Consider the following 57,671-nt stretch of genomic DNA (forward strand, 5'->3'; position numbering starts at 1 on the left):
CCGAAGCCCAGCATACGGCGTTGAAAATTGCGCCTGTCTAACTTGGTCCCTAAAATTGTTTCGTACAATTTTTGCAGCTCGGGCATTGTAAATTCTTTGGGCATTAAGTTGTAACCTATAGGCTGATAATTTAATTGCACGCGCAGGGTGTCCAGGGCGCTTTTAAAAATCAATTCGTGATCAAGCAGAAACTGGGGCAGGTCGTCCAGATCCCGCCAGGTACAAATGTCAGAGAATTGGTCAGGTGTGGGGATCACGTCAAAAAAATCAACCAGGGCATAGTAACCTATCGAAATAAAGCGATGTGAGAAGAAATTTTTCCCGCGTTCAATCAGGTTATCATACATCTCGTTATGCTGCTTATTACGGCCGGGGTTGCCAAACACCTTGAATTGTTGTAAAAAGATCTTATCGATACCGGTACGTGTTGCCAGGATACGGGTTGCCGCATCGTCAATCGGCTCATCTTTGAGCACAAAGCCACCGGGAAGCTGCCAGCCTTCCTCGTTTTTGCTCTTTAGCATCAATACTTTCATTTGCCCCTCATGAAAACCAAATACCACACAATCAATTGATATATGATCGAGGTAAATACGGTACGCCTCGGCCGAAAAATCTTCCAGTTCCTGTTTAGTCAACATTTAGCTATTCTAATAAAATTACTTTGATTGTTTATATTTTATATCTACAATTGTGTACCAATTACACCTGTAGTTTACCTTAATTTAATAATCAATTATAGTTAATAAGTTTAACATACTTTAATAATGCAAACATTTACATTATTTATTGTTGTTACAGCCTAGATATAATTATACGTACCCCAAATGAAAATATTTTTTACAAACAAACCCTTCCTAAATATAGCGGCTGTTGCATTGCTTGCTTTGCCCATGCCGGTTTTTGCACAAACCCCAACAGCAGATGCAGAAATGAACGCTTTTGTAACCACGCTGATGAAAAAGATGACCATCGATGAAAAGATAGGTCAGCTGAATTTAGTTACAGGCGGTATGGCCATTACCGGCTCTGTTACTAATAACGGTATTGACAATGGCATTACCAAAGGGCAAATAGGCGGCATATTTGGATTATACGGTACAGAAAATGTGCGCAAAGCACAGGATGCAGCGGTAAAAACTACCCGGCTGCATATACCCTTGATATTTGGGTTAGATGTTATCCACGGCCATCGTACCATATTCCCTATTCCGTTAGGGATGTCGGCAACCTGGGACCTGGGGATTATCCAAAACTCGGCTCATATCGCTGCAAAGGAGGCCACTGCCGAAGGTTTGAACTGGGTATTCTCGCCAATGGTTGATATTGCCCGCGACGCACGCTGGGGCCGTATATCTGAAGGTAGCGGCGAAGACCCATGGTTAGGCGGCCAGATTGCCGGCGCTATGGTACGCGGTTACCAGGGTACCAGCATGAAAAATGCCGACGCCGTTATGGCTTGCGTAAAGCACTTCGCCTTATATGGTGGTGCCGAAGCAGGCCGTGAATACAATACTGTTGATATGAGCCGCCTGCGGATGTATCAGGACTATTTGCCGCCATACAAAGCAGCGCTTGACGCGGGTGCCGGCAGCTTTATGAGTTCTTTTAACGTAGTTGACGGCGTGCCTGCTACTACCAACCGCTGGTTATTGACAGATTTGCTGCGTAATCAGTGGGGCTTTAAGGGCTTTGTAGTGTCGGATTACACCGCGGTGAACGAAGTTAGCAACCATGGCCTGGGCGATCTGCAGCAGGTATCGGCACTGGCGTTAAAAGCCGGCCTTGATATGGACATGGTAGGAGAGGGCTTTTTAAGCACGCTAAAAAAATCATTGAATGAAAAGAAAGTTACCATTGCTGATATCGACCTGGCCTGCCGCCGCGTGTTAGAGGCTAAGTATAAATTGGGGCTGTTTGATAACCCTTACAAATCCATCAACCCGGAGAAAGAAAAAACCGACGTTTTTACCGATGAGAACCGCAAAGCCGCCCGCATAGCTGCCGAGCACTCATTTGTGTTATTAAAGAATACCAACCAGATCTTGCCGTTAAAAAAATCGGGAGGCAGTATTGCAGTTGTTGGCCCGCTGGGCGATAACAAACGCGATATGCTGGGTACATGGGTAATTGCCGGTGAGTGGGAAAAATCGGTAAGTGTATTAGAAGGTATCAAGCACGTTGTTGGCGATAATGTTAAAGTGAGCTATGCAAAAGGATCGAACATTACAGATGATACCACTTTTATAAAACGGCTTAACTTTGGCCCGGGTATGGTTGGCCTCGATGCTAAATCGCCTGATGAGATGATAGATGATGCAGTTAAGGCGGCTAAGAAGGCTGATGTAGTTGTTGCCGTTGTAGGCGAATCGCAAAGCATGAGTGGCGAATCGTCAAGCCGGTCGGATATCAGCATTCCAGAAAGCCAGCGTAAAATGTTAAAGGCGCTTTACCTAACAGGCAAACCGGTAGTAATTGTATTATTTAATGGGCGCCCGCTTACCTTAACTACCGAAAATGAAAATGCGGCTGCTATATTAGATGTATGGGCACCAGGTACCGAAGCAGGTAATGCTGTTGCCGATGTGCTTTTTGGTAACTACAACCCTTCGGGCAAATTAACCACAACCTTCCCGCGTTCGGTTGGGCAGATACCTATTTATTATAACCACTTAAATACCGGCCGGCCTTACAGCGATGGCCCGACAAAATTCAAGTCGAACTACCTGGATATTTCCAACGATCCGTTGTTTCCGTTTGGTTACGGCTTAAGTTACAGCAAATTCAATTACAGCAATATTAAACTGAGCAAAACCAAATTAAAAGGTAACGAAACTTTAACCGCTACAGTTACCGTAACCAATGCCGGTACATATGCGGGAGAAGAAACGGTACAATTATATATCAGTGACCCTGTTGCCAGTGTAAGCCGTGCAGTTAAGGAATTGAAAGGTTTTAAAAAGGTAATGCTGCAAATTGGGGAAAAAAAGGATGTGACATTTAATATTACCCCGGCACAATTAAAATTTTATAACAGCCAGCTAAAGTACGATTGGGAACCGGGGGAGTTCGGAATTCAGATCGGTACCAATTCAACAGACGTTAAAACTGCTCAAATTCAATGGGAAAAATAACCCCTATATCACTAATTTCCGTTATATAAAAAACTGAAAAAAATGCCTTGGCTAAACCCCAGGGCATTTTTGATTTATACAAACGTTAGATAGGCACATTTCGCGGCTATTTGCATTACCGCTTTGGTTTGATATGAGCTGGTAACAACTTGTTAACTTGGGGTTGATATTGAATTGATAAACAGTGCTACATGAGCCACTACTTTCTGTAAAATTTTAAAAAGTTTTGCGTGGGAAACCAAACATCACGCTTAATTAAAGTAAAAGCTTTGATTTTCAAGTAAAAACTGTTGGATAACAACTTTTTTACATTGTCAACTTTTTACAAAAAACTTACATTTATTAATATTTATTTAACGCAAACGTTATAAAATATAAAAAGCGACACTTTTTAATCCAAATAATAAATAATTCATAATTCTATAACCCGTACTTGTGTAACCTCTACACACTATTTATATTAGTGCATTACCATTATAAACTTTTCTGTAGAAAGAAAAGCAAACAAAACTTAACGAACAACCATATCAATGGCACTACAAACAGCAGGGCTAATTGTATGGGCAACTGAATTAAAGAACGGGACAGTAGCGTAGATATATGATTAAACTTTTACATTCTTTTCTTTTCGTAATCTTCTCATTAAAAGGGCATCTCACCCCTTTGTCAAAAAAAAATCGTTTAGGTTTTTCCTTAATGCCGCTACCGGTCCGTTTAAACCATACACCCAATATTGAACTAAAATCTTAAATCAAATATATTAATCAACTAAATCTCAATCTCATGTTTAAAAGTTTACTCCTTAAAGGAAGAGTGCTCATGCTGCTACTGTGCTGCATGGTTTCTTCACTGGTAGTTACAGCCCAAACAAAACGCACAGGCCGTGTTACTGGCAGCGACGACAAGTTGCCGGTAGTTGGCGCCTCGGTGCGTATCAAGGGTACCACTACCGGAACACAAACAGACGTTAACGGACAATTTACATTAAATGTAAGTACCGGCAACGTATTGGTTGTATCTTACATCGGGTATACCCCGCAAGAAGTTACTGTAGGCTCGGGCGACCAGATCTCAGTCGTTTTACAAGCTGCAAGTAATAGCTTAAATGAAGTAGTAGTAACCGGCTACACTTCGCAACGTAAAAAAGATATCTCTGGTTCGGTATCTACTGTTAACGTATCAGAAGCTATCAAAATCCCAACCAGTAATGCTGAGCAGTTTTTGCAAGGTCAGGCTTCGGGTGTAACTGCTATAACGCAGGGTGCTCCGGGTGCTGGTGCGCAGATACTGGTACGTGGTATCTCAAACTTTGGTGATTCTGGCCCGCTTATCGTTATCGATGGTGTGCAAGGTGGTAACCTGGGCAACGTTAACCCTAACGATATCGAATCGATCTCTGTATTGAAAGATGCGGGTGCAACTGCCATTTACGGTGTTGCCGGTGGTAACGGTGTTGTTTTGGTTACAACTAAAAGAGGTAAAACAGGTAAATCTGTATTTACTTACGATGCTTACTATGGTACTACCCGTCCGCTTGGTGGTAACCCTTTCAACGTATTAAATGCTAAAGATTATCTGGCACTTGTTAAACAGGTAGAGCCTAAAAGTGGCTTGTTCCTGGCTAACGGCGGCATTGCCGATTACGGTGCTCAGGGTTCTTTTAACGGTGCTAACGTAAAAGGCCAGTTTGCTGCAGGTGCGCCTGAAGTGGATGCTGCCCGCTACAAACTGGACGAATTTAACCCAAACAACGATTACCTGATCCAGAAGTATGACAATAACATCGGTACAGATTGGTTCCACGCCATATTTAAACCGGCTTCTACACAATCACATACCATTTCTGGTAGCGGTGCTAACGACAAAAACTCTTACTACTTCTCTGGTGGTTACATTGATCAAAAAGGTACATTGATTGAAAGCTACTTTAAAAGAGCACAGGCTCGTGTTAATACAACCTTTAACATTAAAGATCATTTCCGTGTTGGTGAATCTGCAACTTTGTTTTATACCTTGTCTCCAAACGGCCAGGGTGGTATACCGGGTGGTGGTAACTTAAATGAAGGTAACGCGATTTCTGAAGTTTACCGTATAGAGCCGCAAATCCCTATTTACGATGTTGCAGGTAACTATGCAGGTACTTACGCAGGCCCTACGCAATTAGGTAATGCTATTAACCCTGTTGCTTTACAGGAAAGACAACGTAATAATCAAAACAAATTCTGGAACATGGAAGGTACCGTGTTTGCCGAAGCTGATATTTTAACCCACTTCACAGTTCGTACTGCATTTAGTGGTTTTGTAAGAAATTCTTACAACACGGCGATTAATTACAGGCAATATGATAGCGGTGAGGCTCATGGTGGTAATAACTCTTTCAGCGAGTATGCTCGTTACGAGAATGCTTACAACTGGACAAACACTATCAACTACGGACAGATATTTGGCAAACACAATGTTAAATTCTTAGCCGGTTACGAGCAGAAACAATACTCAAGCCGCGAGTTACAGGCATCAGCTAACAACTTACCGTCATTAGATCCTTCATTTGTAACTGTTGCTAACGGTACTCCTGTTACTGCGCCGTTTAGTACTAACTTCCAGCCGACTTCTATCCAATCATTATTTGGCCGTTTAGATTATATCTATAACGACAGATACATCTTAGGTGCAACCATCCGTCGTGATGCTTCGTCTGTATTTGCGCCGGGTAAAAGAGTTGGTTACTTCCCTTCAGTCTCATTAGGTTGGAGAGTTTCTCAAGAGGCCTTTATGAAGGGTGTTACCTGGGTTAACGACTTGAAACTTCGTGGTAGCTACGGTGCATCTGGTTTCCAGGGCAACGTAGGTGGTGCTAACGCATCAACTTTGTTCGGTTTGAATAAAGGTTCGTCATTCTACGCAATTGATGGTTCTATCAGCTCGCCAACTCAAGGTTTCTTCAACAGAACAATTGGTAATGCTGCAACAACCTGGGAAACTGATAAGATTACCAACGTCGGTTTCGACGCGACCTTATTTAATAAATTAGATGTTACTGCTGAATATTATATTAAAAAATCGTCTGATTTGTTGTTTAATCCGGCTTTGCCAGCGACAACAGGTGGTGCTGCACAACCATATGTTAACTTAGGTGAGGTACAAAATAAAGGTTTTGATTTATCGGTAAACTACCGTGATAAAATTGGCAGCGACCTTGGCTTTAATGTAGGTATCAACGTTACAACCTTCAAAAACAACATCAATTCAGCTCCTTACAGCTTTACGCAGGTGGGTAGCCGTATCGGCGATATCGTAAGGCAAACTGTTGGTCACCCAATTGGTTCGTTCTATGGTTATGATGTAATCGGTTACTTCTCATCAGCTGCTGATGTTGCAGGCTCACCTGCACAGGCTGATGCTGCTCCGGGCCGTTTCAAATACCGTGACGTTAACGGTGATAATAAGATCACTGATGCTGACCGTACTTACTTCGGTAAAGGTAGCCCAGACTTCACTTACGGCTTAAACTTAGGTTTAAACTACAAAGGTTTCGACTTTAGCGCTGTATTCTACGGCTCACAAGGTAACGACAACTTTAACTACGTTAAATACTGGACAAACTTCTACAGCTCTTTAACCGGTAACAAAGGTAACGACCTGTATTTTAACTCTTGGAGCCCAACTAACCTAAATCCTAAAGCTCCAATTGCCGAGGTAGCATCTACATTCAGCTCGGCCGGTGTTGTTAACTCTTACTATCTTGAAAACGGTTCATTCTTAAAAATGCGCGTAGCTCAATTAGGTTACACGTTTGGCAGCGGAATCAAGAAAATCGGAGTTGATAAATTAAACGTATATATACAAGGAACCAACCTATTCACAATTACCAAATACACAGGTTTAGATCCAGAAATCCAGTCATTAAGCAGGGATGCCAACGGCGGTAACAGCCCTGGCGTTGATTTTGGTAACTATCCTAACAACGAGCGTAAATTTATCTTAGGCGTACGTTTATCATTTTAATTAAGAATAAGTTAAAAAAATTATAAGATGAAAAAGTTAAATTATAAATTGATTGTTGTAGGCTCCGTTGCTACACTTGCATTCTCAATGTCGTGCAAGAAGTTTCTGGACAAAACGCCTACCGGATCGTTAAACACAACGGTGTTGGCCAACAAAGCCGGTGTTGATGGTCTACTGATTGGTGCTTACGCACTGTGTGACGGTGTTTATAACGGCCAAAAGGGCGATCCTTGGCGTACAGGTACCGATAACTGGATTTATGGTAGTGTTGCTGCAGATGATGCACACAAGGGCTCAACCCCGGGTGACCAGCCAAGCGCTGCTGATATCGAGGCACGTACAATGAATGGTGTTAACGATTACCTGGATCCGAAATGGAGAATGAACTTTGCGGGTGTACAACGCGCAAATGACGTTATCCGCGAGATCGCGATGGTAAAAGACGGTTCATTAACAGCCGGCGATATTGCACAGGCAACTGCCGAAGCCCGTTTCTTGCGTGCTTTTTACCACTTCGAGTTAGCTAAACTGTGGAGAAACGTTCCTTATGCTGACGAGACTGTTACTTATGACGCCGGTAACTACACAATTGGTAACCCTGGCCCGATATGGGACAAGATCACTGCCGATTTTGCAGCAGCAGCAGCAGTTTTGCCTGCTACACAACCGCAGGTAGGCCGTGCAAACAAATGGGCAGCGAAAGCTTTCCAGGCTAAAGCGTTGATGTATGATCACAAATATGCTGAGGCTTTAACAATCCTTAAAGACCTTATTGCTAACGGTGTTACTGCCGGTGGTGCAAAATATACTTTAGGCAAGTTCGCAAACAACTTTAACCCGTCAACCAAAAACGGCCCTGAGGGTGTGTTTGTGGTACAAACATCTGTTAAAGATGGTTCTAACGGTTTAAATGGTAACGGTGGTAGCGTACTAAACTTTGGTGCAGGTGGCCCGGCAACTTGCTGTGGTTTCTTCCAGCCATCATTCAGCTTGGTTAACGCTTACAAAACTGATGCAGTTACCGGTTTACCATTGTTAGATACTTACAATAATTCAGATCTGAAAAACGATCAGGGTATCAGCGAGTCGGCTCCGTTCACTCCATCTACTGAAACGGTTGATCCACGTTTAGACTGGACAGTTGGCCGCAGAGGTATCCCTTACCTTGACTGGGGTTTACACCCGGGTAAAGCATGGGCTCGTGACCAGGAAGATGGTGGTCCGTATACTGCTATCAAAAACGTTTATTACCAGGCTGCACAAGCTACAACTTCAGATAGCTACGCTGGTTGGGCTGCAAATCAGTCAACTGCTAACAGCTACAACGCTATCCGTTTTGCCGATATCATTTTATGGGCTGCAGAGTGCGAAATTGAAGTTGGTTCGTTAGAAAACGCCCGTACCTATGTTAACCAGATCCGTACCCGTGCGGCTGATGCAACAGGTTGGGTACATACTTACATTGATGCAAGTAAACCAACCGGTGGTTACACAAGCACACCGGCTGCCAATTACAAAATTGGAACATACCCTGCTACTGCGTTTACAGACAAAGCTGCAGCACGTAAGATCGTTTATTTTGAGCGTCGTTTAGAGTTTGGTATGGAAGGTCACCGTTTCTTCGACTTACAACGTTGGGATGGTATCACCGGTGGCCCTATGGGTGCTGGTTTCATGGGTGCACAAATCAATGCTTATTTAGCACATGAGAATGCAGTACCTAACTTCCCTATCTTGTTGATCAAACAAGCTAAATTTACAGTAGGTAAAAATGAGTTATACCCTATCCCACAAGAGCAGATAGACGTTACTCAAGGCAATATCAAACAAAACCCTGGCTATTAATAGCAGGCAATTGCCAAACTAAAAAGAGGGGGAGATATTTATCTTCCCCTCTTTTTTTATTTTATATTTGCTACAGACCTATTATAATGAGAGCTTTAAGATTACCCCTGATCATCGCCATTGCGCTTTTTGCCTTTTCGTGCAAAAAAGCTACCCTGTTTGAAAAAATACCATCATCGCACTCCAGGATCAAATTCAATAACGAAATTGTTGAGAACGATTCTATCAATCCGCTGGATATGCTTAATATGTACAATGGTGGTGGCGTAGGCGTGGGCGATTTTAATAACGACGGCTTACAGGATCTGTATTTTATTGGTAATACGGTATCAAATAAATTGTATATCAACAAAGGTGATATGCAATTTGATGATGTTACCACCCGGGCAGGTGTTGGCGGCAACGGCGGATGGGGCAGGGGCGTAGCTGTTTTTGATATCAATAACGATGGGTATAAAGACATTTACGTATGTAATACGCTGTTGAATAATCCCGCTAAGCGGATGAATTTGCTGTACATTAATCAGGGGCCTGACAAAGAAGGCGTACCGCATTTTAAAGAATTAGCCAAAGAGTATGGTCTGGATATCAACACCCACTCTACCATGGCATCTTTTTTTGATTACGATAACGATGGTGATCTGGATATGTACCTTACGGTTAACGAGGCGCAAGCTACAGATAATACCAGTGCTTTCAGGCCGTTGCTTAAAGATGGCTCGGCGCGCAGTACGGGCAGGCTTTACCGTAACGATTTTAACCCGGCGTTAAAGCACGGAGTATACAGTAACGTATCGAAAGAAGCAGGTATCCTGATAGAGGGCTACGGCCACGCTGCCAGCGTTGTAGATATTAACCGCGACGGCTGGAAAGATATTTATGTAACCAACGATTTTTTACCCAACAACATCCTGTACATCAACAACCACGACGGTACTTTTACCGACCGGACGCAGGAATATTTTAAACATACGGCCACCAGCGCAATGGGGCAGGACATTCAGGATATTAATAACGATGGCCTGGCCGATGTTTTTGAACTGGATATGGACCCGGAGGATAATTACCGGAAGAAGATGTTTATGCCGGGTACATCTAACCAACTGTACCAGAATTTTGATCAGTACGGTTACCAGTACCAGTATAACCATAATACCTTGCAGCTTAACCAGGGCCCTCGCCTGGGGCAAAACGACTCTATCGGCGCACCTGTATTCAGTGAGATCTCATTCCTGAGCGGCGTTGCCCAGACAGACTGGAGCTGGGGGCCTATGATCACGGATTTTGATAACGATGGCTATCGCGATATTGTAATAACCAACGGTTATCCGCGCGATGTTACCGATCATGATTTCATCGCTTTCCGTAACGAATCATTTGCTGTTGCAACTAAAAAACAGATCCTGGAACAGATCCCAGTAGTGAAGATCCCCAACTACGCTTTCCGCAATACAGGCACACTGCAGTTTGAGGATGTATCAAAAGCCTGGGGAATTGATGAGCCAAGCTTTTCTAACGGTGCTGCCTACGCCGATCTGGACAACGACGGCGCCATGGATATGATCATCAACAATATTAACGGTGAGGCGTCGGTGTACCGCAATACTTTACGCAGTAAGGATAAAGGAGATAATCATTACCTGCACATTCAATTTAAAGGTCCGGGGCAAAACAAGGATGGCATTGGTACCTGGGCAGATATTTATTACAACAACGGCAAACACCAGGTTTACGAGAATACGCCTTTCCGGGGCTACCTGTCTACCATTCAGAATATTGCTAATTTTGGTTTGGGCAAGGTAACTAAACTCGATTCGGTTGTAATTAAGTGGCAAAATGGGAAACAGCAAACATTGCTTAACGTCAATGCGGATCAGACCCTAAAAGTTGATATTGCCAATGCCAATAAAAATTATTCGTTCGATAGCCCTAAAGTTAACACCCAATCTTTGTTTACCGAGGTAACCCGGGATGTGGGTATCAACTACATGCACAAGGCTACAGACTTTGTAGATTTTAATATTCAAAAGCTTATCCCTCATAAATTATCGGAGTATGCACCTGCGGTTGCCGTGGGCGATGTTGACAGCAATGGATTTGATGACATGGTAGTTGGCGGTACATCAAAGTATCCGGCACAACTGTTTTTGCAGCAAGCCACCGGTAAATTTGTTCAGCGCGATATGATCAAAGCTGCCGCACCAGGCGAGAAATTTAAAGATGAAGGTTTGCTTTTGTTTGATGCCGACGGTGATGGCGACCTTGACCTTTATGCCGCCAGCGGTGGGTATGAAGAGCAGCCCGGCTCAAAATCTTACCAGGATAGGGTTTACATGAACGATGGCAAGGGCAATTTTACCTTACAGCCGAATGCATTACCTGCTAATTTTACCAGCAAACTTTGCGTTAAAGCGGTAGATTATGACAAAAATGGTAAGCTCGACCTGTTTGTTTCAGGCAGGGTAGAGCCCTGGAGTTACCCTAAACCGGTATCCAGCTTTGTACTGCGTAACGATAGCAAACCGGGGCAGATCCGCTTTACGGATGTTACGCCGACAGTAGCAAAGGGTCTTAAAAACATTGGCCTGGTGTGTGATGCCGCGTTTACGGATTACGATAACGACGGCTGGCCCGACCTGGTGATAACCGGCGAGTGGATGCCTGTTACCTTCCTGAAGAATGTTCACGGTACGTTTAAAAACGCCACCGCTGCAACCGGCATTGCCGATAAATTGGGATGGTGGAACACCATTACCGGTGCCGATTTTGATCATGACGGTGATATTGATTATGTAGTTGGCAACACCGGCCTGAATACTTTTTATAAAGCGACCGATAAGTATCCGATGTATATTACTGCCAAAGATTTTGATAACAACAATAGTTATGATGCTTTCCCGTCGCTGTTCCTGAAAGATCAGCAAGGCGAGATGCAGGAATTCCCTGCACATACCCGCGAGGATGTTGTGAAGCAGGTGATCAGCATGCGGGTAAGGTATCAGAATTTTAAATCGTTCGCTACCGCTACCATGGATAGTGTATTGACGCCGGAAATGCGCAAAGGTGCCCTAAGGCTTAAGGCAAACATGCTGCAATCATGTTACCTGCGTAATGATGGCAAAGGAAGATTTACAATGATCGCGCTGCCCGAGCAGGCGCAGATCTCACAATTGAGCGGAATGGTGGTTGACGATTTTGACGGCGATGGCAACCTGGATGTGGCGCTCAACGGCAATGATTTTGGTACCGAAGTAAGCACCGGCCGTTACGATGCCTTTAACGGGTTGCTGCTGAAAGGCGACGGTAAGGGTGGATTTAAGCCGCTCACCATTCAGCAAAGTGGTATTTACATCCCGGGAAACGGCAAGGCACTGGTAAAATTAAGGGGGGCCAAAGGTAAATATATGCTGGCAGCTACCCAGTATAAAGGCGCCATGAAGGTTTTTGAATTGAAGAAACCTGTACGTACCGTGCAATTACAGCCAATGGATATGTTTGCTACTATCAAATACAAAAATGGCAGGGCAGAAAAGCAGGAGTTTTATAATGGCGGATCATTCTTGTCACAATCGGCAAGGTTCTTTAATATCGATGCCGCAATGGCTTCGGTTACCGTTACAGACAATGCCGGGCATACCCGTAGTATTGCATTAAATTAATATATTGCCTAACCAATTATGAGATACTTTAAGCTATTACTTGCCGCTGCCTTTTTATTGGTTTTTGCAGGTTGTAAACAAAAGGGTAAGGGCAAATTGCTGAGTGACGCCCAGGTTTTACATGAAAATGTAGACCAGCTAACGCAGGTGATCATATATGATGTGTTTAGCCCGCCCGTTGCCAGCCGCATTTATGGATACACATCGCTTGCAGCGTATGAAGCCATGCGCTTTGCCGATCCTAAGTACCAATCTATAGTAAGCCAGTTAAACGGATTTAAGCCCCTCCCGCAACCTAAAAAAGGTTTAAAGTATAACTACACGCTGGCTGCCACCAAAGCATTTTTTACCGTTGCCCACAAGGTGACCTTTTCTGTAGATACGTTAAAGAAATATGAGAATAAAGTATTTGCAATGTACCAGGACAACCTGGACGATTCTACCTATGCCCGATCGGTAGAGTTTGGTGAAAAGATGGGCAAGGCCATATTGGGCCGTGCAGCGTTTGACAATTACCCGCAAACACGTGGTAAGCCGCGCTTTTTGGGAACAAGCGATGATGGCAAATGGCACCCAACACCACCCGACTATTTAGACGGTGTAGAGTTTTGCTGGGGTACTATGGAAACTTTCGCGGTCAAATCATCGTCAGATTTTGCCCTGCCGCCACCGCCGCCGTTTAGCGAAGATAAAAACAGTGAGTATTTTAAGCAGAACATGGCTGTTTACAATCAAAGCAAAAACAATACGAAGGAACAGATCACCATCGCAAAATTCTGGGATGATAACCCCTTTGTGATCCAGCACAACGGCCACATGATGTTTGTAAACAAAAAGATCACCCCCGGCGGCCACTGGATGGGGGTAACGGCCATTGCCTGCAAAAAAACCAAAGCCAACGCGGTTAAAACGGCCCAGGCTTACGCCCTAACTTCAATAGCGCTTTATGATGCCTTTATTTGCGGTTGGCAGGTTAAATATACTACGCAATATATCCGCCCGGTTACGGTTATAAACGATAAGATAGACCATACCTGGCTGCCGCTATTGCAAACCCCGCCGTTTCCGGAGTATCCGAGTGGCCATAGCGATATCAGCGGCGCATCGGCAGTGATACTTACCCATTTATTTGGCGATAATTTTGACTATATGGATACCAGCGACCTTCGGTACATTGGCATGCAGCGCCATTTCGATTCTTTTTTAAAAGCTGCCGACGAGTGTTCATTAAGCAGGTATTACGGCGGAATCCATTATAAAGTAAGTGTTGATGCCGGCGCGAAGCAGGGCCGCCAGATAGGCGAATACATTTGGAACAAACTTAAATTACAAAACTAACAAGAACAGTACAAGTATTAACGTTTTATGAAACTCAATAAAGCTTTTTTATTTACATCCTCAATTTTATCTGCCGTTTTGATACTGTCGGCAGGCTCGCTGCTTAACGGCTGCAAAAGCAAATCAGATACCGCTTACAAGCTTACCGGCGATACGTTAGCCGATGGTAAGGCCCTGGTGCAATTGCATTGTACTAAGTGCCACTCACTGGTGCCTATCAATGCTTTAACCAAAACCATCTGGACGGTGCATACCTTGCCTGCCATGTCGCAGTTTGTGGGGATCTCTACCTATGGTACCGATTACTATAAATCTGAAAAGGACACCGCCGGCCTGTCGTTGCTGGAGTGGCAAAGCATAGTTGCCTATTACAAAAAACTGGCGCCGGATACCTTGATACCTGCCAAAGCCCCATCGCCGTTACTGAAAGACTGGGCAGGCTTCAGCCTTATCAAACCGGCTAAGGTGAATGACATTTGTTTTACTACAATGGTTGCATCGAGCCCAAATACCGGTAAATTATATACCGGCGATGTAGTGTCCGGAAATCTGACCGAGTGGACAAACTTAAAAATAACCAATCTAACCAGGATTCCGTCAGCAGCGGTAAATGCTGATTTTGTAAAGGACAGTACAGGTGCCGAGCAAGCCATAATTACCTGTATAGGCCGGTTAGACCCTATCGATTTCCCGAACGGCAGGGTGATGAATTTAAAACTGACGGGCGGAAAAGACCAGCAGTTGACTGAGATAGCAGCTGACCTGCCGCGCCCGGTGCAAACCTTAAATGCCGATTTCGACAAAGACGGAACTAACGAGATTGTTGTGCTGGGCCAGGGCCGTTTAAAGGGAGGGGTGTATCTGCTAAAACAAGCCAAAGATCACAACTCTTACAAACAATTTACCATCACCGATAGGGCAGGTGCTGTGCAGGCCGTTGCAGGCGACTATAACAAAGATGGTTGGCCGGACCTGATGATCCTTTTCGGAGAAAATAATGAAGGCCTCTCCTTGTTTTTGAATGACCATAAAGGCGGTTTTAAATCCAGGGAACTACTTACTTTCCCGCCAACCAACGGCTCTACCAGTTTTCAGCTTACCGACTTTGATCATGATGGTAACCCCGACCTGATCTACACCTGCGGCTACAACTACCGCGACTCCAGGATATTGAAACCGTATCATGGTTTATATATCTATAAAAATCTGGGCGATTTTAAATTCAAGCAAAACTGGTTTTATCCAATCAACGGCTGTACAAAAGCTATCGCTACAGATTTTGATAAGGATGGCGATATGGACATTGCCACTATAGCCTTTTTCGCCGATATGAAAAATAACCCGGCAGAGGAGTTTGTGTATTTTGAGCAGGATAAGCAGATGAACTTTAAGGCACATGCCGTACCCGTTAGCCAATACGGCCGCTGGATGAGCATGGAAGTTACGGATACCAATAAGGATGGCAACCCGGATATCGTTTTAGGTAACTATGCCAGCGGGCTGCTGTTTCAACCTAACTTCTCGCCAAACTGGGATGAACATACACCATTTATCGTACTGCAAAATAACGGCAAATAGTAATTTGTAATTACAGGCTTGAAAAGTACTGGCTGCTTATTTTTTAAGGTAAGCCAGTACTTTTTTTACTTCGTTTGGATAAATGGCAATATGGTGTGTGTTTACCAGTACCGATTGCTCCTCGTTAACAATAACCTTCGAAGGTAAAGCGGGCATGTGGCAGGCAATACAATTGGCCTTTAGTACAGCAGCAGTGAGCTTACCGGTCATTTCACACTCGTTATGTTTTGTGCTGGTATGGCAAGTACTGCAGCGTTGCGCCAATGCCACAAGGTCATTGCGCTGGTTTTTGTGCGTATTGTGGCAGGTAGCGCAATCCATTTGGCTGCTCATGTAGCATTTACTTGATTTAAGCATATCCAGCTGATCGCCATGCACATCAATGTGCGCGTAATCTACCGGTTGGGTTGACGGCGGGTGTCGTTTAAAATCACTTAGTTTATCGCCCGGTTTAAAATCAAATATCGATTTAGACGTGATGGTGTTTGTGCCCGAGTGGCAGGTACCGCATAAGTCTACTTTTTGGTTGCGGGTTAAAGCGGCTATTTTGGTAATGTATTTAGCAGTTTTAACTTTGGGGTTCTCCAGCTGAAAATCAACGTGTTTTTTTGCCGGCCCATGGCAGCGTTCACAATCGACACTTAAGATCAACGAACTTTTTTGAAACCCAACATCTTCTCCGGAAAAACTGGAAAGCTTAGGCGCTTCTTCCTTTGCGAATGAAGCATGGCACTCTAAACAACGACTAGTGATCATGCGGTCAAAACTGGCAATGGTAGTATCGTACCCCGGGCTCACAATCCAATGTTTCTTCGGGATATCGTATGATACCGGCAACTGGAAAAGTTCATTCTCTTTCCATGATAAGTAGCTGATCCCTTTTATTCCGCCCAGCACAATATCCATTCGTGCGGTGGCTACCTGTTCTTTATTAATGTAATTGGTTTGATAGTAACCGCTGTCTTTTTTTTGCATTAACAATTTCGAGTGGTCATTGTAGGCCAGGTTGTTTTCGCCGGGATTAACGCTTCCCTGGATGGTTTGAGCGGTAGCCGGCAGCGATGCTGCAAAATGTGCGGTATGCAGGTAAGTGCTGCTGATATCTTTATGACAACTTACACAGGTTTGCGCGCCGGCATATTCAGGCCCGCGCGGGTCTTTCACCTTGCCGCCGCTCAGGCACTGCGATAAAATAACAACAAGCGGAAACAAAAATGCAGGCAGTAATATAAATTTCTTATTGGTCATTAGGATATCGGCAAGGATGCATTTCGATGCATGTAGTACCGGACTAAATATAGTTTTTTTTGACAAATCTCACGGTGTAAACATTGCTTAATGCCCTCATTGGTTCATAATTCGAAAGCAACGCGTTCAATTAAGTTGTGGCACAACAAATAATATAATTATAGTACTTTGTATTGCATAATACCATGCAATGTTTATCTTTGAAAAAATAATAATATGAAAAGATTTATTTACCGGCACATACAATCATTTGGCCTTATCGGTATGATGCTGATCAGCATGGTGTCATGCAGAAGGGGCAGTACTACTGTGATAAGAACCAGCGACGATAACAATTCACAAACCATCGAGTACTCGGGCAGGGTGGTATTTAGCCGGGATCAGCGTAGCATTGATAATATTTCTAAAGACGGGCATGTGAAATTTGAACGCAACGGCAAAAAGGTAGAAGCCGTGTCAGGAAAAACCGGGCGGGTTGTGTACGAGTTTGACGGTGACAGTCCTGTAAGCAATTTGTCAACCGACCAGAAGCAGTTTGTGGCCGAGGCCGTGCAAACCATTATTCGCGAACGGAAGAAGTTACAGGCCCGTAAAAATTAACGGCTAACTACCTTGATGGTATGCGTCAGTTGCTTTTTACCCCCTTGCCAGTCCTGGTGCCCCGGGATAATATAAAGGGCATCATTAAAATGGCGCTGCAAATTTTTGATGGATGCTGGCCATTGTTTAAGATTGGCGTCGCCTGTAAAACCCTTACTGTCGGTATCTAAGCTTTTAACAAGGCAACCGCCGAAAAGTATCTGGCCCTGGGGTAACCACACTACAATGTTATCGCGAGTGTGGCCTTCGCCGGGATAGTAAGTTTTTAGAGTTACCCCTTGAATGTCAAAGGTAGTATCTTTTGCAAAGGTAAATTGTGGCAGCTCGTTATGTTCTTTTTTGGCGAGCGCATAAGTTTGCTTGCTTGAGTAAGTTTTAGCGCCATGCTTTTTCAACATGTCGAAACCGCCTACGCAGTCGTCATGAAAATGCGTGGCGACGCAGAAGATGATCTTTTTATTAAAGCGTTTTTGCACGCTATCAACCAATTGTTGGGTTTGCTCATCGCCCCAGGGCGTGTTAATCAATACAATACCTTTAGGGGTTACTGCAAACAAACTGTTCGCAGGGAAGGGTTCATCGCTACCGGGAGGGTAACCGTACGATGTACAAACGTAAAAGTTTTTAGTGAGGTGTTTAATGCTGATACTTAAGGGTTTTTTCTGACCGATACCTGCAGTGGCTATCAGCAGGCAAACAATTAAAAATTTCAATTTCATTTTTTACAGCCTGTTTAGTTGCTCCAAACTCATTTTATCCAGCCCGCTCACAACCAAATCGGCCTCTGTAAGCGTTTCAGGAGACCCGATGCCTATTGCCCTCATACCACCGGCAACTGCTGCCTGTATGCCGGCTATGGCATCCTCAAAAACAACACACTGCGCAGGCGGCACGTTCAATGCCGCTGCGCCTTTGGCAAACACCTCCGGATCAGGCTTGGGTTTAGTAACACTGTTGCCATCTACCACAACATCAAACAAGGCAGATAACTCTAGCTTATTTAGGATTGTAGGGGTGTTTTTACTGGCCGAACCGATAGCCGTTTTGATCCCGGCGTCGCGGCAGCTTTGCACAAACTCCCGGGCGCCCGGCAAAATCTCGGCAGGGGTCATCTGGTTAATCATTTCATTGTACCATTCGTTTTTTTGCGTTGCCAGCTGTAATTTTTCATCCTCAGTTTTCCCGGTAACGTTTCCCCAGCCTAATATCAGTTCAAGCGACGCCATGCGGCTTACACCTTTTAGCTGTTCATTCTGATGTTCAGTAAAGTCGAACCCCATACCGTTTGCCAGTCGTTTCCAGGCCTGGTAGTGGTAAACTGCCGTATCAACAATTACCCCGTCCAGATCAAATATGCAAGCCCTGATATTTCCCATGGAGTAAAGGTATGGGTTGCCCGTTAATAAACATAGCAGGAGGGCCCACGCCGTGAGGTTTTTGTTTGGCTACTATTTCGAAAAAAAAAGCGCTTACGTTTAAACACGCACTAACTCGGTAATGCCAGAAATAATTTAAGATGATTAACGCGTTTTGTATCATTGCAAATGCTCAAAAGGTCGTTTCTCTTTTTACTTTTCATCATTGTCCTAACCATTGGCTGTAATAAGAATGAAACCCTTTACAAGGTTGTAAAGGTTAAAGATGGTGATACAATAGAACTGCTCTCGCCCGATAATCAAAATATCACCGTACGGCTGGCCGAAGTAGACGCACCCGAAAAGAGCCAGGCTTTTGGGCAGGCTGCAAAACAATTTACAGCTAACCTCTGCTTCGGTAAGATGGTGAAGCTGATAGGCAACACTAAAGACCGTTATGGCCGTACCGTTGCACAGATTGAACTGCAGGACGGTACTAACGTAAACTACGAAATTGTAAAACAGGGATTTGCCTGGCAGTACCTGGCATACTCGCATAATATGGAACTTGCGGGGCTGGAGCAACATGCCCGCGAAAATAAACTGGGACTTTGGCAGGATGTTAATCCAACACCGCCCTGGAATTTCCGCCGGGACGAAAAGGCTTCGCGGGTATCAAAAAAAGTTGATAAGCCCGAAAGGAAGTATCCGAAATATCGCAAAAAAAGGCGAAAAAATACCAGGATACGCCCGTATTTTAACCGACTGTAAATTGCCACGGGGCAAACTTATCCCGATTATTATTTATCTTGCCTGTAATATCTTTTTGGAATGAAATTTATCAAAGCACTCATTTCTTTAGCAATAACCGGTGCGCTGATGTGGGCGCTGCAAACCAAATTTGGCGACGTACCGCCACTGGGCAATTTCCTGAACCCGGCTACCGGTTTTTGGCAAAATGCAGAAAGCAAAAATGTAACCGTTTCAAAAACATTAAAGCTGAAAGGCCTGCAAGCGCCCGTAACCATTCAGTACGACGAAAACCGCATCCCGCACATTTTTGCTCAAAATGATCATGATCTGTATTACGCGCAGGGATATGTTACTGCCAGCGAGCGGCTTTGGCAAATGGATATCCAAACCCGCAGTGCATCCGGACGTTTGGCAGAGGTTGTTGGGGCCAAGGCCATGGGTGTAGATCGGTATCATCGCCGCATGGGAATGGTTTACGGTGCGGAAAATACGCTGCGCGGGATCATGAAAGATCCGGTAATGAGCAAGGTGATCACCGCTTACAGCGATGGTGTGAACGCTTATATTAAAAGCCTCACACCGGCAGGTTATCCAATTGAATTTAAACTGCTTAACTATACACCAGAAGAGTGGAAACCCATCAATTCGGCTTATTTGCTTAAGCTGATGTCCGAAACGCTGGCGGGAGGCTCAAACGAACTGGCCATGACCAATGTGCTTAACAAATTTGGCGCGAAGGTTACCAACGAGCTTTTCCCTGACCGCGAAATGCACGAAGACCCGATCATCCCCGCGGGGACCAAATGGGATTTTAAACCGTTACCCATTCCGCAGCCGCCAGCAGGTTTTAAAGCGCAGCTGATGGCCGGCATGAAGGTAAAGGACAGGGTAGAAGGTATCGGCAGTAATAACTGGGCAATTAGCGGCAGCAAAACGGCGACGGGTTACCCGATATTAGCTAACGACCCGCACCTCGACCTTACCTTTCCATCCATTTGGTACCAGGTGCAACTGGCCGGGCCGGGTGTGAATGTTTATGGCGTAAGCCTGCCGGGTGCACCATGCATTGTTATCGGCTACAACCAAAAAATTAGCTGGGGGGTAACCAACGTAGATGCCGATATACTGGATTGGTACCAGGTGAAATTTAAAGATGTTGCTAAAAACGAATATTGGTACAATAATCAATGGAATAAGGTGACCAAACGCATTGAGGTGATCAGGGTGCTTGGCCAGCCGGATATTACGGACACCGTACTTTACACCGTACATGGCCCCGTAGTTTATGATAATGCTAACCTGGCAAAAGGCGGGCGCGCAAATGTGCCGGTAGGCAATGCCCTGCGTTGGGTGGCGCATGATGAATCGGACGAGTTTAAAACCTTTTACCTGCTTAACCGCGGTAAAAACTATGCCGACTACCGAGAGGCGCTAAAATACTTTTCGGCACCGGCGCAAAACTTTGTTTTTGCCTCTGCAGATAACAATATCGCTATTACACCCAACGGCAAGCTGCCGTTAAAATATAAAGACCAGGGCAAATTTATTATGGATAGCAGTAACCCTGCTAACAACTGGCAGGGCTTTATCCCGAACGAACAAAACCCAACCGTTAAGAACCCGCCGCGTGGGTTTGTAAGTTCGGCCAACCAATCATCTACAGATGCCACTTACCCTTATTACATTAATTGGCAGTTTGCCCTTTATGAGCGAGGCAAGCGCATAAACGACCGGCTGGGAGCCATGAACAACGCTACTGTTGATAGCATGCGCAACCTGCAGACTGATACCTACAGCATCCGGGCACAGGATATATTGCCTACCATGCTAAAGTATATCGACCCGGAGCAGTTGGATGATGGGCAGTTAGCCGCCTTAAAGGAACTTAAAAAGTGGAATAGAAACCTGGCTGCGAATTCTGTGGCTGCCGCGATTTTCAACAACTGGTGGCAACGGTTTTACCGGTTAACGTGGAACGACAGTTTTGGCGGAGATAAAACATTGCTGGCCACACCATCTGCCGATAAAACGGAAGAACTGCTGCTTAAAAACCCCAACTCGGTTTGGTTTGATGATAAGCGCACCCCCTTCAAAGAAACCGCCGGCGACCTGCTGAGCCGCACATTTAACGCCACCATATCCGATATGAGCGCCAAATATGGTAAAATGGGTACGGGCTGGCAATGGGGCAAAGTGAAAAAGTTTGAAGTAAGGCACCTGGCCAACCTGCCGGGTTTCGGTTCTGGTAATTTTGAATCGGGCGGCAATGGATCCACCGTTAACGCCATTATTGATGGGCACGGCCCATCATGGAGGATGGTGGTACAGTTAGGTAAACAAACCAAAGGCTATGGCATTTTACCCGGCGGCCAGTCGGGCAACCCGGGCAGCTTTTTTTATGATGACATGCTGCCAACATGGAAAGCCGGACAACTGAAAGAGCTGCTGTTCCTGCAATCGGCCACAGATAAGTCGGCGCGTGTTAAAACAACCCTAACCTTAAGCAAATAGTATGTTATTCCCTGTAGTGTTGTTACTGGCATTTATAAGTGGTTACCTGTTGCCATGGTGGGCGGCCTGCATCCTTACGTTTGGCGCGGCCATCATCTTCGGTAAATCATCATGGGACAGCTTCTGGTGCGGCTTTGGTGGCATTGCCCTGGCCTGGGTAGCGCTGGCCCTGCTAAAAAGTTATCCTAACGAGCATATCCTGGCCACCCGTGTGGCGCACCTTTTTAAATTGCCCAGCTGGGGCCTGCTGCTGGCCGTAATGGCCCTTGTGGGTGGCCTGGCCGGCGGATTCTCCGCATTATCAGGCGTGTTGGTTAAACGAGCTTTTAAAAAGTAGTGTGGTTATTGTGGTAATGATTGTCATAGTAAGCTTGTCAAACCACTGGCAAAGCGAACGGTCTTCGAAATGAACAGTCACGGTGAGCCTGTCGAACCATTAACAATGCGAACGGTCTTCGACAAGCTCAGACTGACAGAACAAATCGCAACTCACATCATCAAAAATATTTAATATTGTTTGTGATTATTTACCCGCTGCTGCGAATAATGGTGTAAATAACCAAACCGATGACGGCGCAGGCAGATAAAGACCAGTTTTTACACCTTATTCAGCATAACAAAAAGCTGATCTTTAAAGTATGCAACACCTATTGCACCGACCCTGAAGACCGTAAAGATCTGGTGCAGGAGGTGATCATCCAGTTGTGGCGCTCTTTCCCTAAATACAACGAGCAATATAAGCTATCCACCTGGATGTACCGCATCGCGCTGAACACAGCCATCTCTTTTTACCGGTCAGATAACAGAAGGCGCAGCAATACCACCACCTTAAGCGACAGCCTGATTGAAATTCCTAACGATGATACCTCCTTTGAGCTGAACGAAAAGATCAGCCTGTTATACCAGTTCATTGGCAGGATGAATAAGCTGGATAAGGCGCTGATGATACTGTACCTGGATAATAACAGCTACAAAGATATGGCCGAGGTAATGGGCATCAGCGAAACTAACGTTGCCACCAAAATAAGCCGGCTTAAACAACATTTAAAACAACAATTTATAAAGCTATAATATGGAACTGCAAGACTTACAAAATATATGGGCCGAGTACGACAGAAAACTGGACCGCAACTTACAATTAAACATGCAACTCTTAAAAACTATGAAACTAGACAAAGTAAAAGGCAAACTGAACAAAGTAATGATGTTCAAGCTGATAGAAATGACTATTTTTTGCTGCGGAATATTTTACCTCGTAAATTTTGCCGATACCAACTGGCAGGTAACGCAACTGAGCGTTGCAGCCATTAGCACCATAGCCCTGTTGACACTTTTTGTGGCGTACGACATCAAACAACTCATAATCATTACCCAGTTGCAGCGCGGCTATAACAGTGGCATAGCACCACTGCAAAAAAAGATAGAGCAGCTAAAATTAACGATTGTTACTTATGTAAAGTTTACTTTATTAATGCTCCCTCTTTACCCTGTACTGCTGCTACTGGCCGGTAAAATATTCTTTAACATCGATTTTTTAGAAGCCAAACGCCAAGCCTATTTTATAACCAACGCCGGTTTAGGGGCGGTATTTTTAATTATGGCAGTTTGGTTTTTCAGGCAATTGAGCAGTAAGAACATTAACAACCCAACCGCCAAGATCCTTTTGGCAGGGTCGGGGTGGTACCAGGCAAACTCTGCCTATAAATTTTTAAAAGAAATTGAAAATTTTGAGAATGAAGCGTGAGGTTGATAAGCCAACGCTACAATCATTAACCCAGGCGGAAGCGAAAACAGGATAATTTAAACAACCTGTCATGGTGAGCTTGTCGAACCACTAACAAAGCGGACGGTCTTCGGAATGAACTGTCATGGTGAGCTTGTCGAACCATAGCAAAGCAGACGGTCTTCGACAAGCTCAGACTGACAGAACACAACCATTATTAGAGAATTGTCATGGTGAGCCTGTCGAACCACTAGCAAAGCGGACGGTCTTCGACAAGCTCAGACTGACAGAACACAACCATTATAGAGAATTGTCATGGTGAGCCTGTCGAACCACTAACAAAGCGGACGAGTCTTCGAAATGATCTGTCATGGTGATCCTGTCGAACCACTAGCAAAGCGAAAGGTCTTCGACAAGATCAAACTGACAGATAAAACGAAATAAGCGATACTTTTTTACTCCTACACATCACACCAAAATCAACTAAATTCCTAGTTTTTATGTTAACCCACTGTTTTTATAATTAATTTATTATCAGCATTTTAAGCTGTTTTTAAGCAAAATAGTGTAAACCTTTGTTAACCTTTATTCGTTTTTTTAATCAAATATCCAGCAAAAAAAAAGCCCCGTCCGGTAACCGGCGGGGCGCTTATAAAGCGTAGTTTATTACAATGCGCTTAGGGTTTTCTTTAATTCGGAAACGGCGGGCGATGTGTTTTTTGAGGCTTCGAAGATCTGGCCCGAGCTCAGACCATCGCCGTAAAACGCTGCATTGGCAGTTTTGTTAATTGCCAGGTTTGAGCCGTTGATGGTGATGCCGGCAAACAATCCTTTACTGCGCGAGTAGGAATAAATTTCGGCCTCCAGCGTATGATCGGTACTTGCAGTAGAGCTGCGGCCAACCGGCCCTGCCGCTGCAGAAATATCACCACCAATGGTAAAGTCGCCGTTTTTAACCTTTGTAAGTACACCTTTGTGTTTAAATACCAAAACCAGATCGACAGACTGAACGCCTATCTGCAGGCCGAAGCTGCCTCCGGTAAGGGTAATGAACACCGGGTCGCTCCATTTGCCGTTGGCCAGCTTAACCATAGCTATACCCTGGCCGCGTTTGCCACCAACAATAAAGCCGCCGTTTAGCATCTTCGGTATAATCACAATGCCCTGGTAATCTTCCAGCAACTGGTGCGGGATACTTTCAGACATTTTGCTAAAATCCTTTAGCACTTCGGTAGCTTTTTGAATGCGCTCGGTGCTTTTATCGTCGGCCACCTTTGCCGATGACAGCAAAAAGAACGCGCTTATTAATAGTGGTAATGTTAAACGTTGTAAATTTTTCATGGGGTATGTTATATGATGTAAACCCATTTAACTCCGTTTCGTTGTTTTTGTTGTGTTTAGGTAAGGCGCTCGATCTTGCAGATGTAACAACAGGCTTCGGCATTGCGGGCATGGAGGTAGGCAATTCGTTGATCGTTCGCAAAGATCCGGGCGATAAGTTCGTCTACATCGTCGTTACCAACCAATTGCGTAAATATCATCATCTGCTCATCATCGTACCCGATCAACGACAATGGAAAGCCGACTTTATCGGTCTCAATTTCGGGCGGAAAACGGTAAATGTCACTATATTCTTCCACGTCGGAGCTATTTACAAATATCGGTCCTGGTTGATCAAAGGCATTACCTATTGCAAACGGGGAATGTTTTAAAAGTAGACGACTATCAACACCAATGTTAAACGGCCTGAGAGTTAAGCGGCAGGGCCCTTTTCCTGTAGCAATGTGTTCCGTAATAGTGTTACCAAAATCGTCGGCCATTGCAGCTTTTAAGGAGTTTACGTAAGCTTTGCTCAGGGGTATAATCTTAAAGTTCTTCATCGTTATTTTTTTTCAAAATTGGCGACATTGAGGTGATGGTAAAACCCGTTTCTTGCTAAATAGTAAAGTGGTTTTAAAATGCCGTTGCAGGGCTTATCTTTGCGGAGATATGCTAAAGCCGGATCAGCAACAAATCTTTTCTCTTGATAGTGATGCGTCGTTTGAGCAAACGGCTCTGGATGTGTTCCGCTACCAGGCAGTTAATAACCAGGTGTATAGCGAATTTATCTCCGGCTTGCGTATCGATCCGCATATTATTAGGTCCACAGATCAGATCCCATTTTTACCGGTCGAGCTGTTTAAATCGCGCCGGGTAGTAACCGGCGATGGGGCCGATGGGGTGGTGTTTACCAGTTCCGGCACTACGGAGATGGTTACCAGCAGCCACTATGTTACCGATGTAAGCTGGTATGAGCAAAGCTTCCGACGGGCATTTGCCCTGTTTTATGGCGACATAAGAGATTATACGGTATTGGCATTGCTGCCATCATACCTGGAACGCGAAGGGTCATCACTCATTTACATGGCGCAGGACCTTATTGCCATGTCAGAAAATCCTTCGAGCGGTTTTTTTCTTTATAACAACCAGGAACTTTATGCCGTGTTGCAGCAGCAGAAGGCCGCAGCCAGGCCAACTTTATTATTAGGGGTAACCTTTGCATTATTGGACTTTGTGGACAGTTATCATGTTGATTTCCCGGAACTGATTATTATGGAAACGGGCGGGATGAAGGGCCGCCGCAAGGAGATGATCCGCGAAGAACTGCATTATACGTTGTGCCAGGGTTTTGGCGTTCCGGCAATACACTCCGAATACGGGATGACGGAGTTGCTCTCGCAAGCTTACTCAAAAGGCGGAGGTGTTTTTAACTGCCCGCCCTGGATGAAGATCATTACCCGCGATACCAACGACCCTCTTACCATAGTAGACCAGGGCAAAACCGGCGGGGTCAATATCATCGACCTGGCCAATATCAATTCCTGCGCGTTTATAGCCACACAAGATTTGGGGAGGGTTTACGCTGATGGGTCGTTCGAGATCATAGGCCGCTTCGATAATTCTGACATCCGCGGCTGTAATTTGCTCATCGCTTAATTTGACTTACAACCCACGGATTTTGTTATTTTTGCACCAAATCAGAAACGTAATATCATGATAGATAAATTTTTGCGCGACGAACAAGACCCTAAAGCCGTTGAAAAGGTTTACAGCCGTTTGGTTGACCTGCTCACCACCGGCGAGGAAATTTTATATATAGCTGTACAAAAAAAACCGATAGTAAACCTTTTCCCGGATTGTATCGCACTGACCAATAAACGCATTTTATTTTTTACCCCGGCCAACCTGGGGCTTTCTATAAAATTTGTTGATTTTGTTTGGAAGGATATTGTAGATGTGTTTACTAAAGAAGAGATCATCGGCGCGGTGTTTAGCGCCAAAACTACCAACGGTGCCGAGATGGGTGTTGATTACCTGCCTAAAGTACAGGCCCGTAAGCTATATCAATACGCACAGGAGCGTAAAGAGGCCGAGCGCGAAGCGCGCCGCCTGCGAGAGCTGGAAGAAAAACGTGCGGAATCGGGTTCATTAAATATCGATCATGCAGCGCCGGTTGCTTATCAGCCGCCCGCGCCAATTGTTCAGCCGCCTGCGCCAGTTGTTCAGCAGTCGCCCTTTTCAGCGCCTGTAACTCCGCCAGCGCCTGTCGAGGAGCCTAAGAAAGACGAGTTGACCGAAAAGTTAAAACGCTTAAAAACCCTCTTCGAGAGTGGGTTGATCTCGCAGGAAGAATACAATCAAAAGAAACTGGAGCTACTCAGCGACTTTTAACCGATACTTAAACCCGCCGAAAGCGGGTTTATTTTTTTCGGACAGATCTTAAAGAAATGCTTATTACTTATAGGTATAGAAAATTGATCTGTATACATCAACTCAGTTGAAGTAACCGGTTGTCAAAGTTAAACGGTTGTGTGGTCAGAATTTTAACCTTACTACTGTCGGGATGCTGCGGGTTAAGAATGAAATTGAACTCTTCGGGCACCACAGATGAAGGGACTTTCATTAGCAGGTATTTACTGTCACGTAGAAACTGATTGCCGATCTGTTTTAACTCGGCCGGGGGTAATACGTCCTTCCAGTTGGCAGGCAGCGTTTTTAAATCAATGTTGAGTATGCTCTCGGCGGGGACTTCAATCTCGGCAATACAAAAGTTTTCCGGCACAAAAAGGGGCTGCAAGTGCACTAAAACTTCGAGTACCGCTAACGCCCGCGATGATGCCATATAGGCCGCGGCAATGCCTTTGCTGTTCCACCGGGCACCATAAAGGCGGGCTCCCATACCGTCAAGGCTTTTAATGTAGTTACAACTGGCAATCCGGTACAGTACCATTAAACAAAAATACCGTGCTCTATGCGGCCAAGTTCATTAAAAACCATATCAAACCCTGCCGATGTATCCAGGTAACTAACAGGAGCCTCGCCATTGAATACCAGGCTTGGCGTTTTGATCCAAAGCTTAAATTTATCTATCGAACCAAATACTTCCTCACCGCGGGTATACAACCGGGCCAGCTCAACAGCTTTTTCGGCATACTCGGTTTTGATGATAGCATCATCCTCATAACGCTGCAAGGTACGCTCGCTGATGTGAAGGATACCGGCTAACTCCTGAATGTTTAACGAGATTTTTTTAGCTAATGCCAGTAACGATTTTTTTGGGAAACCCTGCCGCGCAAGCGTGATAATATCCAGATCTGAAGACTGCACAGATTTTGTGCCGCCTAACAAATTATAAAAAGGGGTTGATGATGCCTGTGTAATATACATTGCCATAGGTTCATTAACCTGATTTTTTACCGTATGTTTTATTTTGTATGACATTTATACAAATATATGTACCAAATGTCGGTTTAACAAATCATTTAACAACAATTAAAAAATAATTCTTTTTGCCTTTTTGCGCTACCAGGTATTTATTGTTGATGAGGTTGCCCGTGCCTAGAACATCATCTGCTGTGTTAACCTTTTCGCGGTTGATGGAAACGCCACCGCCCTGGATCATCTTTTTTGCTTCGCCCTTCGACGGAAAAATCGAAGTTTTGCCAGCAAGCAGATCGGCCGCACTAATGCCATAGGCCAAATCATCTTTAGTTATCGTAAAATTAGGTACACCGCTAAATAACCCAATAACCTCATCATCATTTAATTCATTTAAAAACTCAATGCCGGTACCGCCGAACAAAAAGTCAGTTGATTTGATGGCCTTTTCGTATCCGGCCTCGCCATGTACGCGGATGGAAATATCTTTGGCCAGCGCCTTTTGCAGTATGCGGGTGTGGGGCGCAGCATCGTGCTCAACTTCCATTGCCTCTATAACTTCCCTGTCCAGTAAGGTGAATATGCGGATGTAGGCTTTAGCATCAACATCGGTAGTATTTAACCAAAACTGGTAGAATTGGTAAGGCGAGGTGCGGGCAGCATCCAGCCAAACAGCGCCACTTTCGGTTTTTCCGAATTTGGTGCCATCGGCTTTTTTTATCAATTGCGTAGTTAAAGCAAATGCCTCGCCCTGGTCTTTCCGTCGGATAAGCTCGGTACCCGTAACAATGTTACCCCATTGATCGCTGCCACCCATCTGCAGTACGCAGCTATGGTTTTTCCATAGGTAGTAAAAATCGTAACCCTGTACTAGTTGGTAAGTAAATTCAGTGAACGACATGCCGGTATCGCCCTCCAGGCGTTTTTTAACCGAATCCTTAGCCATCATATAATTAACGGTAAGGTGCTTGCCTACATCGCGGATAAAATCCAAAAACGTGAAGTTTTTAAACCAGTCGTAATTGTTTACCATCTGTGCGCTGTTGGCACCGGTATTAAAGTCAAGGAATTTTTCGAGCTGTTTTTGTACCGATTGCAGGTTGTGGGTCAACACATCCTCGCTCAATAAATTACGCTCGGCCGATTTGCCCGACGGGTCGCCAACCATACCGGTGGCGCCGCCTACTAACGCATAAGGTTTGTGGCCCGCCTGCTGAAAGTGGATCAGTGTCATAATCTGGGTAAGGTGGCCCACGTGCAGCGAATCTGCAGTTGGATCAAACCCGATATAACCCGATGCCATACCTTTATTCAAAAGCTCTTCGGTGCCGGGCATAATATCATGCAGCATGCCCCTCCAGCGTAATTCTTCAACAAAATTCATGGATAATATATCTGTTACAAAAACGGCAAATATAACAGAATTATCTGTTGGGCGCTAACCGCAACAATTGCAGGCTGTAAACCGTAAAATGGTCATGGCTATCTAATATCTGAGCCGGCGTTACCCTGATAGCGCCAATTTTTGTAATTTGTTCCCAACAGGTCATCAGCCCATAGCCTTATGAATTTTCTATCACATTTTTATTTCGACCGGGATACTACCAACTGTTACTTTACGCTCGGTACCGTGCTGCCCGATCTTTTAAAAAATGCCGATAAATCTATCATCCTGCATCCCGAAAAACTGGTGCATTCAAATGCCGATGTCAACGCTATTATACAAGGATGGAATAAGCATTTGCTGGTTGATAAATATTTCCATTCTTCAGATTTCTTTCTGATACATTCACATCAATTAAAAAAGGAGCTTACAGCAGCCATTACCGGCTCGCCGGTTAAGCCGTTTTTTCTGGGGCATATATCGATAGAACTGATTTTGGATAATTTGCTTATCACAACCAATAAGATCAGCGTTGCCGGTTTTTATGAGCACCTGGATAGCTGCGATCATGTAGTGATCCACGAGTTTCTGGATTTTGCAGGGATGAAAAACCCAAATGTGTTTTTTAGGTTTTATGACGAGTTTAAACGCAGTCGCTACCTTAATACCTATGTCAATCTTAATCAGATCACTTATGCGCTAAAGCGCATTTGCATGCGGGTGTGGCAAAACCCCTTCACCCCGCAGCATGAACAGCAAATGACCGCCATTTTGCTTAACTACAGGTTGGGTTTGTTAGGCAACTTTATGCAGATCTATAACGAGATAGGTGATAAGCTTTCTCAATTACCTGATTAAAGTAAGTTTATCCATTAGCTATTGGAATGGAAATCCAATAACAAAGCGCAGAGTCGTACTGAAATAGGTGTAAAGGATCACTATTTCTTCTCACAATAATGATCTTATTACCAAATCTCTTCCGTATCACCAAAACCCGCCTAAAAATCAATATTTAACAATTAAATAATTTTAATCTATAAAAAATATATCCGTACCTTTGCAGTCCCAATTAAGTGTTGGGAAAAAGGAGTAAAATTTATTAATGGCAAAAAAACAAGAAGCAGAAAAAGAATTAAAAGCGAAGGAAGCTGAACTGGGTACAGTTGCGGCAACCGCTGAAAAAGAAACTATTGAGTCAGAAGCTGATTCAATATCAATTGAGGACATCAAGTCTCAAATCTCCGTAACACCAGATCAGGATTTTGACTGGGATGCAGATGACAAGAAATTTGGTAACTACAGCGACAGTGATCGTGAGGAATTAGAGAAACTTTATGACGGAACATTCAGTTCTATTACCAAAGGCGAGATCATTACCGGTACTGTTGTAAACATCAACAACAAAGATGTGGTATTAAACATCGGCTTTAAGTCTGACGGTTTAGTATCTGTTTCAGAATTCCGTGATACACCAGACCTTAAGGTTGGTGACACAGTTGAAGTATTTGTTGAGTCGCAGGAAGATGCTAACGGTCAGTTAGTATTATCACGCAAACGCGCAAAAACTCAAAAATCATGGGAGCGCATTAATTCAGCTCTGGATAACGATGAGATCATCACCGGTTTTGTAAAAAGCCGTACCAAAGGTGGTTTAATTGTAGATATTATGGGCGTTGAAGCCTTTTTACCAGGTTCACAGATCGATATCAAACCTATCAGGGATTATGATATTTATGTGGGTAAAACAATGGAATTCAAAGTTGTTAAGATCAACCACGAGTTTAAAAACGTAGTGGTATCGCACAAAGTGCTGATTGAAGACGACTTAGAAAACCAGAAAACAGAAATTGTGGCCAAATTAGAAAAAGGCCAGGTATTGGAAGGTACCGTTAAAAACATTACCGACTTTGGTGTATTCATCGATTTAGGTGGTGTTGACGGTTTACTGCACATTACAGATATTTCTTGGGGCCGCATAGAGCACCCGAGAGAAGTTTTAGCTTTAGACCAAAAGATAAACGTTGTTGTTCTTGACTTTGATGACGAGAAAAAACGTATCGCTTTAGGTTTAAAACAATTAACTCCTCATCCTTGGCAGTCGCTTGATGAAGGTATCCAGATCGGCTCTAAAGTAAAAGGTAAAATTGTTACTGTTGCTGATTACGGTGCTTTCTTAGAGATCATCCCGGGTGTTGAAGGTTTGATCCACGTGTCAGAAATGTCATGGTCTCAAAACCTGCGCAACCCTCAGGAATTCCTGAAAGTTGGTGACGAAGTTGAAGCGCAAGTTTTAACTTTAGACCGCGACGAGCGCAAAATGAGCTTGGGTATCAAACAACTTACCCCTGACCCTTGGCAAAACGCCGGCGAGAAATACGCCATTGGTACACAACACGTTGCAACTGTGAAAAACATGACCAACTTTGGTGTATTTGTTGAGCTTGAAGACGGTATCGACGGATTGATTCACATCTCTGACCTGTCATGGTCTAAAAAAGTAAACCACCCTAACGAATTTACTAAGGTTGGCGAAAAATTAGACGTAGTAGTTTTAGAGCTTGATATTGATAACCGCAAACTGAGCTTAGGCCACAAACAACTGGAAGAAAACCCTTGGGATACTTTCGAAAGCATCTTCACTATCGATTCGATACATGAAGGTACTGTGTTGAAGGTAACTGACAAAGGCGCTATCGTAGCTTTACCTTACGGTGTTGAGGGCTTCTGCCCAACCAAACACCTGGTGCGCGAAGACGGTAAATCAGTTAAGGCTGAAGAAACTGCTGAATTCAAGATCATTGAATTTAATAAAGAGAACAAACGTATCGTAATTTCACATTCACGTATATGGGAAGAAGCTCGTGCTGATGCTCGTGTTCAAGAATTCGAAAACCGTAAGAAAGAAGCAAAATCTGCTAACAACGCGGTTAAGAAAGTGAAAGAATCGGTAGAAAAATCAACTTTAGGTGACCTTAGCGTTCTTGCTCAGTTAAAAGAGCAAATGGAAGGCGCAGAAAGCAAAGCGGCTAAAAAGCCTGCTGCTCCTGCCGCCGCTGCTCAAGCAGAACCAGAAGCTGACGCTCCTGCTGCCGAAGAAACCGAAGAAGTTTAATCTTTTAAGTTTACATATTTAAAGCCCTTCCGAGCAATCGGAAGGGCTTTTTTTGTGGATTATTTTTGCTTGCGTAATTTATTTAGTTGCAGGTGCTTTGGCTACTGCCGGCTGTTTGTTACCAATATTGATCCTGGTAATGTGATAGCCAAAGTTGCCGGCCATATCTGCTCCCTCTAAAATTAAGGTATAACTCCCCGGCTTATCTGCAGCGTAAAACGACAAGGTTGCGTTGCCATTTTTATCGGTTACCAGGTTAGGCTCCCAATGGATAGTTGGCCTGGGCAACAAAGGCGTATTATTTTTTACAAGGTATTTTGGCTGATAAAATTGTAGCGCAGCGCATAACGGCACGGGCTTGTAAAATACAATGCCCGGCGACGACCTGCTGAACAAGCCTTTGCCGCTGCGGGTTGTGATCATGATATAGTAGCTAAAATCCTCAACAATTTTAATATCCTTTACATCATCGGCACCCAGGCTGCGCAAAAAGGAACTTAAGAATTCCCTGTAAGTGGTTATATCGCCGGTTTGCGCTTCGGCGAATATATCCTGCGCGCTGTTACCGTCTACCACCAGGTCGGTTATCAGGTCAGCGCCGAAAGTGTAATTGGTATTTGGGTAAAGTCGTAACTTGTCAAAAACCGAACTTCGCCAGGCATTGCGTAAACCAAAGGTTTTGTCTTTAGCCAAAATAACATCATACAAAGACATTTTGCCGGCTTTTACCAAAGCAGCTTCGTCTATTTCCTTTTTTACGTAGCCGTTAAACCGCCCTTCATTAACTATTTTTCGGCTCTTTATCACCACTTCTTTTAAAAGTGTACCCTTTGCATACTTATCGTCTTTACCATATGGGCTGGCTGCCTGGCGCCTGGTAATATACCTCAGCATTAAGCTGTCATTGGCTCGGGTATACCAGGGCATGGTTTTGATTGCGGGGTAAAGGCCAACATCTGCAGGGCGAAAATCATTTAAAGTAATGGTAGCATTTGATTCATTGCCCTTTGAATTAGTAACCCTTATGGTATAGGCAACCGTATCAAGCATGGGCAATTGTTTAAATTCAAACTCTCCGGCTGCGTTGCTAAGTGTGTCAAAAACCATCAAACCATGCATTTTACTTAACGAAAACATATTGATTTTGGCATTTTTTTGAGGCTTGTTAAACAAACCGCGCAGGGTGCCGGTAACCCGGTTGTCCGGCTCGGCCGCAAACCTGGGGCGTGACAGGGGTTGCAAGCTTTTAGTAAAATCATACCCTGTCCAACCCTGGGTGAGCAGTAAATTATCAAGGGCCGTTTGCGTTGTGATATTATCACCGGCAAAGTACCAGGCAGGCTGTTCTACGTTACCTTTTAATTCTGATGTGATTAGTAGCCTGCTTACAATATTGTCGCCATAAGTATCGCTTGTTACGTAGCTGTCGTCTGTTACAGCGGCAGAGAAACTTGCCACAACCGGTTTGCCATGCTGATCTTTAACGTTTAGGCTGACCGCCACACTGTCTTTAAAGTTGTAGGCAGGCTTGTTGGTCAATGTAGCTAACTGCAACCGGTCGTCCCGGTCAACAAAAATGCGGCGCTCACATAGTGGGGTAAGGCCGTCTAAAATGGTAAAGCACACAATGCCGGATGGAAACCTGTCTTTATTAAGGCGGATGTTGGTATATCCATCGTTTAAGTTAAAAACGGCACCAAAGTAAAGCCCTTGTTTAGCATGCGCTATTAATTTGTACAGCTTTTTTGCCGCGCCAACATCTGCAGTTGCTTTGATATAAACAAACACCGAATCCTTGCTGGAAATATTATCAACCTTTAAAGTCAAGCCCGATGTCCTGACAGCCGGTAAAGCGAAATCTTTTTGCCCGCCGTTTAATTTGACCCTTGCGCGGTAACTTTGCCCGGCAACAGGCATCAGCACAAAACTACCCATACCCAGGTGTGTAGATTGAAACCGGGCTACCACTTCACTTGTATTATTAAGTATATCGCCGTTTACATCTATGCCCAGCCCGTCATCGCCAATGGCCTTAAATGCTACCTTACCCGGCAAGCCCCCGATGATGTTGCCGCCTTCCGGCATAAATTGGATATCGATATTTTGAACAAGGTTATTGTTCACCAACGGGAAGGCAAGTTTATTCTTACTTAGTTTATCAGTTAGCAAAACAGATAAATTCTGGCCGGTGGCTTTTAAGGGGATTTGAAATTTGGCCGACAGCGCGCCGGCGTCTGACGTTACTACTGTGGCTTTATAAATGGTTTTTTTGCCATCTAACACTTTCACTTCAACATCGCGGTAGGCCACCGGCATTTTGCTGAGATCGGTTAGCCGCAGGGCAAGGTTCGTTTCATAACCGGTAGCGGTGCTGCTAAGGGTATGCTGCTGGTCAATCAGCCAGTTTAGCTTTGGCGAAGCCGCACCGATAGCTACAGCTTTTGAATAAAAAAGATCATTATCAAAATTTTGCATCCAGTTTGTATAGGCGCGGATGCGATACTGACCGTCGGTAACATCATTAAGCACCAGGTTGCCCTCGCCCAGGCCCCACACCAGCGGAACTGCAAAGCGGTTGATCACCCTGCTGCTATCGTTAATTAGCTCTACATATACTTTATTGCTTAGCTGCGACGCCGAATAATCACCAGCGTTAAAAAGATATGCCTTAAGCCAAATGGTATCGCCTGTAGTGTAATAAGGCTTATCTAACTGCAGGTAAAGCTTCTCTGCCGGCATTTTTGCGAAGTAGTTCTCCGCATTTTTAATTAAGCTTTTAACAGATAGGGTATCCGCGTTTTGGGCAAAAGCAGTACCTGTTACTATTTTGAAAAGTAATGTAAGGGTAAGCAACAAGGTTTTTAAACAGGGCCGCATAAAGTAGGGCAGGTTTAATGGTTGGCTTAAATTTAACAAACCTTGCTTGCATTTTCAATTTTGGGCGATGGTTATTCCACAAATCGGCAAAAAAAATTACCTTTGCCCAAATCCACCCATACGATGCAAAATTTAACGCTGCTCGACGGTAAAAAATTCCAGATAACAATTCAGCGTTTATGCCGGCAATTAATTGAAAATCATAACGACTTTTCCGGTTCTGTTTTAATCGGTATCCAGCCACGTGGTATTTACCTGGCTAAACGTGTTGCCGAAGAATTGCGCAAGATATTACCGGGCAGCACTATACAACAGGGCGACCTGGATATTACTTTTTACCGCGATGATTTTCGTAGGCATGGGTCGCCGCTGGTGCCTAACCAAACTAAGATCGATTTTATTATTGAAGGCAAAAAGGTGGTAATGATGGACGACGTGTTATGGACCGGCCGTACCATCCGCGCGGCGATGGATGCAATGCAGGCATTCGGCAGGCCGGAGAAGGTGGAGCTGCTGACACTGGTAGACAGGCGCTACTCGCGCCATATCCCGGTAGCTGCAGACTACGTAGGCATAGAAGTGGATTCGATCGCATCGCAAAAAGTTGTAGTGAGCTGGAAGGAAACCGACGGTGAAGACAGGATTGTACTGGTATCGGAAGCGAAGGAATAAGAATTACAATTTATAGTAAAACATTTATCGCGAAGAGTATCACAAAGCATCTCATAGCGATACATGAACACTGAGTACGCGAAGGGATCGCCGCGCTATCGCTCGCAATGACATAGGTTAATAATTTGTTCGATATTTTAGATATATGGCATTAAGCACACGGCATTTATTGGGGATTAAGGATTTAAATAAGGCAGATATTGAACTGATATTTGAAACCGCCGATAACTTTAAAACGGTGCTGAACCGGCCAATAAAAAAAGTACCGTCTTTACGGGACGTAACTATTGCCAATATTTTCTTTGAGAACTCTACCCGTACCCGTTTGTCTTTTGAGCTTGCCGAAAAAAGGCTGTCTGCAGATGTGGTCAACTTTGCGGCATCATCATCATCGGTAAGCAAAGGCGAAACGCTGATAGACACGGTAAATAATATCCTGGCCATGAAGGTAGATATGGTGGTAATGCGCCACCCGTATGCGGGCGCGGGCATCTTCCTTTCCAAACATGTAAAGGCACAGATAGTGAACGCCGGCGACGGTGCACATGAACACCCCACACAGGCGCTGCTGGATGCTTTTTCTATCCGCGAGCGTTATGGCGATGTAGCCGGTAAAAAAGTAGTGATAGTAGGCGATATCCTTCACTCGCGCGTAGCGCTTTCAAACATACTTTGCCTTAAACAATTGGGTGCCGAGGTAATGGTATGCGGGCCCACTACGCTCATCCCAAAATACATTGGCTCGTTAGGGGTTAAGGTTGAGCATAACCTGGTAAAAGCCCTCAATTGGTGCGATGTAGCCAATATGCTGCGTATCCAACTGGAGCGGCAGGACATCAAATACTTCCCATCGTTAAGGGAATACACCATGCTTTACGGTTTAAATAAGCAGATACTTGACGGTTTGGATAAAGAGATAACGGTAATGCACCCCGGCCCAATAAATCGCGGCGTTGAGATTACCAGCGATGTAGCCGACAGCAAACAATCCATCATTCTTGACCAGGTAGAGAACGGAGTAGCCATCCGTATGGCCGTACTTTATTTACTGGCAGGGCAGGCGGTTTAAATTCAATACCAGATACTCCAAATATCTTTCTAGCCGTCTGTTTTCAGGAGGATTTCATGTTAACCCACGCTTTTTGCAAGCTATTGATTTCCACCGTTTTAATTAAAAAGTTTGAAAAAAGTGTAAACCTTTGTTAACCTTTGTTCACTTTTTTAGCACAAATTATGGCTCCCGGAAAACGCCTGGAGTATCATTCAGCAGACCACAAATATCATCAAGTCTTTATACTTCACAGCGACATTTTCCTTGCAGCATCTAACCCATTTGTCAGCGCGGCCTCTACGGTGCCCATAGCTGTTCCTTCATACAAGTATTCGCCCGTAAAAAACAGCGTGTTATCTATCGGTGTGTTTAACAGCTTGCGTGCCTGGGGCGCCTGCACCGTATCGTATGCGTAAGAGCCACGGGTAAACGGGTCGGCTGTCCAGTTCATAACTCGCCTTGCTATTAACATGGCCTTCAGGTCGTTAATGTCACGCTTAAAAATATTTGCCAACGATCGCAGGCCCTGCTCCAGAATTTCGTTGTCCGGGTTATTGGTCTTTTCCTGCGCTGCCGGGCCACCTATCCAGCCGGTAAGCACGTTAGACTTGTCGGGCGTTTGTGCCCACCAGGTTGGGATCTCTTCATCGCTAAACAGGTAGCCCATTTTATCGATATCCCTGCCCGCCATTCTGCGCGACTTTTCATCCAACCAGAAACTGCTTTTAAATTCCAGCAGGATCTTAATTACTGCCCCAAAACCCATTTGCTGTATGGCAGCAGTATATTCGGGTATTTGCGGCGTAAAGTTTATAGCGCCTATTTCGCCATTAGTAGCTTGCAGCACACCAAGGGGCATTGCGATCAGTACCTGCCCGGCCTGGTAAACAGCACCATCGCTGCAAATAGCTTTAGCCTGTCCGTTTGCCCACTCAATTTGCTGCACTACAGAATTGAGTAAAACGTCACCTCCGTGTTTTTTGCAGCTGTTGCACAGGTAGCTGATAATTGAGCAATAGCCGCCATCCACCCGGTGCTGGGCTTCTACATCTTCGTGCTGCCACTCGTTACGGAGCGCAAAAGCGCTGGCATTGCGCGGGTCGGCAGTATCATAGCCGGATACATAATGCCATACGGCAGTTGTTAAAGTTTGATATTTTTCTCCCCCAAACTCCTTCTGCAGGAAATCGTAAATGTTGGTATCCTCTGTCAATTCGTTGAGCCGGTCGGTCAGGAGTTCCCAGTCCTCGATGATCATACCGTTCTCTTTAAATTCACCTTTTTGAAACCGCCACATTTCGGCATTGGCGCTGCGAAAAGGCAGGCTGGCCTCTTTGAGCAAGTCAAGGGTAACCGGCAGGTCACCATGAATAAATTCGGCACCCAGTTCGGTCTGTTTAAAAAAGGAGGTGTCGCTTAAGGTATGAATACGGCCACCCGTTCGGTTGCGCGCCTCCAGCACGGTAACCTTTTTACCTGCTTTGCAAAGGGCATGGGCAGCCATTAGTCCCGCAGCACCGGCACCAATAACAAGTACAGAATTTTCCATAGGTAGCCGCAAGGTAGAGGTAAAAGTTGTAAGATGCAAGGGTTTGCAAAGCCGGCGATGACTCACCCCGACCAGGGGCTTCGCCCGTCGACCCTCTCTCCGCAAGCGGAAAGAGGGTGAGAAAGTACCACCCCTCTTTGCGGAGCAGAGAGGGGCTGGGGTGAGTCGATTGTGCTCTACTGCAAGGCCGCCGATAACTCTCCGGGCCAAAAAACTCCTTTAAACAAGGTGAAACGATATTTAAAAAACTATCTTATTTTAGCCAAACTAACGCTGCACATCCGCATGAAACAATATTTTAAAGTAGACGAGTGGAAGATCATCGAAGAGGGTTTTGATCCGCACTATAATAAGGTTGCCGAAAGCGTTTTTAGCCTGGGCAACGGCCGGATGGGGCAGCGGGCAAACTTCGAGGAAGCTTACAGCGGCGATACGCTCCAAGGTAATTATGTGGCCGGTGTATACTATCCCGACAAAACCCGGGTGGGGTGGTGGAAAAACGGTTATCCTGAGTACTTTGCCAAGGTATTGAATGCGGCTAACTGGATTGGAATCGACGTTAAAATAGGCGATGAGCAACTGGACCTTGCTAAATGCCAAGTGCTTAGCTTTAGGCGCGAGTTAAATATGCAGGACGGGTATCTGAAACGGAACTTTCATGCTAAAACACCTTCAGGTAAGGAAATAGCGGTAGAGGCCATCCGTTTTTGCAGCATGGCTGATGACGAATGCGGGGCCATCAGCTACACCATCAGCGCGCTGAATTTTGACAGTCATGTTACGTTTACTCCATACATTGATGGTGACATTGCAAACAAGGATAGCAACTACAATGAAAAGTTTTGGGACGAAGTAAGCAAGCAAATCAGTAGTGACAAAGGCTGTGTACAGCTGCGTACTAAAATGACCGGTTTTGAGGTAGCTACTGCTATGAAAATTCAATTGCTACAGGATGGCAAACCGATGCCATTTGAATCAACACCGATACAAAAGGAAAAGTTCATCGCGGCCGAACTTACGCTTCAAGTGCAAAAAGGCCGTCCCGTTAGTCTGGTCAAGTATGCCGCTAATCTGTCGTCGCAAAATCACGATGCCGCAGATCTCTCGGCTATGGCGCTCGAGAGAGTCGAAAGTGTAAGTAAAAAAGGATTCGATACCATGCTGGCCGAGCAAGCCGCCGCATGGGCGGATAAATGGAAACAGAACGATATTATAATTGAGGGCGATGCGGCGGCGCAGCAGGGCATTCGCTTTAACATCTTCCAGCTTAATCAAACCTACACTGGCGAAGATGACCGATTGAACATAGGCCCTAAGGGCTTCACCGGCGAAAAATACGGCGGCAGTACCTACTGGGACACTGAAGCTTATTGCGTGCCGTTTTACTTAGCCACTGCCGATGCCAAAGTTGCCCGTAACCTGTTGCTATACCGCTATAAGCAATTGGGCAAAGCAATAGATAATGCTAAACTACTAGGCTTTAAAGATGGTGCCGCCCTGTATCCCATGGTAACTATGGATGGTACCGAATGCCATAACGAATGGGAGATCACCTTTGAGGAAATCCATCGTAACGGGGCAATTGCATACGCCATTTTTAATTATGCCCGCTACACCGGTGATGAAAGTTATTTAGCTGATTATGGATTGGAGGTGCTTATTGCCATTTCCCGCTTTTGGGCGCAGCGTATCACCTGGTCGGCAGCAAAGGGGCAGTATGTGATGCTGGGTGTGACCGGTCCAAATGAGTACGAGAACAATGTAAATAACAACTGGTACACCAGTACAATGGCCGTTTGGTGTTTGAAGTTTACATTAGCGGTAATCGAAAAAGTAAAAGCAGCCGATGTAAGTAAATACAATGCTTTGGTCAGCAAAGTTGCCTTTAACGAAGAAAAGGAAACGGCAATGTTTACTGATATCATCACTAAAATGTACCTGCCGAAAGATGAGCAGTTAGGCATCTTTTTACAGCAGGACGGTTACCTGGACAAAGAGCAGATCTTAGTAAAGGATCTTCCCGCAGCGGAGCGCCCACTGGTGCAAAAATGGAGTTGGGACAGGATCCTGCGATCGGTTTTTATTAAACAAGCTGATGTATTGCAGGGGCTTTACTTTTTTGAGGATGATCACGATCTGGAAACCATACGCCGCAACTACGATTTTTACGAACCACGGACGGTGCATGAGTCGTCCTTATCGCCTTGTGTGCATTCTATCTTAGCCTGTAAATTAGGCGATATTGACCGGGCCTATGAGTTTTACCTGCGCACAAGCCGATTAGATATCGACGATTACAATAACGATACTGAGGATGGCTGCCACATCACCTCGATGGCCGGCACCTGGATGAGCGTAGTAGAAGGTTTCGGTGGCATGCGGGTAAGGGATGATATGTTATCGTTTAACCCATTGTTGCCACATAAGTGGGAGGCATTCTCTTTCCAGGTTGGGTTTAGAGGGGCGTTATTGAAGATACGGGTCAGTAAGGAAGGGTTGAAGATTGAGAATACCTCTAAGCAGCATGTTAAGGTTAGAGTTAACGGAGAGGGACATGGAATAAACGGTGATGGAGAGTTGATTATAAACATATCGAAATGAGTAAGCTTAAATTTATCCTTTCAGGTTTTATAATTGCTCTATTTTTTGCATTTGTAGTCAGAGGAATATTTGGTATTAAGACGTTAAAGGAACTTTTCAATGTGATGTCCATGTCGTTTTTAATATTGATGCCATATGCTGTAGGTTTTTTAACAGTTTTCTTCACCAGGTTAGAAAACGTTAAAACAAAGATTGCCGCTGTGGCAATGTCAGCGCTACCCATATTTGCTTTTTTTTTGCTAACGATTTTATTTTCAATAGAAGGTATTGCTTGTTGGATAATGGTATTGCCGATTTTCTTCATAGCGTCTGCACTCGGCGGGCTTACTGCTCGATATATAAAAATTAAAAGATCAAGAAACGACAGTTTACTAGTTTCTTTAGTCGTTTTGCTACCTTTTGCATTATCACCAATCGAAATGATGATAGGTGCTATACCAGGTAAATTTAGCGCTTACACTGAAATTGTCATTTCTGCACCCAAACAACGGATATGGGACAATGTTACCAGAGTAAGGGCAATTGACGAGCGGCAGGACAAAGCAGTATTCACCAGATCATTGGGCTTTCCGCGACCTGTAAAAGCTGAATTGGATAAAAATGCCGTAGGCGGTAAACGTAAAGCAATTTTCGACAAGGGGTTAATATTTGATGAATTAGTGACTCAATATGAAGATCAAAAAGAAATGAGCTTCACTATACATGCTAACCCTTATGATATTCCCTCAACCACCATGGACGAGCATATTGTAATAGGGGGTGAATTTTTCAATGTTTTAAAAGGTACCTATCAGTTGGAGCAGATCGACACTGAACATTATAAGCTAAAGCTATCCAGTTCATTTCAATTAAACACAACTTTTAACTTTTATGCCGGCATTTGGGCTACCTGGATCATGAAAGACATTCAGCAGAATATTTTAATGGTAATAAAAGATAGAGCCGAATCTAATACTAACAAAACAAACATGTCTACCAACAATAAGCTCATCATCTACCAACTTCTTCCTCGCCTGTTCGGCAATACCAATACCACCAATAAAATTTATGGTTCCATTGAGGAAAACGGCGTTGGCAAGCTTAAAGATATTACCGATACCGCCCTACAGGAAATCGCTAAAATGGGTTTTAGTCATGTATGGTACACCGGGGTTATCGAACATGCTACCATGACCGACTATTCTGCCAATGGCATTACGCCGGATGATCCGGATGTGGTAAAGGGCAGGGCGGGTTCACCTTATGCCATTAAAGATTATTACGATATCGCTACCGATCTGGCCGACGACAAAGAATTCCGCATCAGCGAATTTAAAGAACTGATAGGCCGCACACATCAAAATGGTATGAAGATGATCATTGATTTTGTGCCTAACCACGTGGCGCGTACCTACGCATCGGATGTGAAACCCGATGGCGTGAGCGATATTGGCGAAGACGATGACAATACCCTGCACTTTTCGCCAGACAACGATTTCTATTATATGCCGGGATACCCATTCGTGGTTCCCGGCGGTTATAACCCGGGCGGCGATGAATTTGCATCACCGCTGAAGGATGGTAAGTTTCATGAGTTCCCGGCTAAAGCTACGGGGAACGATGTGTTTAACCCTGCACCGTCAATTAACGATTGGTTCGAGACCATTAAGCTGAATCACGGCGTTTATTATTTGGACGGGCACAAATGCCATTTTGATGGGCCGCCGCCGCTTTGGGGAAAGATGCTGCACATTTTAAGGTACTGGGCAAATATGGGCGTAGATGGTTTTCGGTGTGACATGATCGAAATGGTGCCTGTCGAGTTTTGGGCCTGGCTGATTCCGCAGTTGAAACAAATATACCCGGGCCTCATCTTCATCGGCGAAGCCTACGATAAAAATCAGTATAACATTTACATTCAAAACGGCGGGTTTGATTACCTGTACGATAAAGTAGGGCTTTACGATGCTATTCGCAGGTTAACCTGTAACGAGCCTGGCGCAAGCGCCTGGCAGATCAATGATGTGTGGAACAACCATACCCGCGGCATAGACAAGCACATGCTGCGCTTTATGGAAAACCATGATGAGCAGCGCATAGCCAGTAAGCAATTTGCCGGCGATGCGCTGTTGGCTATTCCGGGTATGATCGTAAGCGCCACGCTTAATACCGGCCCGGTCATGATCTATTCGGGTCAGGAGGTTGGTGAGCCTGCTTCAGGCGAATGCGGTTTTAGCGGGGATGATGGCCGTACGACCATTTTCGACTACTGGGCAATGCCCGAATTCCAAAAATGGGTTAACGGCGGTAAGTATGATGGCGGACAGCTATCGGCACAACAATCTGAATTGCGTGGCTTTTACAGCAAACTGCTAAACACCGTTAAGAATAATGATGCCCTGTGTAACGGTGCTTTTTATGAGTTGATGATAGCGAATGAAAGCCAGCCTGGGTTTGATACCTCACTGTATTTTTACATACGATACACCGCTTTACAACGAGTACTGGTAGCCGTTAATTTTAGCAGACAGCAGCGAACGATAACCGTTAAAATTCCCGGTGAACTAATCACTGAATTTGGTTTAACCGGTGCGGTAAAGTTTGCCGATCTGTTATCCGGGCAGGTATTTAATACGGCTGACGTAAACGCGGGCGTTGAGATAATTATCGGAGCCGCGAATGGCTTATTGCTAAATTTGTAATTATTTTCTAAATTCATCATCCGGCTGGTTTTGGCTCAATAATAGATGACATTATCGTTAATAAATCGTTTATTAGCTGTTGTAACGTGTAGCCGATATCAGGTAAGCGCACTTTAAATAGCTGATAAAAGCTGACTAAGTGTAGAATATTGAATTTTTATGGAATCAAACGTACCTAATCCAAACCCCGAACTTTTGACTGCCAAGCTTTTAGAAGCTGATGAGCTGATGGAAGATGAAGAGTTTCACCACTTAAATAACCCTGCCGACGGGATTAAACCCATTGTAAAAAAATATCTGGGCACACCCAATCATGCCGAGCAGGTGGGGAATAAATTCTACTTTACAGATGGCGATGCCAGTGTGGAGGTCGTGGTGGTGAGTGCCGAGATCATTCGGATCAGACTGGCGCCGCACAGCGTATTCCTGGACGATTTTTCTTACGCGGTGCCCAAACTGCCTGCTAAAAAGGTGGAGTTCACTCTGCTGGAAAACGAGCAGGAATTCAGGGTGAGCACAACAGCCATTAACTGCCATATCCGTAAGGATGATTTCTTTATTTCTTTTTCTGATAAGGACGATCATGTTACCAGTAGCGATGCCAAGCCGATGCACTGGGAAGAGAATACCCAATTTGGCGGTTACTATGTGTTCTGCACTAAAACCTGCGCCGATCAGGAAAACTTTTTTGGCCTGGGTGATAAAGCTACCGAGCTAAACCTGCGCGGCAAACGCCTTACCAACTGGAATACCGATGCCTATTCATACGGTTTTAACCAGGACCCGCTTTACCGGGCTATCCCTTTTTATATCAGCGTAAGCGAGGGCATTGCTCACGGAATATTTTTTGACAATACTTTTAAAGCCCATTTTGATTTTGGGGCCGAAGATAGCACCAAAACCAGTTTTTGGGCAGATGGGGGCGAACTGCAATATTATTACATCCATGGGCCGCATATGATGGATGTGGTGAAGAATTACCACATCCTGACCGAGACACACCCTATGCCGCCGCTTTGGGCGCTGGGTTACCACCAGTGCCGCTGGAGCTACTATCCCGAAAATAAGGTTAAAGTAATTGCAAACGGTTTTCGTCAGAACAGGATCCCGTGCGATGGTATTTACCTGGATATCGACTATATGGATGGCTACCGGTGCTTTACCTGGAGCCCTAAATATTTCCCTAACCCAAAAAAGATGATTGCCGAGCTGGCGTCCGCAGGGTTTAAAACCGTTGTGATTATCGATCCGGGCATCCGGGTGGATGACAATTACTCGGTGTTTAAAGAAGGAAAGGAGAAACGCTATTTTTGCCGACGCAGTGATGATTATTTTATGGAGGGCCACGTATGGCCGGGCCGCTGCCAATTTCCTGATTTTACCAACCCCGAAGTTCGCGCCTGGTGGGGCGACCTGTTCGATGAATTGGTAGAGACCGGTGTTGCCGGCGTTTGGAACGATATGAACGAGCCGGCGGTGTTTGGCTCAGGTACTTTTCCGGACGATGTGCGCCACCAATATGATGGTTACCGCGGCTCGCACCGTAAAGCGCACAACGTTTACGGTATGCAAATGGTACGTGCCACTTATGAAGGGTTGCGTAAACAAATGAAAAATAAGCGCCCGTTCACCATTACCCGTGCGGGCTACTCGGGCGTACAACGCTATTCGTCTGTTTGGACGGGGGATAACGTGGCATCGTGGGAGCACCTTAAGATAGGTAACATCCAGTTACAGCGCTTGTCTATCTCCGGTATTTCATTCTGCGGTACGGATATCGGCGGCTTTAGCGGCGAACCAGATGGCGAATTGTTTACTCGCTGGATCCAGATGGGAACTTTTTCTCCGTTTATGCGCGCGCACTCTGCTGGTGATACTAAGGAGCGCGAACCATGGAGTTTCGGCGAGCCGTTCACCAGCATCAACCGTAAATTTATTGAATTACGTTACCGGCTTATCCCATATTTATACTCGGCATTTTGGGAGCATCACAGATATGGTTTCCCTATTTTACGGCCGGTAGTTATGCTTGAGCAGGATACCATGGCTAACCATTTCCGCCAGGATGAATTTACGTATGGCGATAAAATACTGATCTGCCCGGTTCTGGAACCTGGTCAGCAGAGCCGCAAAGTGTACCTTCCGAAAGGCACCTGGTATAACTGGTGGAACCTGGAAGTTGCAGAGGGTGGGAAAGAATTGGTTGTGCCGACCCCGCTGGATATCATCCCGATGTTTGTAAAGGCCGGCTCGGTAATCCCCGAATATCCGGTGATGCAATACACTGGCGAGCGTGAAATAGAAGAGGTAAAGCTGAATGTATTTTACAGCAGCTACGAGGTAAATTCGTTCTTGTTTGAGGATTACGGCGAAACATTTGCATACGAGCAGGATATTTACCTGGAGAAAAAATTTGTGGTAAAAGGCACGGCCGATAAACTGAGCATCCAACAAAGTATGGAAGGTTTGTACACCCCACGTTATGAAGGTTACCATTTTAAGATCAACGGCCTGCCGTTTAAACCTTTAAAAGTGGTGGCAGATGGTAAGGATATTACCAGCATTACTGCTAACCCAGATGACACCTACGAATTTAAATTCCCTAAAAACTTTAAGTTGATAGAAATATTCAAATAGCATACAGGCCCCTTAAACCGGGCCTTTTTACTTATTTGTGATAGCATGGCAACTCATACACGAACATATCTATACCGGCGGGTTTGCAATGCCAAGCAATTTATCGATATTAATTATAACCGTTCTATCGATCTGGACGAGATATCTGGAAGGGCATTCTTTTCTAAATTTCACTTTGTCAGAATCTTTAAGAGCGCTTACGGATATACCCCACATCAATATTTGAACAGGGTAAGGATGGATAAGGCCAAAATGCTTTTACAAAATGGGGTGGCCGTGGCCGATGTGTGTTATGCTATCGGGTTTGAAAGCATCAGCACTTTTACAACTTTGTTCAAACGTGTTACCGGGCAATCGCCTGCACAATACCAGTACAACAAGGTGGAGAGGCTAAGGCAAATTGAACAGCTGCCTCTTAAATTTATCCCAAATTGCTTTGCGGAAAGAAATGGCTGGCTAAAATAATAGCAATTTTCAATAAGTTAAATTGATGTTTGATGGGCATATTTGTTTAAAAGAAATTGATATGATTACCAAACTAAACCACGTGAGCATTTTTGTGCTGGATCAAGACAGTGCGTTCGACTTTTATGTAAATAAATTAGGCTTTAAAGTACATACCGATGCAACTATGGGGCCGGGTATGCGCTGGTTAACCGTATGCCCGCCGGAGCAGCCCGACCTGGAGATCACCCTGATGGCAATTACAGAGGGAATGATGTTTAAAGGCGATGCTGCGGAGCAAATGCGTGCGTTAGTAAGCAAGGGTACGTTTGGTTTCGGCGTTTTTGAATGTAAAGATCTGCAGGCTACTTATGAGGAGTTGCAGGCAAAAGGGGTGGAGTTTACCAAACCGCCAACAAAAGAGTTTTATGGCTTTGAAGCGCTGTTTAAAGACGATTCTGGTAACTGGTTTTCGTTAGGGCAGGCCGATAGTAAATGACAAAGAACATTTTGGCAGTTAACCTAACCCGGTAGTCCGCTATAGCTTGAACGCTAACTCCTGAAGGTTAAAATCTTGCAGCCCTCTTTTGTCTTTTAGTAAACATCTGCCCGTATTGTATGTTCATTAATGATATATTTGAACAACAGGAATATCCTGACACCAATTAACCTTGGCGCTCAAACGCTACCTCACTATGGCAAAGCAAATCAAAATATCCGCTGCAGATCTTAACGAGTCGAAACCAATAAAGACGAAAAAAGAAACCAAGGCAAAGAGCGATAAAGCTACCTGGCCCGAAGCTGATGAGGTAACAGTATCAAAAAAAGCTACCGGTAAAAAAGCCCCGGCCGAAAAAAAAGTTGTCGGGAAAAAAGCGCCGGCTTCTGAAGCTGCTATAGTTCCAAATAACCAGTTAAACGCTGTTGAGCCGTACAGCCGGTTTACGGATTTTGATATCGATCTGTTTAAATCAGGTAAGCACTACAAGCTTTATGAAAAGTTGGGATCGCATGTGGTGGAGCATAAAGGCGTTGTAGGTACCTACTTTGCCGTTTGGGCGCCTAACGCACAATACGTATCTGTAATAGGTAATTTTAACGGCTGGAATAAAGGTTCGCACACGATGAATTACCGCTGGGATGCATCGGGCATTTGGGAGGGGTTTATTCCGCATGTGGGCGTGGGCGAAACCTATAAATATTATATTAAATCATCAATTGGTGAAGACTTGGAGAAGGCAGACCCGTTTGCTTTGCGCTGGGAATTGCCGCCGCACACGGCCTCTATCGTTGCCGATACCTACTACGAGTGGGATGATAAGCAATGGATGGCCGAACGTTATAAATACACCGCGCTGGATAAACCTTATTCGGTTTATGAAATGCATATTGGCTCGTGGGCCCGCAGCCCCGAAAGCCCGGAAGAGTTTTTGAGCTATCGTCAACTGGCGGTTACATTGGTTCCTTATGTTAAGGAAATGGGCTTTACTCATGTAGAGTTTATGCCGATAATGGAGCATCCTTATTATCCAAGCTGGGGTTATCAGATCACCGGTTTTTTTGCCGCATCAAGCAGGTACGGCACCCCGCAAGACCTGATGTTTCTGATAGAAGAATTCCATAAAGCCGGGATCGGTGTGCTACTGGATTGGGTACCATCGCATTTCCCCGGCGATCTGCACGGGTTGTATAATTTTGATGGTACGCACCTTTACGAGCATGCCGATCTGAAGAAGGGATTTCATCCGGATTGGAAATCATTTATATTTAACTATGGCCGCAACGAAGTTCGCGCGTTCCTAATCAGTAATGCTTTGTTTTGGTTAGAGCGGTATCATATCGACGGTTTACGGGTAGATGCCGTGGCATCCATGCTATATCTTGATTATTCTCGCAACCACGGAGAGTGGGACCCTAATATATTTGGCGGTAACGAAAACCTGGAAGCAATATCTTTCCTGAAGGAATTTAACGCCGCTGTTTATGGCAACTTCCCGGATGTGCAAACCATTGCAGAAGAATCGACCTCTTTTGCAGGCGTAAGCCGCCCGGTGTACACCGGCGGATTGGGCTTCGGGATGAAATGGATGATGGGCTGGATGCACGATACCATCGACTACTTCTCCCATGATCCTATCTATCGCAGGTACCATCAAAACCAGTTTACTTTCAGCTTGATTTACGCCTTCACCGAAAACTTTATGCTGCCCTTCTCTCACGATGAGGTGGTATATGGTAAAGGGTCGATGATTAACAAAATGCCTGGTGATGGCTGGCAGCGTTTTGCCAACCTGCGTTTGTTGTACAGCTATATGTTTACACACCCCGGCAGCAAATTGCTGTTTATGGGCAGCGAATTTGGACAAAGCGGAGAATGGAATTTTCAGAAATCGTTAGATTGGCACCTGCTGCAGCATGAAAGCCATCAGGGGATGAAAGAAACCGTTAAGGAGCTTAACCGCCTTTACAGGTCTGAACCTGCGCTGTATGAAAAAAGCTTCGACTGGACAGGCTTTGAATGGATAGACGCCAGTAACCTGGATGATTCTGTTATAGCATATAGCCGTAAAGGGATAGATAGTGCTAACGATCTGGTAATTGTGTTTAACATGACCCCTGTGGTGCATTATAACTACCGTATTGGTGTGCCGGCGGCCGGTGAATGGCAGGAGATCTTTAACTCCGACAATTCCAAATTCTGGGGAAGCGGTTTGATCAATTATGACGCCATAGCATCAGAACCCGAGGCATGGCACGGTAAGGATAATTCCATATCCATCACTACACCACCGCTTGGCGCGGCTGTATTTAAACGCATTGCCCAAAAACCGGTTGCTGTAGCTGAAAAAACAAAAACCATTAAAAAGAAATAAAGAAGATATGAGCGGCAAATTCTTTTATCTATATTTCATCGGTGGTACAGTCGCCCTGGCCTTACTGGTGTATGAGGTGATATCGGCTTATCCGAACGTAAAAGCACAAGGGGCGATGTTTTATGCGGTGCCCACCATACTGCTCTATTATATGGCCTATAAAACCTACCATGTAAAAAAGGACGGCGAACTGATGTGATCAGCTGCTTTTCTTGTTACACTAACGTGATAGTCCGGTTATCTGCATTCATCTATATTTGTTAAATGCCTACGCTAACAACTCCAGAAAAAGTCGTCATTCCTCATTATAAACTTTTTGATGTGGAAGGGAATCCGTCTATGATTGAAATTCGTGAGGCGGAGGGTATCGAGGCCATCATAGAGGATGGATTTTTGATGCCTCATCGTAAAGACTATTACCTGTTTGCGTTTGTTGAGCAGGGCAGTAGCCGGCATTGGATAGATGACGTGCCTTACACTGTAAAGCCGGATAATTTCTATTTTACAGTGCTCCAACAAGTGCACCTTAAAGAAGAGGTTTGCCCGATGAAGGGACTTGTACTTAATTTTACAGATGAGTTTTTGCAGTTGGATGAAAACCGGGCACTAAGGCAGTTGCCCATTATCCAAAACCCGGCCGGCGGGCATGAGCTTGTATTGAACGAGGCAGATAGGATCTTTGTTAAAGACATTATGTATAAAATGCTGTCTGAATTCAACAATGGCGGTGACTGGCGTAATCAAATGCTTACCTCTTTACTGCGCGTACTGGTTATTTATTTAAGTCGTTTATACACCGAACAGTTTGGCGAAACATGCATTACCCAAAACTACTGCCTGCTAAAAAAATATCAGCAATTAATTAGCGACCATCACACCGAAACGCATGAAGTAGCTGCTTTTGCAAATTTGCTCAATTTATCGCCCGGTTATTTAAACGATGTTATTAAGCAACAAAGCGGCAAAACCGCTATCAGCCATATTCATAACCGATTAGCGGTAGAGGCCAAAAGGCGTTTATTACATACAGAGTTATCCATCAAACAAATAGCCGACGAGCTGGGCTTTGAAGATGCCGCTTACTTTAACCGCTTTTTTAAACGACTGGTTGATACTACCCCTGCAGCCTACCGCATGCAAATCCGTGAAATGTACAGGTAATGCCCTGCTATGTGCAGCAGCATGTTAACCCACTAAGCCTACCTTTGATTTATGGAAAAACAAACAGTATTGATAACCGGCGCCAATAAAGGTATTGGGCTGGAAACCGCACGGCAACTAATAGGCGCAGGCTACCATGTGTTTATAGGCACCCGCGATAAAAGCAACGGAGAAAAGGCTGTTGAGGCGTTAAAAGCCGAAGGCCTCACTGATGCCGAAGTATTAGTGATAGATGTTACCAGCGATGAGTCGGTAGAGCAGGCATATCAGGATCTTGCAAAACGCATAGACCATCTGGATGTGCTGATCAACAATGCAGGTATTCCGGGCAGCATTCCTCAGCCTGTCTTAAGTACATCAATAGAAACGTTCAGGAATGTTTTTGAAGTAAACCTTTTTGGTGTTGCACGGGTAACAAAGGCGTTTGTGCCGTTGATGCAAAATGCAGTAAACCCAAGGATAGTTAACGTAACATCCGATTTAGGATCTTTAACACTGCACAGCGACCCAACCTGGAGGCATTACGAAGTGAAAACCGCTGCCTATGGCCCGTCGAAATCGGCCCTGAATAATTATACAATTGCAGTTGCTTATGAATTAGGAAATAAGTTTAAAGTAAACGCAGTAAATCCTGGCTATACCGCAACAGATTTTAACAATAATCAAGGCTATAAAACGGTTCAGGAAGGCGCGGCACCAATTGCCCGGTACGCGATGATTGATGCCGATGGCCCAACCGGCAAGTACTTTAGCGATTATGGTGTAACGCCATGGTAATCGCAGTAAAACTTTAAGAACGGCAGGCTGCAAGGCCTGCCGTTTGTTTTTTAGGGTAGATCAGTTCCGGAATTCCTGAGTGATCATCAGGCCGTATACCCCGCCATCTAAAATACCTATCCCCAGTCGCCCAAAGTTGGGGTTTAAAATGTTTGCCCGATGACCGGGCGAATTCATCAATCCATTATGTGCCATGATAAGGGTTTGCGCCAGCGCCAGGTTTTCTCCGGCTGTTAAAAAGGTTATTTTATTTTTTCTCATTCGGGCAAATGGATCAGCCCCTTCAGGCGTGTAGTGCGAAAAATAGCTACGTGCAAACATGTCTGCCGAATGTTTCCGGGCCACAACTGCCATAGCAGGGTCGGCCTTAAGCGGTTGCAATTTATAGGCAGCGCGCTCCTTATTTACTAACACCAGCATCTCCGCCTCCAGATCTTGCCGTGTATCGGCATTTATTACTCTAAAAGGCAGTTTGGCGTCGTGCTCATTATTTACAGCAGCTGTTGATTTTGATACGGTACGGTTAAGCGCTTCTGCAAAAACAGGAGAGAGGGAATCATCCAGCCAACTCACCCGTTCGGCAAGGCGGTTTGCAAGCAGGCTGTTACGTGTTTCATGCGATACCCGGTTAGTAAACGGAACCAGCAATAATACCGCAGCCAGCATCATCGTCAAAATAATGCCGGTAATAACACCCGGGATAATTCCCATTGCTTTGTTAGCAAACGTTTTGTGTGCACCAGCGGGTAACCGCTTTAACAACCATGTTGCTGCGGCATCAATAACCAGTTTTGCCAATGTGATACTTACCAGAAACGAAAATGGCGGCAACCAAAACCCTGCCGAAGGCATGGCTATATGAAACAGCGCGGCGATAGGTTTGTAAGCTAAAAATGCAAGCGCCAAACTTGCCACCCATGATAATAAACCAACAGCCGAATTGATAAAGCCCTGCCTTATTCCGGTCCACGCCGAAATCAGTATAATAGCAATTAACAGGAGATCGATATAATTCATCAATTAATTATCTATCGAAATTTGCGCTTTACTTATCTGAAGTATATTGAGCAAAAATGACTATTCATTCTCCAACGCTTGCCTGGATTGTTTTAGTTTCTGCATCTCTTCTTCAGGCAGTGCGGGGTATGATAACTTTAAGCTCTTAAGGGTGTGCCTGATAATGGTAGATATTGCTATCCTGGTAAACCACTTTTTATCTGCCGGTATCACATACCAGGGCGTTTTGTCAGTGCTGGTTTCTTTGATAGCGGTTTCGTATGCATCCATATAATCTTTCCAATGCTTACGTTCAACCAAATCTCCTGAGGCAAATTTCCAGTTCTTTTCGGCATCGTCAATCCGTTTTAGAAAACGCTCTTTTTGCTCCTGCTTAGATAAATTCAGGTAAAATTTGATAATCACAGTACCATTGTCTGTGAGGTGATTTTCAAAATTGCGAATGCTTTCATAACGTTTGCTCCAGAATTTTTTGCTGATATCTTTTACACTGTTGATGCCAGGCAGGTTTTCTTTCAGAATAAACTCCGGATGGACCTTAGTGACCAGCACATTTTCGTAATGAGACCGGTTATGGATTCCGATGCGGCCGCGCTCCGGGAGAGACTTGTAATGGCGCCATAAAAAATCGTGTTCGTAATCTTCGGCACCTGGCAGCTTAAAACTGAACACTTGGCAACCCTGAGGGTTTAAACCCGACATGGTATGGGCAATAGCGCTATCCTTACCGGCAGCATCCATCGCCTGGAAAATAATAAGCAAAGAATGCTTGTTGGCAGCGTAAAGCTCGGTTTGCAGCTTTGCTGTATCTGCTATCAAATCGGCCAAAAGTTCACCAGCCGTATCTTTATCATAACCGTCGTGCTCGGCTGTATCATAATCGCTTAATTTGAAGTTTTTAGGGCTGGTTACTTTGTATCGGTCGATAATATCTTTCATAGCGTTATAATAAGCTATTAAAACTGTTAAAAGTTTTATGGACAAGGACAAAAAAGCAAAGCCCCGATGTGTACACCGGGGCTTTGCAATATATGGGAAGGCCTGATATTAGATCTTGCCGATCTCTTGAACAAGGTCAATCAGTTTGTTTGAATAACCCCACTCGTTATCGTACCATGATACTACTTTAACAAAGTTGTCATTCAATGCGATACCGGCCTTAGCATCAAAAATTGATGTACGAGCATCGCCTTTAAAGTCTTCAGATACAACCTCATCCTCGGTGTAGCCTAATATGCCTTTCAATTCGCCTTCAGAAGCTTCTTTCATGGCAGCTTTAATACCTTCGTAGGTGGTTGAAGTTTTTAAACGCACAACTAAGTCAACTACTGATACATCGGCAACCGGAACACGGAAGCTCATACCGGTTAACTTACCTTTTAACTGTGGCAATACCAAACCAACTGCTTTAGCAGCACCTGTTGATGAAGGGATGATATTTTGATAAGCGCCACGGCCGCCTCTCCAGTCTTTAGCCGATGGGCCGTCAACTGTTTTCTGAGTAGCTGTAACTGCGTGTACGGTAGTCATCAAACCTTCTTCGATACCAAATTTATCATCTAACACTTTAGCGATAGGGGCTAAACAGTTAGTAGTACATGACGCGTTTGAAACGATAGTTTGTTCTGCCTTTAATAGTTTATGGTTAACACCCATTACAAAAGTAGGGGTATCATCTTTAGCCGGCGCGCTCATTACCACTTTTTTTGCACCTGCATCAATGTGTTTCTGTGCAGTATCCTGAGTTAAAAATAACCCGGTAGATTCGATGATCACTTCTGCACCAACTTCATCCCATTTAAGGTTTGCAGGGTCTTTTTCGGCAGTAACACGGATAGTTTTACCGTTTACAACCAGGTGGCCGCCTTCAACAGCAATAGTACCTTTGAATTGTCCGTGGGTCGAGTCATATTTCAACATGTAAGCCATGTAATCCGGCTCAACCAAATCGTTGATACCAACAACTTCAACGCCTTCTCTTTCAATTGCAGCCCTGAAAGCTAAACGGCCGATACGGCCAAAGCCGTTAATTCCTATTTTCATGATTTTTAATTTTTATTAGAATAATACGATAATAAATTATTTATAGGTTCTTTAATAATTGCAGCTATTTTAACCCCTTTTGCCTCGGCGGCTTGATACAGCAGGTCCTGAAAATTTGCCGCTACCGATCCTGCAAAATGTACAGGTGCATCCGGGTGTTGCCCCTGCAATGGCAATATACAAGTATCAATAAGCTTACCAAAGCCGGTCTTAATTATAGTTTGCAGGTAAACATCGTCTTTATTGTCCAGAAAAAAATCACTGAACGAACTCAGGAACAGTGCGGGTTGTTTTTGCCGGTATACTTTTTCCAGCAAGGTTTTGCGGTCGGCATCGTAGCGGTGTACAAACTTTTTACGCAGATTTAAAGGCAATGATTCGCTCATAAAGCCCTTTATCAGTTGCCTGCCCAGCCAATTACCGCTACCCTCATCGGCCAGGATGTAGCCTAAACCATAGTTATTAGGTTTTACCTTTTTGCCATCATACCAGGCTGCGTTAGATCCGCTTGCACAAATACTCACAATGCCCGGGCTGTTTTTACAGCAGGCAATAGCGGCTGCCTCAATGTCATGCCCAACGGTAACTTTGGCGAATTTGAAAAAGGATGACAGTGCATTATAAATAACCTGCCTTAAATCGTCTGAAGAGGCGCCGGCTCCGTAAAAATAGATCCGTCTTATTTCTTCGGCGTGGTGGATAAGGTTAATGTTTTTATTGAGTAGCTGAACGATATACTTCTCGTCGTTGAAATAAGGATTGATAGCATTGGTATTGAATGAAGCAACAGTACGGCCTTTGTATGAAAGTCGCCAGCCGGCATTGTTTGATCCACTGTATACAACTGCAATCATTTATATCGATAATATTTCTGACATCTGCATCAAATCGTCCTCTAACTTAAATTGATGATGATTTAGCGCCTCTTCCAGGCTTGTCAATTTAATGTGGTTGGCTTCCAGCCCTACCATCATCTGCGTTTTGCCGGCTATCAGCGCGTTTACCGCGGCAAAGCCTAAACGGCTGCCCAGGATCCTGTCAAACGCCGACGGGCTGCCACCTCGTTGCAGGTGGCCTAATATAGTAACTTTTATATCGTAAAATTTTACCTGTTTTTTAACCGCTTCCGCAACGTCATACACGCCGCCGCTTTTATCGCCTTCGGCAACTATAACAATACTGGATGATTTTTTATTAAGCTGTCCGGCCTTCAAATTATCTATCAGGTTCTCAATAGCGGTAGCACGCTCCGGCAATAAGATAGCCTCTGCACCGCATGAGATCCCTGCACGCAAGGCAATAGCGCCCGAATCGCGGCCCATCACTTCAATAAAAAACAAACGGTCGTGCGCATCGGCAGTATCGCGGATCTTATCTATCGCCTCTACCACAGTATTTGTAGCGGTGTCAAAACCAAGGGTGTAGGTAGATCCGTAAAGGTCGTTGTCAATTGTTCCGGGCACGCCAATAACAGCAATGTCCGGATATTTTTTTGAGAAGCGCAGCGCGCCGGTAAACGTACCGTCGCCACCTATAACTACAATAGCATCTATGCCCTGTGCTTTTAAATTCTGGTAAGCAAGCTCCATTCCCTCATCGCTGCGGAAGGGCAGGCAACGGGCAGTTTTAAGTATGGTACCGCCCAGGTTTAAGATGTTACTAACAGAGCGGGTGCTCATATCGTACATGTTATTATCTATCAGGCCCTGGTAGCCCTGGCGCACCCCAACAACTTCTAATTCATTATATATGGCGGTACGTACAACCGCGCGGATGCAGGGGTTCATCCCTGGTGCATCCCCGCCTGAGGTAAGAACCGCTATCTTTGAAATTTTACGCATCTTTACACAAGTAAATTTGTAGGCACGAATATAGTGTGTCAAATTTACACCATTAAATTTATTTATTTTTTTTTAGATATAGATTTAACGGTATATCTTTAAACAATCATATAATCGATCAACTCTTGGAAGTAAAGTTACCTACATTTGACTCAGTATTCTCTATCGACTGCGTAATATTTGGATTTGAGGCCGGCGAACTAAAAATTCTGCTTATTGAGCGTAACGAAGAACCCTTCAAAGACTGGCTGGCACTGCCCGGTTATATAGTTGAACAAGACGAAAGTATCGATAATGCCGCCGAACGTATCCTTTATGAATTAACGGGCTTGCGTGATCTGCACATGCAGCAGTTCCATACTTTTGGCGAGGTAAACCGCCACCCGCAGGGAAGGGTGATAACCGTGGCTTATTACGCCCTGATCCGTATCAACGGGCAAAAAGAAGTAAAGCCGGTAACACAGTATGCCAAAAACGCTTTCTGGCACCCGGTAAATGAATTAC

At 44.7% G+C, this 57,671-nt stretch carries 45 protein-coding genes (1 of these 45 running past the window's edge); 28 read left to right on the forward strand and 17 right to left on the reverse strand.

Features of this window, described 5'->3' with window-relative positions; genetic code table 11:
- Positions 1 to 641: NUDIX domain-containing protein (locus tag ACE5CV_RS10795; RefSeq protein WP_374950181.1), on the reverse strand; the 641-nt coding region annotated here is incomplete at its 3' end.
- Between the two features lie 186 nt (positions 642 to 827).
- On the opposite strand from ACE5CV_RS10795, the gene bglX reads away from it, so the two are divergent.
- The 6 genes from bglX (at position 828) to ACE5CV_RS10825 (ending at position 15,559) form a co-directional block, all read left to right on the forward strand.
- The gene (bglX, locus tag ACE5CV_RS10800) at positions 828 to 3,134 is read left to right on the forward strand and encodes a beta-glucosidase BglX (protein WP_374950182.1); all 2,307 of its coding nucleotides are present in this window, start codon (positions 828 to 830) and stop codon (positions 3,132 to 3,134) included.
- 783 nt (positions 3,135 to 3,917) lie between these two features.
- Positions 3,918 to 7,139, forward strand: a complete 3,222-nt coding sequence (locus ACE5CV_RS10805; RefSeq protein WP_374950183.1) for a SusC/RagA family TonB-linked outer membrane protein — start codon at positions 3,918 to 3,920, stop codon at positions 7,137 to 7,139.
- Between the two features lie 27 nt (positions 7,140 to 7,166).
- A complete protein-coding gene (locus tag ACE5CV_RS10810; protein WP_374950184.1) occupies positions 7,167 to 8,984 on the forward strand; it encodes a RagB/SusD family nutrient uptake outer membrane protein in 1,818 nt (605 codons plus the stop codon).
- Positions 8,985 to 9,070: 86 nt separating this feature from the next.
- Positions 9,071 to 12,643 (forward strand): VCBS repeat-containing protein, encoded by a 3,573-nt coding sequence (locus tag ACE5CV_RS10815; RefSeq protein ID WP_374950185.1) that lies wholly within the window; start codon positions 9,071 to 9,073, stop codon positions 12,641 to 12,643.
- An 18-nt stretch (positions 12,644 to 12,661) separates the two neighbouring features.
- The gene (locus ACE5CV_RS10820) at positions 12,662 to 13,981 is read left to right on the forward strand and encodes a vanadium-dependent haloperoxidase (RefSeq protein WP_374950186.1); all 1,320 of its coding nucleotides are present in this window, start codon (positions 12,662 to 12,664) and stop codon (positions 13,979 to 13,981) included.
- A 27-nt stretch (positions 13,982 to 14,008) separates the two neighbouring features.
- Positions 14,009 to 15,559, forward strand: coding sequence for an FG-GAP repeat domain-containing protein (locus ACE5CV_RS10825; protein WP_374950187.1), 1,551 nt, complete (start codon positions 14,009 to 14,011; stop codon positions 15,557 to 15,559).
- 36 nt (positions 15,560 to 15,595) lie between these two features.
- Here the strand turns inward: ACE5CV_RS10825 and ACE5CV_RS10830 are convergent, their stop codons facing one another.
- Positions 15,596 to 16,873, reverse strand: coding sequence for a multiheme c-type cytochrome (locus ACE5CV_RS10830; RefSeq protein WP_374950188.1), 1,278 nt, complete (start codon positions 16,871 to 16,873; stop codon positions 15,596 to 15,598).
- Between the two features lie 150 nt (positions 16,874 to 17,023).
- Here ACE5CV_RS10830 and ACE5CV_RS10835 point away from each other — a divergent pair, with 150 nt between their 5' ends.
- Positions 17,024 to 17,407, forward strand: a complete 384-nt coding sequence (locus ACE5CV_RS10835) for a hypothetical protein (RefSeq protein WP_374950189.1) — start codon at positions 17,024 to 17,026, stop codon at positions 17,405 to 17,407.
- On the opposite strand, the gene bla is transcribed toward ACE5CV_RS10835, so the two are convergent.
- Both bla and pgmB read right to left on the reverse strand, forming a co-directional pair.
- A complete protein-coding gene (gene bla / locus ACE5CV_RS10840) occupies positions 17,404 to 18,126 on the reverse strand; it encodes a subclass B1 metallo-beta-lactamase (protein WP_374950190.1) in 723 nt (240 codons plus the stop codon). The two genes, ACE5CV_RS10835 and bla, sit on opposite strands and share 4 nt — an antisense overlap.
- Positions 18,127 to 18,129: 3 nt before the next feature.
- Positions 18,130 to 18,783, reverse strand: coding sequence for a beta-phosphoglucomutase (gene pgmB, locus ACE5CV_RS10845; protein WP_374950191.1), 654 nt, complete (start codon positions 18,781 to 18,783; stop codon positions 18,130 to 18,132).
- A 168-nt stretch (positions 18,784 to 18,951) separates the two neighbouring features.
- Here pgmB and ACE5CV_RS10850 point away from each other — a divergent pair, with 168 nt between their 5' ends.
- The 5 genes from ACE5CV_RS10850 (at position 18,952) to ACE5CV_RS10870 (ending at position 23,770) form a co-directional block, all read left to right on the forward strand.
- Positions 18,952 to 19,533 (forward strand): thermonuclease family protein, encoded by a 582-nt coding sequence (locus ACE5CV_RS10850; RefSeq protein WP_374950192.1) that lies wholly within the window; start codon positions 18,952 to 18,954, stop codon positions 19,531 to 19,533.
- A gap of 60 nt (positions 19,534 to 19,593) precedes the next feature.
- Complete coding sequence (locus ACE5CV_RS10855) at positions 19,594 to 22,026, forward strand: penicillin acylase family protein (RefSeq protein ID WP_374950193.1); 2,433 nt, start codon at positions 19,594 to 19,596, stop codon at positions 22,024 to 22,026.
- 1 nt (position 22,027) lies between these two features.
- A complete protein-coding gene (locus ACE5CV_RS10860; RefSeq protein ID WP_374950194.1) occupies positions 22,028 to 22,363 on the forward strand; it encodes a hypothetical protein in 336 nt (111 codons plus the stop codon).
- Positions 22,364 to 22,593: 230 nt separating this feature from the next.
- Positions 22,594 to 23,097 carry an RNA polymerase sigma factor gene (locus ACE5CV_RS10865; protein WP_374950195.1) on the forward strand — a complete coding sequence of 168 codons (504 nt, stop codon included), beginning with the start codon at positions 22,594 to 22,596 and terminating at the stop codon, positions 23,095 to 23,097.
- 91 nt (positions 23,098 to 23,188) lie between these two features.
- Positions 23,189 to 23,770 (forward strand): hypothetical protein, encoded by a 582-nt coding sequence (locus tag ACE5CV_RS10870; protein ID WP_374950196.1) that lies wholly within the window; start codon positions 23,189 to 23,191, stop codon positions 23,768 to 23,770.
- 645 nt (positions 23,771 to 24,415) lie between these two features.
- Here ACE5CV_RS10870 and ACE5CV_RS10875 read toward each other — a convergent pair.
- Positions 24,416 to 25,090, reverse strand: a complete 675-nt coding sequence (locus tag ACE5CV_RS10875; RefSeq protein ID WP_374950197.1) for a lipid-binding SYLF domain-containing protein — start codon at positions 25,088 to 25,090, stop codon at positions 24,416 to 24,418.
- Positions 25,091 to 25,146: 56 nt separating this feature from the next.
- Positions 25,147 to 25,629: a DUF1203 domain-containing protein gene (locus ACE5CV_RS10880; RefSeq protein WP_374950198.1), complete on the reverse strand. Its 483-nt coding sequence runs from the start codon at positions 25,627 to 25,629 to the stop codon at positions 25,147 to 25,149.
- A 109-nt stretch (positions 25,630 to 25,738) separates the two neighbouring features.
- On the opposite strand from ACE5CV_RS10880, the gene ACE5CV_RS10885 reads away from it, so the two are divergent.
- Positions 25,739 to 26,725, forward strand: a complete 987-nt coding sequence (locus ACE5CV_RS10885; RefSeq protein ID WP_374950199.1) for an acyl transferase — start codon at positions 25,739 to 25,741, stop codon at positions 26,723 to 26,725.
- 57 nt (positions 26,726 to 26,782) lie between these two features.
- Positions 26,783 to 27,460: a PH domain-containing protein gene (locus ACE5CV_RS10890; RefSeq protein ID WP_374950200.1), complete on the forward strand. Its 678-nt coding sequence runs from the start codon at positions 26,783 to 26,785 to the stop codon at positions 27,458 to 27,460.
- Positions 27,461 to 27,557: 97 nt separating this feature from the next.
- On the opposite strand, the gene ACE5CV_RS10895 is transcribed toward ACE5CV_RS10890, so the two are convergent.
- The 3 genes from ACE5CV_RS10895 to tyrS are packed head-to-tail and all read right to left on the reverse strand — an operon-like array spanning position 27,558 to position 29,831.
- On the reverse strand, positions 27,558 to 28,019 hold the full coding sequence (locus ACE5CV_RS10895) for an RES family NAD+ phosphorylase (protein WP_374950201.1): 462 nt from the start codon (positions 28,017 to 28,019) through the stop codon (positions 27,558 to 27,560).
- Positions 28,019 to 28,510 carry an antitoxin Xre-like helix-turn-helix domain-containing protein gene (locus ACE5CV_RS10900; RefSeq protein WP_374950202.1) on the reverse strand — a complete coding sequence of 164 codons (492 nt, stop codon included), beginning with the start codon at positions 28,508 to 28,510 and terminating at the stop codon, positions 28,019 to 28,021. Before ACE5CV_RS10900 ends, ACE5CV_RS10895 begins: the two co-directional genes overlap by 1 nt.
- A gap of 37 nt (positions 28,511 to 28,547) precedes the next feature.
- Positions 28,548 to 29,831: a tyrosine--tRNA ligase gene (gene tyrS, locus ACE5CV_RS10905; RefSeq protein WP_374950203.1), complete on the reverse strand. Its 1,284-nt coding sequence runs from the start codon at positions 29,829 to 29,831 to the stop codon at positions 28,548 to 28,550.
- A 180-nt stretch (positions 29,832 to 30,011) separates the two neighbouring features.
- Here tyrS and ACE5CV_RS10910 point away from each other — a divergent pair, with 180 nt between their 5' ends.
- Together ACE5CV_RS10910 and rpsA are read left to right on the forward strand one after the other, a co-directional pair.
- A complete protein-coding gene (locus tag ACE5CV_RS10910; protein ID WP_374950204.1) occupies positions 30,012 to 30,689 on the forward strand; it encodes a hypothetical protein in 678 nt (225 codons plus the stop codon).
- A gap of 244 nt (positions 30,690 to 30,933) precedes the next feature.
- Entirely contained in the window at positions 30,934 to 32,943 is a 2,010-nt protein-coding gene (gene rpsA, locus ACE5CV_RS10915; RefSeq protein ID WP_374950205.1) for a 30S ribosomal protein S1, read from the forward strand.
- A 78-nt stretch (positions 32,944 to 33,021) separates the two neighbouring features.
- Here rpsA and ACE5CV_RS10920 read toward each other — a convergent pair whose 3' ends face one another.
- Positions 33,022 to 35,820: a hypothetical protein gene (locus ACE5CV_RS10920; protein ID WP_374950206.1), complete on the reverse strand. Its 2,799-nt coding sequence runs from the start codon at positions 35,818 to 35,820 to the stop codon at positions 33,022 to 33,024.
- A 123-nt stretch (positions 35,821 to 35,943) separates the two neighbouring features.
- Between ACE5CV_RS10920 and pyrR the strand changes: the two genes are divergently transcribed.
- Complete coding sequence (gene pyrR, locus ACE5CV_RS10925) at positions 35,944 to 36,492, forward strand: bifunctional pyr operon transcriptional regulator/uracil phosphoribosyltransferase PyrR (protein WP_374950207.1); 549 nt, start codon at positions 35,944 to 35,946, stop codon at positions 36,490 to 36,492.
- A 145-nt stretch (positions 36,493 to 36,637) separates the two neighbouring features.
- Positions 36,638 to 37,561 (forward strand): aspartate carbamoyltransferase catalytic subunit, encoded by a 924-nt coding sequence (locus ACE5CV_RS10930; protein WP_374950208.1) that lies wholly within the window; start codon positions 36,638 to 36,640, stop codon positions 37,559 to 37,561.
- Positions 37,562 to 37,790: 229 nt separating this feature from the next.
- Here ACE5CV_RS10930 and ACE5CV_RS10935 read toward each other — a convergent pair whose 3' ends face one another.
- A complete protein-coding gene (locus ACE5CV_RS10935) occupies positions 37,791 to 39,092 on the reverse strand; it encodes a flavin monoamine oxidase family protein (RefSeq protein WP_374950209.1) in 1,302 nt (433 codons plus the stop codon).
- Between the two features lie 228 nt (positions 39,093 to 39,320).
- Between ACE5CV_RS10935 and ACE5CV_RS10940 the strand changes: the two genes are divergently transcribed.
- On the forward strand, positions 39,321 to 41,693 hold the full coding sequence (locus ACE5CV_RS10940) for a glycoside hydrolase family 65 protein (RefSeq protein WP_374950210.1): 2,373 nt from the start codon (positions 39,321 to 39,323) through the stop codon (positions 41,691 to 41,693).
- Here ACE5CV_RS10940 and ACE5CV_RS10945 read toward each other — a convergent pair.
- A complete protein-coding gene (locus ACE5CV_RS10945; protein ID WP_374950211.1) occupies positions 41,674 to 41,997 on the reverse strand; it encodes a hypothetical protein in 324 nt (107 codons plus the stop codon). The genes ACE5CV_RS10940 and ACE5CV_RS10945 overlap by 20 nt on opposite strands.
- A 115-nt stretch (positions 41,998 to 42,112) precedes the next feature.
- Here ACE5CV_RS10945 and ACE5CV_RS10950 point away from each other — a divergent pair, with 115 nt between their 5' ends.
- The 8 genes from ACE5CV_RS10950 to ACE5CV_RS10985 all read left to right on the forward strand — a co-directional run bounded on the left by ACE5CV_RS10950 (position 42,113) and on the right by ACE5CV_RS10985 (position 52,266).
- Positions 42,113 to 44,374 carry an alpha-amylase family protein gene (locus ACE5CV_RS10950; RefSeq protein WP_374950212.1) on the forward strand — a complete coding sequence of 754 codons (2,262 nt, stop codon included), beginning with the start codon at positions 42,113 to 42,115 and terminating at the stop codon, positions 44,372 to 44,374.
- Between the two features lie 228 nt (positions 44,375 to 44,602).
- A complete protein-coding gene (locus ACE5CV_RS10955; protein WP_374950260.1) occupies positions 44,603 to 47,011 on the forward strand; it encodes a glycoside hydrolase family 31 protein in 2,409 nt (802 codons plus the stop codon).
- A gap of 45 nt (positions 47,012 to 47,056) precedes the next feature.
- The gene (locus ACE5CV_RS10960) at positions 47,057 to 47,476 is read left to right on the forward strand and encodes a helix-turn-helix transcriptional regulator (RefSeq protein ID WP_374950213.1); all 420 of its coding nucleotides are present in this window, start codon (positions 47,057 to 47,059) and stop codon (positions 47,474 to 47,476) included.
- 61 nt (positions 47,477 to 47,537) lie between these two features.
- Positions 47,538 to 47,954, forward strand: coding sequence for a VOC family protein (locus ACE5CV_RS10965; protein WP_374950214.1), 417 nt, complete (start codon positions 47,538 to 47,540; stop codon positions 47,952 to 47,954).
- A gap of 196 nt (positions 47,955 to 48,150) precedes the next feature.
- Complete coding sequence (gene glgB / locus ACE5CV_RS10970) at positions 48,151 to 50,328, forward strand: 1,4-alpha-glucan branching protein GlgB (RefSeq protein WP_374950215.1); 2,178 nt, start codon at positions 48,151 to 48,153, stop codon at positions 50,326 to 50,328.
- A 7-nt stretch (positions 50,329 to 50,335) separates the two neighbouring features.
- A complete protein-coding gene (locus tag ACE5CV_RS10975) occupies positions 50,336 to 50,527 on the forward strand; it encodes a hypothetical protein (RefSeq protein WP_374950216.1) in 192 nt (63 codons plus the stop codon).
- Positions 50,528 to 50,592: 65 nt separating this feature from the next.
- On the forward strand, positions 50,593 to 51,489 hold the full coding sequence (locus ACE5CV_RS10980; protein WP_374950217.1) for a helix-turn-helix domain-containing protein: 897 nt from the start codon (positions 50,593 to 50,595) through the stop codon (positions 51,487 to 51,489).
- 51 nt (positions 51,490 to 51,540) lie between these two features.
- Positions 51,541 to 52,266 (forward strand): SDR family oxidoreductase, encoded by a 726-nt coding sequence (locus ACE5CV_RS10985; protein ID WP_374950218.1) that lies wholly within the window; start codon positions 51,541 to 51,543, stop codon positions 52,264 to 52,266.
- Between the two features lie 60 nt (positions 52,267 to 52,326).
- On the opposite strand, the gene ACE5CV_RS10990 is transcribed toward ACE5CV_RS10985, so the two are convergent.
- From ACE5CV_RS10990 to pfkA, 5 genes are all read right to left on the reverse strand, one after another.
- The gene (locus tag ACE5CV_RS10990) at positions 52,327 to 53,283 is read right to left on the reverse strand and encodes a CvpA family protein (RefSeq protein WP_374950219.1); all 957 of its coding nucleotides are present in this window, start codon (positions 53,281 to 53,283) and stop codon (positions 52,327 to 52,329) included.
- A 60-nt stretch (positions 53,284 to 53,343) separates the two neighbouring features.
- Positions 53,344 to 54,222: a polyphosphate kinase 2 family protein gene (locus ACE5CV_RS10995; protein WP_374950220.1), complete on the reverse strand. Its 879-nt coding sequence runs from the start codon at positions 54,220 to 54,222 to the stop codon at positions 53,344 to 53,346.
- Between the two features lie 108 nt (positions 54,223 to 54,330).
- The gene (gene gap / locus ACE5CV_RS11000; protein WP_374950221.1) at positions 54,331 to 55,326 is read right to left on the reverse strand and encodes a type I glyceraldehyde-3-phosphate dehydrogenase; all 996 of its coding nucleotides are present in this window, start codon (positions 55,324 to 55,326) and stop codon (positions 54,331 to 54,333) included.
- Positions 55,327 to 55,331: 5 nt separating this feature from the next.
- Complete coding sequence (locus tag ACE5CV_RS11005) at positions 55,332 to 56,180, reverse strand: hypothetical protein (RefSeq protein ID WP_374950222.1); 849 nt, start codon at positions 56,178 to 56,180, stop codon at positions 55,332 to 55,334.
- Entirely contained in the window at positions 56,181 to 57,167 is a 987-nt protein-coding gene (pfkA, locus tag ACE5CV_RS11010) for a 6-phosphofructokinase (protein ID WP_374950223.1), read from the reverse strand.
- A 125-nt stretch (positions 57,168 to 57,292) separates the two neighbouring features.
- On the opposite strand from pfkA, the gene ACE5CV_RS11015 reads away from it, so the two are divergent.
- On the forward strand, positions 57,293 to 57,671 hold the 5' portion of the coding sequence (locus ACE5CV_RS11015; RefSeq protein ID WP_374950224.1) for an NUDIX domain-containing protein. The gene runs 326 nt beyond the window's last position; only the first 379 of its 705 coding nucleotides appear in the window; its start codon is at positions 57,293 to 57,295; the stop codon falls past the right edge of the window.

Source organism: Mucilaginibacter sp. (genome assembly GCF_964263795.1).
In the GTDB taxonomy this organism is placed as follows: Bacteria; Bacteroidota; Bacteroidia; order Sphingobacteriales; family Sphingobacteriaceae; genus Mucilaginibacter.

Excerpts from the sequence above, each read along its gene's own strand:
- bglX (WP_374950182.1), top strand. The coding sequence starts at position 828 with ATGAAAATATTTTTTACAAACAAACCCTTCCTAAATATAGCGGCTGTT.
- ACE5CV_RS10805 (WP_374950183.1), top strand. The coding sequence starts at position 3,918 with ATGTTTAAAAGTTTACTCCTTAAAGGAAGAGTGCTCATGCTGCTACTG.
- ACE5CV_RS10810 (WP_374950184.1), top strand. The coding sequence starts at position 7,167 with ATGAAAAAGTTAAATTATAAATTGATTGTTGTAGGCTCCGTTGCTACA.
- ACE5CV_RS10815 (WP_374950185.1), top strand. The coding sequence starts at position 9,071 with ATGAGAGCTTTAAGATTACCCCTGATCATCGCCATTGCGCTTTTTGCC.
- ACE5CV_RS10820 (WP_374950186.1), top strand. The coding sequence starts at position 12,662 with ATGAGATACTTTAAGCTATTACTTGCCGCTGCCTTTTTATTGGTTTTT.
- ACE5CV_RS10825 (WP_374950187.1), top strand. The coding sequence starts at position 14,009 with ATGAAACTCAATAAAGCTTTTTTATTTACATCCTCAATTTTATCTGCC.
- ACE5CV_RS10835 (WP_374950189.1), top strand. The coding sequence starts at position 17,024 with ATGAAAAGATTTATTTACCGGCACATACAATCATTTGGCCTTATCGGT.
- bla (WP_374950190.1), bottom strand. The coding sequence starts at position 18,126 with ATGAAATTGAAATTTTTAATTGTTTGCCTGCTGATAGCCACTGCAGGT.
- pgmB (WP_374950191.1), bottom strand. The coding sequence starts at position 18,783 with ATGGGAAATATCAGGGCTTGCATATTTGATCTGGACGGGGTAATTGTT.
- ACE5CV_RS10850 (WP_374950192.1), top strand. The coding sequence starts at position 18,952 with ATGCTCAAAAGGTCGTTTCTCTTTTTACTTTTCATCATTGTCCTAACC.
- ACE5CV_RS10855 (WP_374950193.1), top strand. The coding sequence starts at position 19,594 with ATGAAATTTATCAAAGCACTCATTTCTTTAGCAATAACCGGTGCGCTG.
- ACE5CV_RS10860 (WP_374950194.1), top strand. The coding sequence starts at position 22,028 with ATGTTATTCCCTGTAGTGTTGTTACTGGCATTTATAAGTGGTTACCTG.
- ACE5CV_RS10865 (WP_374950195.1), top strand. The coding sequence starts at position 22,594 with ATGACGGCGCAGGCAGATAAAGACCAGTTTTTACACCTTATTCAGCAT.
- ACE5CV_RS10870 (WP_374950196.1), top strand. The coding sequence starts at position 23,189 with ATGAAACTAGACAAAGTAAAAGGCAAACTGAACAAAGTAATGATGTTC.
- ACE5CV_RS10875 (WP_374950197.1), bottom strand. The coding sequence starts at position 25,090 with ATGAAAAATTTACAACGTTTAACATTACCACTATTAATAAGCGCGTTC.
- ACE5CV_RS10880 (WP_374950198.1), bottom strand. The coding sequence starts at position 25,629 with ATGAAGAACTTTAAGATTATACCCCTGAGCAAAGCTTACGTAAACTCC.
- ACE5CV_RS10885 (WP_374950199.1), top strand. The coding sequence starts at position 25,739 with ATGCTAAAGCCGGATCAGCAACAAATCTTTTCTCTTGATAGTGATGCG.
- ACE5CV_RS10890 (WP_374950200.1), top strand. The coding sequence starts at position 26,783 with ATGATAGATAAATTTTTGCGCGACGAACAAGACCCTAAAGCCGTTGAA.
- ACE5CV_RS10895 (WP_374950201.1), bottom strand. The coding sequence starts at position 28,019 with ATGGTACTGTACCGGATTGCCAGTTGTAACTACATTAAAAGCCTTGAC.
- ACE5CV_RS10900 (WP_374950202.1), bottom strand. The coding sequence starts at position 28,510 with ATGTCATACAAAATAAAACATACGGTAAAAAATCAGGTTAATGAACCT.
- tyrS (WP_374950203.1), bottom strand. The coding sequence starts at position 29,831 with ATGAATTTTGTTGAAGAATTACGCTGGAGGGGCATGCTGCATGATATT.
- ACE5CV_RS10910 (WP_374950204.1), top strand. The coding sequence starts at position 30,012 with ATGAATTTTCTATCACATTTTTATTTCGACCGGGATACTACCAACTGT.
- rpsA (WP_374950205.1), top strand. The coding sequence starts at position 30,934 with ATGGCAAAAAAACAAGAAGCAGAAAAAGAATTAAAAGCGAAGGAAGCT.
- ACE5CV_RS10920 (WP_374950206.1), bottom strand. The coding sequence starts at position 35,820 with ATGCGGCCCTGTTTAAAAACCTTGTTGCTTACCCTTACATTACTTTTC.
- pyrR (WP_374950207.1), top strand. The coding sequence starts at position 35,944 with ATGCAAAATTTAACGCTGCTCGACGGTAAAAAATTCCAGATAACAATT.
- ACE5CV_RS10930 (WP_374950208.1), top strand. The coding sequence starts at position 36,638 with ATGGCATTAAGCACACGGCATTTATTGGGGATTAAGGATTTAAATAAG.
- ACE5CV_RS10935 (WP_374950209.1), bottom strand. The coding sequence starts at position 39,092 with ATGGAAAATTCTGTACTTGTTATTGGTGCCGGTGCTGCGGGACTAATG.
- ACE5CV_RS10945 (WP_374950211.1), bottom strand. The coding sequence starts at position 41,997 with ATGAAGAAAATCGGCAATACCATTATCCAACAAGCAATACCTTCTATT.
- ACE5CV_RS10950 (WP_374950212.1), top strand. The coding sequence starts at position 42,113 with ATGATGATAGGTGCTATACCAGGTAAATTTAGCGCTTACACTGAAATT.
- ACE5CV_RS10955 (WP_374950260.1), top strand. The coding sequence starts at position 44,603 with ATGGAAGATGAAGAGTTTCACCACTTAAATAACCCTGCCGACGGGATT.
- ACE5CV_RS10960 (WP_374950213.1), top strand. The coding sequence starts at position 47,057 with ATGGCAACTCATACACGAACATATCTATACCGGCGGGTTTGCAATGCC.
- ACE5CV_RS10965 (WP_374950214.1), top strand. The coding sequence starts at position 47,538 with ATGATTACCAAACTAAACCACGTGAGCATTTTTGTGCTGGATCAAGAC.
- glgB (WP_374950215.1), top strand. The coding sequence starts at position 48,151 with ATGGCAAAGCAAATCAAAATATCCGCTGCAGATCTTAACGAGTCGAAA.
- ACE5CV_RS10975 (WP_374950216.1), top strand. The coding sequence starts at position 50,336 with ATGAGCGGCAAATTCTTTTATCTATATTTCATCGGTGGTACAGTCGCC.
- ACE5CV_RS10980 (WP_374950217.1), top strand. The coding sequence starts at position 50,593 with ATGCCTACGCTAACAACTCCAGAAAAAGTCGTCATTCCTCATTATAAA.
- ACE5CV_RS10985 (WP_374950218.1), top strand. The coding sequence starts at position 51,541 with ATGGAAAAACAAACAGTATTGATAACCGGCGCCAATAAAGGTATTGGG.
- ACE5CV_RS10990 (WP_374950219.1), bottom strand. The coding sequence starts at position 53,283 with ATGAATTATATCGATCTCCTGTTAATTGCTATTATACTGATTTCGGCG.
- ACE5CV_RS10995 (WP_374950220.1), bottom strand. The coding sequence starts at position 54,222 with ATGAAAGATATTATCGACCGATACAAAGTAACCAGCCCTAAAAACTTC.
- gap (WP_374950221.1), bottom strand. The coding sequence starts at position 55,326 with ATGAAAATAGGAATTAACGGCTTTGGCCGTATCGGCCGTTTAGCTTTC.
- ACE5CV_RS11005 (WP_374950222.1), bottom strand. The coding sequence starts at position 56,180 with ATGATTGCAGTTGTATACAGTGGATCAAACAATGCCGGCTGGCGACTT.
- pfkA (WP_374950223.1), bottom strand. The coding sequence starts at position 57,167 with ATGCGTAAAATTTCAAAGATAGCGGTTCTTACCTCAGGCGGGGATGCA.